The sequence below is a fragment of the Telluria sp. AZSoR62 genome (assembly GCF_058111565.1).
This window is the reverse complement of record NZ_JBYTST010000002.1, coordinates 112,276-169,946: the sequence shown is the minus strand read 5'-3', so window position 1 is coordinate 169,946 and position 57,671 is coordinate 112,276. Positions and strand designations below refer to the sequence as shown.

The window sequence follows — 57,671 nt, the reverse complement described above, 5'->3', positions numbered from 1 at the left end:
GATCCAGTGGCGGGGCCAAGCTTCCGCCATTGGTCGTCAGCCTGGCCGATCACGGTGGCGTACCGGGCGCCGCACCGGCGGTGCTGGTGCACGCGTTCGAACGGGCCTTCAGCATCCTGGCCGATGCTGGTGGCGGCACCGTACTGGTGCCGCCGGGCGAGTACGACTTCGGGGTCCGCCGCGATGCTTCCCCCATGGTCTTGTGCCGTAATGCGCGCGACGTGGCGATTTCTGCATATGGAGCGACCTTTCGGGCAGCCACCAAGGCCAGGGCGGTGCCGAGTCTGTTCTACTTCTTCAATTTTTCGAACCTGACCCTGGCTGGCGCCCGCTTCATCGATACCGGGTTCAAACCGAGGGTGGACTGGCATGGCATGTACTGCGTAGGGCTCCAGGCCGATGCCGCAAGCAGCGGGTTTCGCATGATCGACTGCTGCGCCGAACGTGTATTGGGGCTGCTGGCATCGAATAACAGCGCCACCACGCGTCACTACTTGTCTGACATTAAGGTGTCCGGCGAGGTGCGCGATTCCTACTACGGGGTTGGCGCGAATTATGTTCGCAGCGGCGTTGAAGTCGACCTGTCCTGCCACAACGTGCGGCGCGCCTTCATTGCCTATGGCCTGAAGGATGCCGACATCGCTGTTCGGGTGTCGTGCACGTCGGAATGGCCGGGAAGCAATGGGCTAGTCGCACTGGTATCCGAAGGGGGGAGCGCCGGGAATGTGGAGCGAGTGAGGGTCCGGGTGGACGCGACCGGCGCAGGTATCCACGCAAGCTACGTGCATTTCTACCATCAGGGGCCGGAAAAACAGGGCAGCATGCATGACATCGATGCGACCGTCAATCTCCTTCACGTCGACGGGGCGCAATCGATATTTACCTTCGACCACGAGGCCGACGGGGTCAGAGCCAGAACTGAGCGCGCCTGGGACCGGATCTTCTTGCACGGCAAGGTGGCCGGTCCGTTCAAAGGGAAGGTAGTGTCCAACCCTACGGTCACCAGCTCGCCCGGTACAGTCTACCTGGACCGTAGCCTGGCCGGATTGATTCGCAATGCGAAGCTGCGCACGAACTTCCGGGTCCGGCCATCCTGAACAATGCCTGGGCCGCATCAATGACATCCATGAAACTGCTCATCTATGTCCACTCGCTCGAGAATGGCGGCGCCGAACGCGTCGTGGCGAACCTTGCCAATCACTGGGCCTCGACCGGCTGGGATATCACGGTACTGACCGTTGCTGCGCGATCAACGGACTTTTATGCGCTCGATCCGGCTGTCCGTCGGGTCTGCATGGACATGTCGAGTGGCGGCGAGGATTTGTTATCAGGGGGACTACGCACCGTAAGACGCGTCCACGCCCTGCGGCATTGGCTGCGTGAGCTGCGGCCGGACTTCGCTTTGGGCGCCATGCAGACCGCGAGCGTGGTCCTTGCGCTCGCAGCCTGGAAAGTGCCGGGGGTGCGGGTGCTTGGTTCCGAGCATACGTTTCCTCCCAAGGCGCCACTCGGTCTGGCGCGCGAGAGTCTTCGTTACTACGCTTATGGCGGGCTGGACGCCATCGTCGCCCTGACTCAGGAATCTGCCTCGTGGCTGAAGACACAAACGCGGGCGCGCCTTGCACCTGTTATCCCGAACCCCGTGAGTTGGCCGCTGGCGGAACAGGAACCCCGGGTGGAACCTGTATCCGCCTGCCTGCCGGGCCGGCGCATCGTGCTCGCCGTCGGGCGATTCAGCGAGGAAAAAAATTTTCATGTCCTGGTCGACGTGTTCGGCCGTCTTTCGGCACGGCATTCTGGCTGGGACTTCGTCATCCTGGGTGACGGTCCCCAGCGCGGCGCACTGGCGTCACAGGTGTCGGATGCTGGCCTGACAGGCCGTGTTTTCCTCCCTGGCCGGGTAGGCAATGTCGGTAGCTGGTATGAGCGCGCCGACCTGTATGCAATGAGCTCGCTGTTCGAAGGCTTTCCCAATACCCTCGTGGAAGCACTGGCTTGTGGCTTGCCGGCTGTGAGTTTCGACTGCGATACCGGACCGCGCGATATTATCCGGCACGGCATCGACGGCTATCTGGTAGTACCAGGGGATTGCCAGGGCCTTGAAGAATCTCTATCACGGCTGATGGGAGACAGCCAACTGAGGATGATGTTTTCGCAACGCGCAGTCGAGGCACGCGAGCGTTTTTCGATGAGCAAGATTGCGAACATGTGGGCCGAGCTATTCGAGCAGCTCGGCAATCCGATTGTTCCCCGCGGAAAGTATAATGGTGAACATTCATCTGAAAGCGGCACCGGCGGGCGTCCGCTAGTCTGAGCCCTGCCCAACCACGCCAAGTGGACTGTATTGTCAAAGGCGCAGCGATAATTCGGTTTATCGTTGCGCTTTTATACATTTCGATAGACGAGTCGCAATAAACTTGTGTTTTATGCTCTTTCTCGCTAGTTATAAATTTCGCAAAAGTAATTTTTTTTTTGATTTGCGGAACTAGTCGCCGAAAAGAAAGTCTAACGTGTACTTTCCAACGGAAAATGAGGAGCTTTATGGAAACACGCAAATCAGTCCAGCTGAAGAGTAATTTTCTTCAAGGTAATTTTTCGGCACAACCCAGCAAGCGCGTAGTGACACAGCCAAGGCTTCGCAGTCACATCCCTGGATCTGCTAATTGACGCAGCGCAGCTCCCAGCGACCGTCTGACCAGCCCTAAGGCCGGCAGCACCTTTTCCCAACTCATCAACATCCCGTCACTCGACCGAGAGCGACGGCTGGACGTTTTCGTCCCGAGTTATTCAAACATCTTAGAAAAGACACGACTACATGCAAGTTAAACAGCTATTCCCATTTCCTGCCCGACGCAACATTCACGCCCTGATGTTATTGGCCGGCCTCGTGTCCAGCCCGTTCGCACTGGCACAAAGCGCGTCCACTGCAACCAGCAACGGCAGCACTGTCACCGTCAAGATGGGTTACACCACTACCCCGACCTGGGTACGTGTTTACCTCGACACCGACCGCAATGCGACGACTGGCTACCGCGCTAATAACATCGGTTCGACCTATCTGATCGAAAATGGCCGCCTGTACCGCCACACCGGGACAAATGGCGGCTGGGGATGGACGTTCGTCAAGAATGTCAGCTCGGTTTCGAGCAACGGGGTGGCGACCGTACAGGTAGCAAGCGCCGACATCGGCTCGCCCACCGGCGCCAACGTAGTGACCCAGAGCGAAGCGCCGGTGCGTATCTCGTCGGTGATTGCGCTCGCGACGAGCTCGACGACGAGCCCGACCAGCCCTACCAGCCCGACCGGCTGGACCCAATGCGCTACTGAAGGCGGCACCTGTTCGTTCAGCGGCAGCGCCCAGGTACGTTATGGCACCTCGACCACCTACGTCACCAAGACACTGACCGGTCCGGTCAATTGCAACAATGCGGTCTTCGGTGATCCGGTGCCGGGCCAAATCAAGTACTGCTGGGTTGGTGCGACCACGTCGTCGCCGGCACCCGCACCGGCGCCGACGCCTGCCCCAGCCCCGGCCCCAGCCCCAGCCCCGGCCCCAGCCCCAGCCCCAGCTCCAGCCCCAGCTCCAGCCCCAGCCCCAGCCCCGGGTACATCCATCGCGGTCAACTACGCCGCGAGCACGACTACCATTGCGAACCCCGAACGTGGTCTCTACCGCCACGTCGGGTGCGAAACGCCACTCAGCCAGACGCAGCTGACGAACTTCCGAACCGCTGACGGCGAGACTTTGGTGCTGTGCGTGTTTTACCTGCGCAACTACGTGAACTCGCCAATCAGCGCAACGACGCTGAGCTTGTTCCAGCAGCAAATGGACACGATTCGCAAGTCCGGTTTGAAAGCGATTGTGCGATTTGCGTACAACGACAACAACAACCCGGCCGACGCGAAGCCGGCGATGGTAGCGACCCACCTGACCCAGCTACAACCCTACCTTGCCGCAAACAAGGATGTCATCACCGTCGTCCAGGCCGGCCTGATCGGCGCCTGGGGCGAATGGGGCAATACCGCAAGCTATGGCGACAGCTATAACATGACCGCCCAAAACATCGCGGACCGCAAGGCGGTGGTGGACAAGCTCCTGGCAGTCGTTCCAGCCGAACGCATGGTACAGCTGCGCATGCCACTGTTTAAGATGAAGCTCTATAGCCCGACGGCGCTCACCAGCAGCGAAGCGTTTACGGGAACCGCGAAAGCACGCCTCGGCCACCACAACGACTGCTTCCTGTCGAACTCGTCGGACTACGGCACCTATATCAACCAGTCGGTAGAGTATCCGTATCTTGCGACAGAAACTAACTACGTGGCGGCTGGCGGCGAAACCTGCGCCTACGTCCCGCCGCGCAGCGACTGTCCAACGGCAATTGGTGAAATGTCCAGATTCCACTGGTCCTACCTGAACATGGACTACAACACCACGGTATTGAACGCGTGGCGGTCGCAGGGCTGCTTTACGGAAGTGGAACAAAAGCTGGGCTATCGCTTCGTCATGAAGGGCGGTTCGTTCTCGGGTACCGCGAAGCCGGGCGGTGCATTTGCCGTCAACCTGTCGATCCAGAACACGGGCTGGGCCTCGCCGTTCAACAGCCGCAACGTTGAACTCGTGTTCCGTGACACCGCAACTAACGCCCTCTACCGTGTGAAGCTCAACGCCGATCCGCGCAAGTGGCAGGCAGGCCAGACCGTGACGATCAACGAGTCAGTGACACTGCCGGCGACCATGCCGAGGGGCTCCTATACGCTGTTGCTGAACCTGCCTGACCCGCAAGCTTCGCTGAGCAGCCGTCCGGAGTATGCAATCCAGATGGCCAATGCCAACACCTGGGAAGCCACTACGGGTTTCAATAAACTGCACCATACGGTCGGCGTGGCGCCGTAAGGTCTGCTGACAATGACCGGTCCTTCGGGGCCGGCTCATGGTTCCCGTGCCCGATGCGTCGCATCGGGCCTTTTTTTTGAGTGCAGCGAGCCACGTGATGTCAATCGGATTTCAAGGCCGCAGCGATCGTGTCCCGCGCGCGGTGGATGCGGCTACGGACGGTCCCGACGGGGCTATGCATCTGCTCTGCGATCTCTTCGTAACTCAAGCCTTCCAACTCGCGCAAGACCAGGGCAGTACGCTGTTCCTCGGGCAACTCGCCGAGCGTGTGGTCGAGCAAATCGAAGATCTGTTTGGACTCCAGTTTCGCTTCCGGGGTATCGAAATCCATCTCGGCGGTCCCGTATTGCTGGCTGCCACCTTGCTCCCCGGCAGGCTCGGCAGCTTGCGGAAAACGCAACCTGTTACGGACAATCGTGCGCTTTGCCGTATTGATCCCGATGCGGAAGAACCAGGTGGAAAACGCGGAATCGCCGCGAAAGGTGTGTAGCGCCCGATACGCCTTGATAAAAACCTCTTGCGCAACGTCCTCACTTTCACTTTGGTCACGCAGGAAGGTGCCGAGGTAACGAGTCAGCTTGTTCTGGTAGCGTCTGACCAGCGCGTCAAATGCGCGCATGTCTCCAGCCTGCGCCGCTTTGACGAGTTCCAGGTCGAGCTCCCTTCTACTCTTCATGACTGTCTGCAGTGGTCTTCTGGACCGTTCGCCAAGCGTGACAAGTGCGGGCAACGACGAGTAATGCTGGGTGCGCGCGTCTAAGCTTGTTCTCGCGCACGGTGCATCCAAGGGGCTGGTGTTTGCTGCATGACGTTGCACGGTTGGGCCACACTGCGTTGTTGACAACCGGGAAACGAATTGCTCTTCAACGCGACCCTTACACTGCGGTTCTGCTCGCCTTTTCAACCATTCTTCGCTTTATCTCAACACCGGCTTTGATATCGGTCAATGAGCGATAGACATTACTTCTGTGCAGCGCGTCGTGCAAGATCAGGGATAACTGGGTTAGTCCATGAAGAAAGGGACAGGGGGCACGTCCCCTGTGGCAATACGTAATCCAAATCAAAGCGTTTTGCGTAAGAACAGACTCTACCCATGACGCATATCAAGCCTTCAATTCTTTGCCGAATTAACATTGATTTGCGCCAGCTCAAATCGGATCGTAACGACTGGGTTTGCAGACGAGAATGGTGTTGTTCCAGTGAATGGCGCCGCGAATCGCAGTCGCACAATGGAGAAGACAATGCTTCAAGAAAATACTCGACGCAGGTTCCTGCGTAGCGCATCACTCAGCCTTGCCATGCCCGCCTTCATGACAGACGCGTTGGCACAAAAAAACCTGCAGCGTCGCCTCGAATGGCAGGCGTTCAAGATCACGACGCAATACGATTCGTTGCTCACTGCAATCACGCGGATGAAGGCCAATACCAACCCCGCCGATCCGAATAGCTGGGAATACTGGACGGCTGTACACATCAACTACTGTCCACATAACGTGCCTTACTTTTACGCCTGGCACCGGGGATATCTGTACTACTTCGAACGGCAGCTCAGAACTGTCTCGGGAGACCCCCGGTTGACGCTTCCTTATTGGGACTACTATATGTCTGCAACAATTCCGGCCGAGTTTACGAACCCCAGTACGGCAAATCCCCTGTACGTCGAGCGCGTTAACACCAATATTCGGCAGGCATTGACAATGGCACCATTCTCGCCAACGGTGACAAATTTTCCGCGTGGGATGGTGAATGCATTCGAACCGAATCTGGAAAGCGCGCCGCACAACCCGGTACACGACATCATCGGCAATGCGATGGCCACCATGCGTTCGCCGGTTGATCCGGTTTTCTGGCTGCACCATGCAAACGTGGATCGCTTGTGGGTCGCATGGGTAGCTGCTGGAGGCGGACGCACCATGCCTTCAAAAAGGAGCGCGTACTGGTCAGGCAACCACGTTTATGCGACGACATTAAGCATGCCGCGTTCCTCGACCTTTGATACCCGTAGCAACTTGCAATACGCCTACGCGAACGAGACGCTGCCAACCGGGCTTCCGGTTGCGGCGCTGTCAAAGGCAAGCGTGCAGTTAGTGCAAGCGGAGTCAGGGCAAAGGCTGGCGACCCTGCCGCCATTAGGCACTTTCCCAGTGACTACGGGGAGGGCCACCAGCGACACCGGATTTTCGATCGGCGGCGCGCGCCTGATTGGCCTGGACGAGCGGTCGGTGAGTGCCCAGTTGCCCATCCTTTCGTCGCATTGGAGCGCAGTGCAGGAAATCATGCGTGGCAATGCGGCCACTATACCGGGCAATTCGAAGCGGTATCGCTCTGTCACGCTGGTACTCGATGACGTCGAACTTGCGGCGGCGGGCAGGAAGGGCGGATTTTATTATGAGGTCTACTTGAATATTCCCGCAGAAATCGGACCGTCGAGCAAGCCAGCCTCCGTACTGATCGGGACCCTGGGAGCATTTCAGGTGGCCGGAGCAAGCCACCATGGACATGGCGCTGTTCAGCTCATGTATCCGATAGGCAGAAAACTGGCTAGCGCCTCGAGCCTGCAGATCGGGATGGTCAGCGTGTCGTTTGTCCGTGTGAACGGCGAAAATGCGCCCCGCGGGCCCGCAATCGGTATCGGCGAAGCACGGATCGAACTGTCCACAGAAGATAAGCAGTCCTGATGTCCGGGATGCTGTTCGAAATGGAATCCGGACGGAATGGATGCACGCGGCGGTAATCGATGCCTCTCGTCAATCCGGCTATATGCGCCTGCCACCAGCGGGATTGTTTGCACTGGTATTACCGACTTGGCTGGCGAGCCGGGTCAGCGGAGCTACCGCACTGGCTTCGCTGACCGCGCGTTCATCCGGCGCATCAGTGCATGCCCATATTCGATGCCTGGCTTCTCAACCCAGTGGTATCCGAAATACGAGAGCCCAGCGACGCCAACGAAGAAAAAGATCCATGACAGATACAGGGGGAAACTGTCGAAGTAGCTGAAGCACAAATACATGACCGGAACATGGACAAGGTAGATTCCATAAGAATATCGGGCGATCGTGCTGCTGCAGGACTGCAGCCACCTCGATTGTAATTGCCCACAGCGGGGTATGAGCAATCCAAGCAACAGGCAGCTGATCCAGGCCAGCGCTGTTGCACTGAACCCCAAACCCACAAGGACTGGGTAGGCCAGGGCCAGCGCACCAACATATGCAAACAGCACGCGTGGGCCCCAGGTCTTCCGGGCGCCGAGCATTGCGTAAGCGAGTACGCCAGGTAAGAAACACGGGTAGAACTTGATGAGATTGGTGTTCCATCCAAGCAGTAAGAAAACACAAATCAACCCCAAGGAAGCACACCACAGGAAGGCGACGGTGCGCGCCGAGCGCCAGAGCGGCGCGCTCGCAATGGTATGCAAGGCAGGAAGAAATAGATACATCTGTAATTCAAACGGCAGGCTCCAGAGAACTGGTGTGATGTTATCGTCCCCAGTCAGATTCTGGACCAAAAACAGGTTGCTCAGTAAGGTGCTTAAGTCGGGTTCGGTCTCTGTCGCGAACCGTTGTATCAGGGCCAGCGTCCCAACAACCACCATACTCATCGGATAGATACGGAAGACGCGGGCGACCAGGAAGGAGGGCGCGCTCAGTGGGACACCATGGTCCGATGCATGGCGTTCGATAGATTGCAATAGTACGAGGCAAGTATGTACGAAGAAAATCATGACGCCCAGAGTACCAAGTGACTGGACGTGGAAGCGGCCGATAAGTGGACGAAAATGTTCGAGCATCAAATGACTGCTTACAACGAAGCTAACTGCCATTGTCCGCAGGAGATCAAGGTTGGGTGAGCGCTCAGTCACGATGTACCTAGCCCTGAACCGCCGGCGCAGCTGCCAGCGTGAAAGAAGAGAGGTCAGAAGCGACATGCATGCGCTGTAAAGGCTTATTGCTTGGCTATTTTGCTTCTAATGGCCAGTAAAGCCTTCAAGGCCAATCCACCTGCCGGGCTGGTTTTACGCTGGTGCAAGCCAGTCTTCAGACGCCGCAGTTGTCCACGTGCGTACGCCGCCAGCGCCCAATCCAGATTGGCAAGCAGCCTGGTTGTCGAACGGTACACTTGCAGCTGGTCCATAACGATTTTCTGCCCGAGCAAACGTTGCTTAAATTCAAATTCGCCACCACCCAGATAAAATCTGGTGCCGCCACGGCGGATGGTCTCGCAAATGGTCAGGTAAGTGCACAGCTTCCCAACACCGTAATGCCGATAGTCGGGCGCAAATGCAGTGATGTCCCCGAAAAAACTTTTCCCGACTTGGTAGTTGACCGAACCGGCGCATATTTTCTCATCAATGCACAATAGCGAGACGAAACCGCATTCCTTAGCCAAGGACAGGACGCGCCCAATATCGTGACTGAATCTGGCTCCACGGCTGGTGATCCTTCGTTCGCTGAGCTGTGCGATCAAACGGACCGTTTCCTCGTCGATTTCCTCGTTTACAAGGAAGGTCATTGTGAACGAGGGAAAGGTCTTGCGCACCGTATTCAACTGATGACGGATGCTTGTGCGTGTCGTTTTTCCGAGTGCCGCCGTGTACTCTTCCGGTGTGGCCGGCAGCGATATGACGTAGGTATCCTTTGCCTCGTATTGCTGGAAAGGATACTCAAACCGCTCCATGCGGCAGGAGAGCGCCTCGAAACTGACCACGTCGATCTGCTGGAATGCATTGAAAACGGATTGCACAAAGCGTGTCAGTTCGTGGGCATCGATATGAAGCATTTCGTTGAGGACCACGATGCGCCGACGTTCTACGCGAAACACGAGGATATCGGTTACCTTGCCCCATTCTCGTGCTACATAGCAACTGACGTTGTGCAGGGATCGGAACGCACTAAAAAAAGGCAAGGACGCATGCAGGGTCTCGTAGCGCCTCGCCAGCTCTGGGCCTATAAAGGGTGGAATCTCTTTCTGGAAGATTTCGACCGAGACACGATCCTGAAAAGTTGGCACCCCGGTTTCCATGGAAAATCCATTGTTTCTAAAGTGGCAACGAATCTGCAGGTAAGGATGCATTGCAATGCAGTCGGAGCGCCAATGCTTCATCATTACCCATGCCCCGACGTCATGCTGCACGATGCGTTTTGCGCAGTGCGAGCAGTAGTTACATGAACGTTTTGCGATTCCTCAGCTGATTTTCGTTAATCCTCACGAGTCGACTTTGACGCAGCGCAAACATACCCTGAGTATGCGAGCAGATGAACCAAGCATTGACGATGTCGCTTGCTGACCATTGCCCATGGAGCGTTGATTCTGGGCGTGGCCCTCGGGAGTCCTTCATCGGCATTGCCTATCCAGGCGGGCCAGAGGGATGTCGCCAGCGGCTAAACGCTGCGTTGAATGAATCGGAACCGCTGAGGTGGCGTTTCCATCCAGTCGGCGCTTGGGAACTCAGCTGTCAAGCAGAGTAATGATGGTGTCAATCCTGTAGGGTTTGCTGGCAAACAGGTAGCGTTGCTCGCGCTGTACAGTTGCACCAGTCGAGATACATCCCGACACGACGATTATTTTAATTGCCGGATAGTTTTCGTGGATGGCATCAGCCAGTTGCAATCCATCCATACCGGGCATCTTCACATCCGTTAGTACGGCGTCGATGCCCATTGCCGACTCAAGGACCTGTAAGGCCTCATCTGCCGAATGCGCGACCAGGACTTGCAAGCCATGCGAACGCAACAGGACGGCGGCGCACTCGGCACCGTCGGCTTCGTCATCAACAAGCAAAAGATGGCGCGGCATCTTGCTCAATCCTTCATGCTTCTCACCGGTAGCAACGTTGGGGCGTGGCACGTTGCCACCACCTTCCTTGACTGACATGATTTGCATAGCGAGCCTCTCGTACGTCGGACGTTGGGGACGTTTGGAGTTTAGCGTTAATCGATGCTGTAGCAGGCTCCGCACGCAGAGCGCATGCGATCAGCCGACAAGCTTTCCCCGTCTCTCTTCCTTGGCAGGCACATAGTGCGATTGGAAAGCGTCTTTGGATTCGTGCGCAACGATCGCGTCGACATGCTGGGCGTTTAATGGCCGACGCACAATGGCGCAGGCACTAGCGCCATGGTTGGCAACTGTCGATTCTACATCTGCCAGATAGATGATCGAAGCCTCCGGGGCGCATCGTGCCAGCTCCCTCGTCAGCGAACGGCGATCACCAGGTATCTCCGATAGACACGTAATGATCAGGTCAAACTGAATCATACGGGCTGCGCACAATGCTTTTGTTGGGCTAAATACCGGTGTAATCAGATACCCCATGGACGCTAGAAGGCTTGATGTGGAATTGCAGGTTTCAGCGCAGGCTTCCAACACCAATGCATACTTCATCTGACACCCTCCTGATATGATGTATGTAAAACATCGTAATAGCGAGGAGTATAGTTCCAGTTACTTGTTCTTGGGTTTGCGAATTGCTATCGATAACTGGGATCCGATCGACAGCGCGACATTGCACAGTTGCCCGGTGAGCTGGTGTTCAAATCGGGCACACCGGTCGTACTGCATTCAACAATGCGCTGGACAGTCCCTGACTCGCCTGCTGGTTCGTTTGGACTTGAGGCAGAGCAGTACGGGCAGAGCGAGAATGGGTCGTCAAGCACCTTCACGACCACGTGCACCTGCGTACGATTCATCATCCAGGAATGAACGCTGTAGTACATCTGCATGGGTAAATTTCATGGTGTGTTTGAAGCGCTTACTCATACCAGTTAGAAAACTCTCCGCTGTTCTGCTCATCACCGAAAGGCGTTGTGCCCGTTAGGTGTGGAAGACGCCCAGCGCCGCTCGCATCAGCCTTCCCGGCGATGTAATGCGTTCGCCGTCGAGCGCCCAGCGCCAGCCCAGGTAGTCTCGGCGGCGGGCGGGACGATCGAGGGTGCGCTAGCCTTTTTGCGACTCCAATAAAAACGTCTCGTCTGCTTCGGCAATGCCGGCCAGGCGCTCGGCCCGGTCGTGCTTGGTCAGCGATAGAAAACGGTGGCGCCCGCGAAAGCTGGTGTTGCGGTGGACGCCGATGGCCTTTGCAGCTGCGCGCACGCTTCTGGTTTCGAGCATGTTGGAGAGGTAATCGAGCCACTTGGCGCGATGGCGCAGGCGAGCCAACGGCGTACCGCTCAATGCGTTGAAGGTCTTGCGGCAAGCGCGGCAACGATAACGCTGGAGGCCGCGGTCCAATCCGCGACTATAAGGGCGTTCAGCCTGGCACGAAGGGCAACAAGGCATGGGCCTGGCTTGGGCGATGACCGCGCAGACGCGCTCGAACCCGATTGCCGGGCGCAAGGCATCCAGCAGCTGCCCCCGCTGGCGCCGCGTCAGCGAAGGCAGTTTCCTCAGCAAACTGCTAAAACGGACTCCATTCATGCCGCACCCGACATTCGATCAGATCATCGTTGGACCACATCGGAGCTCGACAGTTGAATTTCTACAGCTTGCGGGGACAGCCCCATAAAAAACGGCGGGACCGAAGTCCCGCCGAAAAGGGGAGAACAATGAAGCGGCAAGCCGCCGGGTACTACATCAGAAGCGGTAGGTCAGCGAGGCCTCGACCGCACGCCCGAACAGCGGGCGGGCATTGATCGGGCCGGTGCCATTGCCGCCGGTCAGGCGCGAGTTGCCTTCGGTCAGGCCCAGCTCGTTGGTGACGTTGGTGGCCGACACGCGCAGCTCGAGCTTGCTGGATAATTCGGCCAGCACGCCCAGGTCCAGCGTCTCGTACGACGGCAGGAATTGCTGGTTGGCCTGGTCGGCCCAGCGGCTGCCGATGCGCGAGTAGGTGCCGTAGACGCGCAGGGCCTGGTCGCCGATCGGCAGGCGGTAGCTCGGCGAGAAGCGGTACTGGAACTTCGGCTGGCGCTGCACGGTATTGCCGGCGATCGCCGGGTTGTCCTTGTACTCCGAATCCTGCCAGTTGCCGGTCAGCTGCAGCTGCAGGCCGGCCAGGGGACGCAGGGCCAGTTCGAATTCGACGCCTTTGCCTTCCGAGCCGCTCACCGAATACAGCACGCCGGTGGTGGTGATCTGCTGGAACGAGATCCCGGTGAAGTCGGTGAAGAACGCGTTCACGTAGGCGCTGTAGAGCGGCGTCGCGGTCTTGAAGCCCACTTCGAACTGCTTGACTTTCGGCGTCGGCACGCGCGAACGGTCGTCCAGCACCGCCTGGCTGCCGGCGTTGCGCATGTCGTCGAAGTAGATGAAGGTGTGGCCCTGGTTGGCGCGCACGAACACGCTCGAGTCCTTCGACAGTTTATACAGGCCGCCCAGGGTGAACGAGTTCACCGAGTCTTCGCGTTCGAGCGCGGTGAAGCTGCCGGTCGGGCTGGACGTGCCGTTGTTGTAGACGGTCAGCGGGTTGTTGTCCGGGTCGACGGAGCCGAGGTTCGAGACCGAGGCGTTCAGGCGCTGCTTCTCGCGGCGCACGCCGGCGTCGAGCTTGATGCGCTCGCCGATGCGCCATTCGTCGGCCAGGTACAGGGCGGTGTTGTCGCCGTCGTAGGACGCGACCGGCGCGTAGAAGATGTTGCCGTCCTTGCCGTTGTTGGACACCACGACGCCGTTATCCAGGCGCACGTTGATCAGGCTAGCCTGCGGCGTGGCGCTCATCAGGTGGCTGTTCCCCAGGAACCAGGTGTCGCGCGACGAATAGTTCGCCACGTAGGCGCCGGCCGTCACGGTGTGCGCGCCGATGTCGCGGCTGACGCGCAATTCGTCGGTGAACGACTTCAGCTTCTTCTCCACCGCCCACAGGCCGGCCTGCACCACCTGCTGGTTCGGGCTGACGGCGCCACCCTTCACATAGGTCATGGCGCCGGTGGTGGCGCGGCGTCCGCCGACCGCGGCCAGGGTCGCGGCATTGCCGTTGGCGGACTGGATCGCGGCCTGCAGGTAGTCGGCGGCGCTCAGCGGGTTGTTACCGGTGAACATGGCGATGGTATTCAGGTCGCCGTTGAAGTAGTTGAACTTGTTCGAGACCTGCCAGCCATTGAGGTTCTGCTGGAAGTCGATGCCGAACACGGTCGACTTCAGGCCGCGGCCGTCGCCCAGGTCGTAGTTCAGGGTGCGGCCAGGCGCGGCCTCCACCGTGAAGTTGCGCAGCTCGTTGCTCATCAGGGTGCCGGTGAGCGGATCGAAGCCCGGGAAGGCGCTGATCGAGCGGCCCTGGTCCGACGAAATCAGGGGCACGCCGGTGTAGAAGGCGTTCTTGTCGTCGGTAGTGCGGGCGTAGAAGGTCAGTTCGCCCTGGTCCAGCTTGCGGGTGAGCGATGCCGACAGCTGGCCGCCGTCGTCGGCCGGGAAGCCCGACTTGCGCACGCCGTCGGTGACGCGGTAGAAGCCGCCGATCATGCCGTACCAGCCGTCGGCGACCTTGCCGCTGTAGACGGCATCGACGCGGCGCAGGTTGCCGGTGCCGGCGGTGAAGCGCATGCTGCCTTCCGGCGTGTCCGTGCCCTTCTTCAGGATGAAGTTCATGGTGGCGCCGGGCTGGCCCACCGAGTAAATGGTGCTCGGGCCGCCGCGCAGCACCTCGACGCGCTCGATGGTGTCATCCAGGCGGAACGAGGACGAACCCTCGAAGAAGGACAGCACCGGCACCGGGTAGATCGGGTTGCCGTTGAGCTGCACCGAGACGAACGGCGAGTCGCTGCCCGACGGGAAGCCGCGAACCTGGATGTTCGCGCCCGACTGGCCGCCGGTCGGCTCGGCATACGCGCCCGGCACCAGCTTCATGATGTCGGCGGTGGAGATCGGCGCGGCCATCTTGAGCTGCTCTTCGCTGGCGGTGGTGATGCTGAAGGCGGCGTCGATCTTGCGGGTGCCGCTGGCGGAGGCGGTGCCGGTCACGACGACCTGCTGGATTTCCTGTTGCACGGCGCTCGGCGTGCTTGGCGCGGCATTGGCTTCCTGCGCTGCTGCCTGGCAGTGGACGGACAGGGCCAGCACGGCGAGGGCAATGGCGGACAGCTGCGGGAACTGCTTGGACTGGTTCATGTGAGTAGGCTCTCGTTGTTGTCAAATACGGCTACTGGCGGGGCGTCTCCTCCCCGGCTGCCTTACCGAAAAAATGTTCGGTAAAGAAAGTGCTGTCATTGAAACATCGAATGTTATCGATGTCAACGACATTGTTATCGATGTCATTTGCTATCGACAGCGCATGTAAACCTGTCATAATGCTTACTGTTCAGCGGCAACTCATCAATTCCAGGCAATCGGTCACCAGTCCAGATGGCACCAGCAAAACATGGCAAGACGCCCGGCGATCCGGGACCAACGATGGAAGACCTGGCCAAACTGGCCGGCGTCTCGACCATCACGGTCTCGCGCGCGCTGCGCGACAGCCCCCTGGTGACGGAAAAGACCCGCGAAAAGATCCGCCAGCTGGCCTCCGAGCAGGGCTACCGCCTGAACATCAGCGCGCGCAACCTGCGCATGCGCCGTTCGTATTCGGTGGCCGTGGTGGTCGAGATGACGCCGGTGAAGGGCCGCCCGATGTCGGACCCATACCCGCTCGAGCTGCTGGGCGGGATCACCCAGGAACTGACCACGGCCGGCTACAGCGTGGTGCTGACTTCCAAGCAGCTGCTCGATACCGCCCCGGTGCAGGGCGCCGACGGCCTGATCCTGCTGGGGCAAGGCTCGCACGGGGAGGCGGTCAAGGCGCTGCAGCAGACCAACCTGCCGCTGGTCGTCTGGGGCGCGCCGCAAGCCGGCTCGGACTACGTCGTGGTTGGGAGTAACAACCGCAAGGGCGGCGCCAGCGCGGCCGAGCGTTTCCTGGAGCAGGGCCGGCGCAAGCTGATCTTCCTGGGCGACGTCGACCACGCCGAGGTTCAGGAGCGCTGCGCCGGCTTCATCGACGCCCTGGCGGGGCGCGCCACCGTCCATATCCTGCGCCCCAAGGCCTTTACCTTCGAATCGGGTTTCGAGAGCGTCTCGACCCTGCTGAAGAAAAAGCCGGGCCTGGCCTGCGACGGCCTGTTCGCCGCCAGCGACCTGCTCGCCATGGGCGCCATTCGCGCCCTGACCGAAGCGAGCCTGCGCGTGCCCGACGATATCTCCGTCATCGGCTACGACGACACGCCCGGCGCGGCCAGCTTCGTGCCGCCGCTTACCAGCGTGCACCAGTACCTGCGCGACGGCGGCGTGCTGCTCGCGAAAAAAATGCTGGGCATGATCGAGGGCCAGCAGGTGCAATCCGAAATGCTGCCGACGACGCTGATCGTCCGGCATACCTGACTATTCACGCTTAACCTGTACAGCCATTGCCGCTGCCTTTGGGTGCGGCCGAGACGAGGAAACTGAAGTGGAAAATGTTATCGATAACATCGGAGTAGGCTCGCTGCGAGCGGATCCCTGGTGCATCCGCGAGGATGGAATTGATCCGGCACGGGCGTTTCACCACGAGACCCTGTTCGCACTGGGGAACGGCTACATCGGCATGCGCGGCACGCACGAGGACATGGCGGGCCAGCCCGGCAGCACGCTGGAAGGCAGCTACCTGAACGGCTTCCACGAGACCGAAGCGATCCACTATCCCGAGAACGCCTATGGCCTGGCGCGCATCAACGAGTTCATGCTCAACGTACCGAACGCGAAATGCATGGCGGTCAGCGTGGACGGCCAGCGCCTTGGCCTGGAAACCGCCCGCATCGTTTCGTACGCGCGCAGCCTGGACTTCCGCCAGGGCGTGCTGGTGCGCACGGTGGACTGGGAGCTCGCCGGCGGGAAGCGCCTGCGCATCGAGAGCCGGCGCCTGGTGTGCTTCGGCCGCAAGCACGTGGCTGCCATCGACTACCGTGTCACGCCCCTGAACTTCGGCGGCGCCGTGCGCATCGAAGCGAGCATCGATGCCGCGGTGACCAACATGCAGGCGGGCGACGATCCGCGCGTCGGCTCGGCGATCACCGGCTCGGCCTTGCTGGACGAGGGCCGCGAAGCGACCGATCGCGGCCTGGTGATCACCCAGCGCACCCGCAACAGCGGCTTCCTGCTGGGCACCGGCATCGCCTGCGCCGCATCCGGCGTCGCCACCATCGCCGGCTCGGCGTGCGCCGATGGCCGCGCCTTCGAGGCGAGCCTGGCCCAGGGCGAGACCCTCACCGTCCACAAGTACATCGCCTACGCCAGTTCGCGCGACGTCGCGCGCGACGATGTCGCGCCCCTCGTGCGCAGCGAACTCGATCGCGCGCTGCAGGACGGCTTCGCCGCCCTGGCTAGCGAACAACAAGCCTACCTGGCCGACTTCTGGGCCCAGGCCGACGTCGAGATCGCGGGCGACGACGCGCTGCAGCAGGGCGTGCGCTTCAACCAGTACCACCTGCTGCAATCGGTCGGCCGCGACGGCAAGACCAATATCGCCGCCAAGGGCGTGACCGGCGAAGGCTACGAGGGGCATTATTTCTGGGATACCGAGATCTACGTGTTCCCGTTCTTCCTGTTCTCCAAGCCCGAGATCGCGCGCGCGCTGCTGCAATACCGCTACGCCGGCCTGCCGAAGGCGCGCGAGCGGGCCCGGCAGATGTCGCACGCCAAGGGCGCGCTCTACCCGTGGCGCACCATCGCGGGCGAAGAATGCTCGGCCTATTACCCGGCCGGCACCGCCCAGTACCACATCAATGCCGACGTGGCCTATTCGATCCGCCTGTACCTGATGGCGACCGGCGACTTCGACTTCATCGCCCAGTACGGCGCCGAGATCGTGCTGGAAACGGCGCGCATCTGGACCGGCATCGGCAGCTACGACCGGGAAGGGCGCTTCTGCATCAATGCGGTGACCGGCCCCGACGAATACACGGCGGTCGTGAACAACAACTACTACACCAATGCGATGGCCTGCATGCACATGGCCTTTGCGGCGGACGTCGCCGAACGCCTGCGCGCCGAGCGTCCGCATGATTGGAAGCGGATCGCCGCCGCCATCGGTTTGGAGGACGCTGAAATCGCGGCCTGGCGCGCCGCCTGCGCCGACATGCGCCTGCCTTACGACGAGGCGCTCGGCATCCACGAGCAGGACGACAGCTTCCTGTCGAAGAAGCCCTGGGACTTTGCGAATACGCCGGCCGAGAACTATCCGCTGCTGCTGCATTACCACCCGCTGGTGATCTACCGCCACCAGGTCTGCAAGCAGGCCGACGTGGTGCTGGCGCTGCTGCTGCTGTCGGACGAATTCCAGATCGACGACAAGCGCCGCGACTTCGATTTCTACGAGAAGGTGACCACCCACGATTCGTCGCTCTCGACCTGCATCTTCAGCATCATCGCGGCCGAAGTGGGCTATGCCGACAAGGCCTACCAGTATTTTCTCGAGACCGCGCGCCTGGACCTGGACAACACCCACGCCAACACCCAGTACGGCGTGCACACGGCGGCGATGGCCGGCACCTGGCTGGGCGTGGCCTACGGATTTGCCGGCATGCGCCTGACCAGGGATGGCCTGCGCTTCGCCCCGGCGCTGCCGGCCAAGTGGCAGCGCTACGCCTTCCGCGTGCACGTGCACGGGGGGCTGCTGGAAGTGGCGGTGGACGCCACCGCCACCAGTTACCGCCTGGTCAGCGGCGAGGCGCTCGCGTTCACCCATCACGGCGCGCACGTCGCGCTGTCGCAGGCAGCACCCTTCCAGCGCATGGAGTCCGCATGAACAAGTACAAGGCAGTCATCTTCGACCTCGACGGCGTCATCACCGACACCGCCCACTACCACTACCTGGCCTGGCGCCGCCTGGCCGAATCGGAAGGCCTTCCTTTCGACGAAGCCTTCAACGAGCACCTGAAGGGCGTCGATCGCATGGGCTCGCTCGAACTGATCCTGGCCCAGGGTTCGCGCAGCTATACGCAGGATGAAAAACTGGCGCTGGCCGAGGCCAAGAACCGCCACTACGTGGAGCTGATCGCCACCATGACTCCAAGCGACGTGCTGCCCGGCGTGCTGCGCGCATTGGACCAAGTGCGCGCCGCCGGCCTGGGCATCGGGCTGGCCTCGGTCAGCAAGAACGCTTTCACGGTGCTGGACAAGCTGGGCATCCGCGACCGGTTCGACGAAGTGGTCGACGCCGCCCTGATCGCCAACAGCAAGCCGCACCCGGAGATCTTCCTGACCGCGGCGCGCCAGCTCGGCGTCGCGCCCGCGGACTGCCTGGGCGTCGAAGACGCGGTGGCCGGCGTGGCCTCGATCAAGGACGCCGGAATGGTCGCGGTAGGCGTAGGCAGTCCGGAAGTCTTGCGCCGGGCCGACTTCGTGATCCCCTCGATGGCGCAGTTCAGGCTCGACGATTATTAAGAATTCGTAGCTAATCCACGCATAATGACAACCATTCAGGAGACAGCGTGAATAATAAAACCGGCCAGCGTCCGATACTGCTGGCGCTCTTCCTCATCTACTTCGTGTTCGCCATCCTGCTCAACAGCGTCGGCACGGTGATCCTGCAGGTGATCAACAACTACGGGGTCGACAAGGCCTCGGCCAGCATGCTCGAAGGCTTCAAGGACCTGCCGATCGCGATCGTGTCTTTTGTGGTGGCCTCGAGCATGCAGCGCATCGGCTACAAGCGCGCCATGCTGGCCGCGCTGGCGATCGTCGCCTGCGCCACGCTGGCCATGCCGCTGGTGCCGGCCTTTGCCACCGCCAAGCTGCTGTTCCTGTGCGTGGGCGTGGCCTTCGCGCTGGTGAAGGTGTCGGTGTATTCCACCGTCGGCCTGGTCGCGCAGGACCGCAAGCAGCACGCGGGCATCATGAACAGCCTGGAAGGCTTCTTCATGGTCGGCGTGCTGAGCGCCTACTGGATCTTCGGCGCCTTCATCGACTCGACCAACCCGGCCTCGACCAGCTGGCTGAACGTCTACTGGTTCTTGTCAGGCCTGTGCGCGCTGACCTTCGTCCTGGTGCTGTTCACGGCCTTCGACGAGAGCGAGGCGATCCCGCTTGCAAGCCGCGGGCCGGTGGCGGACTTCTTCGACATGCTGCGCCTGTTCCTGCGTCCGCTGGTCTGCGTGTTCGTGATGACGGCCTTCCTCTACGTGCTGGTGGAGCAGGCGGTCGGCACCTGGCTGCCGACCTTCAACAACGAGATCCTGAAACTGCCTGCGGCGATGAGCGTGCAGGTGACCAGCATCTTCGCCCTGTGCCTGGCCGTGGGCCGCCTGTCGGCGGGCGTCGTCATGCGCCGCCTGAACTGGTTCCCGGTGATGGTCTTTTGCGTGATCGCCATGGGCGCGACCGTGCTGATGGCGCTGCCGCTGGCCCAGAACATCGCGCACGACCCGAACGTCGGCTGGACCACGGCGCCGCTGGCCGCCTTCGTCTTCCCCCTGATCGGCCTGTTCATGGCGCCGATCTACCCGGGCATCAATTCGGTGATGCTCAGCTCCCTGCCGAAGCACCAGCACGCGCCGATGACGGGCCTCCTGGTGATCTTCTCTGCGCTGGGCGGCACCACCGGCTCGATGGTGACGGGCTATGTGTTCGGGCGCTACGACGGGCAGTTCGCGTTCTACCTGACCCTGGTGCCGATCGCGCTGATGCTGGTGGGACTGTTCTTCTTCCGGCAGCAGGTCGAGCGCAGCAATGCGCTGGCCGGCGCCCAGGCTGCTGAAGCTGCCTGAACCCGTAGGGTGGGCAAGTCCCTTGCCCACGCGCCTATCCATCTGATGAGCAATCGCTCTTGCTGCTCAACCGTGATTTGAACGCCTGGGCAGGAAACCTGCCCACCCTACGGGACAGCGACGGCGCCAGGATGTCTTCATCACCCCCATGATCGAAAAATTCGATCAAAGCCCCTGAAATTATCCGTTTTTCAAGCCCGCCCGCGCCGCGCATAATGACTCCATCGCATCGAACAAACGGCCGCGGGGCAGCAGCAGACAAGACAGCCCCGCGATAATCGAACGGTTCGATGGTCAACCCCATACCAGGAGAACACCATGTTGAACGTACGTAAAAGCAATGAGCGCGGCGCCGCCAGTTTCGGTTGGCTCAAATCCCAACACAGTTTCTCGTTCGGCCATTACCAGGATTCGAAGCACATGGGTTTCGGCCCGCTGCGGGTGATCAATGAAGACCACGTGGCCCCGGGCCGCGGCTTCGAGTCGCACGGCCACCGCAACATGGAGATCATCTCCTATGTGCTCGATGGCGCGCTGGAGCACAAGGACAGCATGGGCAACGGTTCGGTGCTGCGCTACGGCGACGTGCAGCGCATGAGCGCCGGCAGCGGCGTGGTGCACAGCGAGTTCAATCACTCGAAAACGGAGGGCGTGCACTTCCTGCAGATCTGGATCGAGCCCAACACGGTGAACGAAGCGCCGGGCTACGAAGAGAAGCATTTCGACGCCGCCTCCAAGCAGGGCCGGCTGCGCCTGATCGCTTCCAACGACGGCCGCGACGGCTCGGTGTCGATGCGCCAGGATGCGTCGATCTACGCCGCCATCATGCACGGCGACGATGTGCTGACCCACCCGCTGGCTGCTGGCCGCCAGGCCTATGTCCACGTGATCCGGGGCAGCGCCAGCGTCAACGGCGTGGACCTCGCCGGGGGCGATGCGCTGAAGGTCACGGCGGAAGAGGCCGTGCAGCTGGCAGGGGCCCGGGACGCCGAGATCCTGGTGTTCGACCTGCCGCAGTAAGCAGGGAAGGAGGGGCGCGCCCGCCGCGTTCCTCCTGAATTGGCATGGCTGCGCCGTTTGGACTACTATTGCCCAGTCCCGGGCAAGGACCCCATCGACTCCACGAGCCAGAGGAGAGCGGCATGCCAGACTCGACCCAACCGATCCTGGTCCAGCGCGACCGTTGTCCCGGTTGCCAGCGCGACGCCGGCAAGCTGCTCTACAGCGAGCCGCTGGACAGCCCCGCCATCCGCCGCTACATGCAGGAGCACTACGAGGGCCGGGTCGAGCGCGCATTTGCCGGCTACGACTACCAGCTGGCCCGGTGCGGACACTGCTCGCTGGCCTACCAGGCCCTGGTGCCTGCTGCCATACTCCTCGAAGAGATCTACGACCGCTGGCTGCCCGCTACCGAGCGCGCCGCGGTGGCCGCCCGCTTTGCCCTCGACGATTACCGCTACCTGGCCGGCCAGGTCGAATTCGTGCTGGCGCATTTCGGCCTGCGGCCATCCGAGCTCAAGGCGCTGGACTTCGGCTTCGGCTGGGCCGAGTGGTCGAAGATGGCCAGCGCCTACGGGGTCGACGTCTGCGGCGCGGAACTGTCGCAGGTGCGCATCGCGTATGCGCAATCGGTCGGCATCCGCATCGTCGACGGCGAGGCCCTGCCGGAGCGCGCCTTCCACTTCATCAATACCGAGCAGGTCTTCGAGCACCTGCTCGAGCCGGGCAGGGTGCTCAGGCAGCTCGCCGCGGCGCTGCGTCCGGGCGGGCTGGTGAAGATCAGCGTGCCCGACGCCGGACGCGCCATCCGCAAGCTGCTGGACGCGAAGACCTTTGCCGCCCTCGGCAAGGACGACATCATGCCGCTCGCACCCTTCGAGCACATCAACGCCTTCACCCATGCGTCGCTGGTGGCGATGGGGCGCGAAGCGGGCCTGGCGCCGCTGCGTCCTTCGCTGCGCAAGCTCTATAACGGCAGTTCCGGCTGGATGGAGCCGAAGGCGGCGCTCAAGGCCCTGGCGCGGCCGCTGTACCGGCACGTCTACCCGAAAAGCACCTTCGTTTATTTCGCCCGTCCTGCCTGAAGCGGGCAGGGTATCAGCCGGGAACCTGCACGCAGGGCCGCGCGATCATGCGTGTAAAGGGCGAATCGGCGCGCATGCGCTGCAGCCACCAGGACAGCGCCGCGCCTTCCTCGCCGCTGCGCCAGGCCAGGTAGAAGGTCTCGTCCGGCTTGGGCTCGACCACGGCCTTTTCCACCAGCAGCCCGCTTTGAATAGCGGGCCGGGCCCAGGCCTCGGGCAGGAAGCCGAAACCCAGTCCCTGCAGCTGGAAGGCGTACTTGGTTTCCATGTCGGGCACGGTCAAGGTGTCCTGGCCGAACAGCAGGCCCACGGTGCGCGGTCCCAGCTGGCGCGCGGAGTCCGAGACGGCGACGGCGCGGTAGGGCAGCAGGTCGGACTTGTCCAGCGGGTGCGCCAGCGCAGCCAGCGGGTGGCAGGGCGCCACCGCGAACACGAAGGCGCTCGAACCGATCGGTTCGGCGGTATAGCCGCCTCCGGAGGGACCTTCGCCGGCCGCGCCCACCAGCAGGTCGACGCGGCGGTCAAGCAGGGCATCCCAGGTCCCGGACAGCACTTCGCGCACCAGGCGCAGGCGGGTCTGGTCGGCTACCGCATAGAAGGCTTCGATGTCCGGCTGCAGGGCGGAGGGACCGAGCATCGAATCCATGCCGATGGCCAGTTCGGTTTCCCAGCCGGAGGCGACGCGGCGCACGCGCGACTCGAGGTCGCCTGCGGCGCGCAGCAGGTAGCGGCCTTCCTTGAGCAATTCCTTGCCGGCAGGGGTCAGCGCCACTTTCGGACCGAAGCGGTCGAACAGCCGCACGCCGAGGTCCTCCTCGAGTTTGGATACTGTGTACGAGATGGTCGACGGCACCCGGAACAATTCCTTGGCGGCGCCCGCGAACGAACCCTTGCGGGCGATGGTCTCGACGATCTCGAGTGCGTCCAGGCTAAGCTTGAGCAATTGCAGTCCCTAGGGTGGTCAAGCGCCCATGGTACCGAAGTTGTGGCAACTCTGCCATTGCCTGACCGGCATCTGGCGAGCGCAGGCGTTCTTGACAAGATGGTATGTTGCGGGTTGCACCGTTAGTGGAGTCTTGCCTCATGTTCGAATTCATCACCAAGTTCCTCGAGTCCAGCGGCTACCTGGGCGTGTTCGCCCTGATGGCCCTGGAAAACATCTTCCCGCCCATCCCGTCGGAATTGATCATGCCGTTCGCCGGTTTCGTTGTCGCCAGGGGCGACCTGAGCCTGGCCGGGGTGCTGATCGCCGGCACCGCCGGTTCCATCGCCGGCGCCTTGCCCTGGTATTACGGCGCCCGGATCTATGGCAAGGAACGCCTGAAGAAGTTTGCCGACCGCCATGCGCGCTGGATGACGGTGACCGCCGAGGATGTCGACAAGGCCATTGCCGCGTTCGACCGCCACGGCCGCTCGGTGGTGCTGTTCGGGCGCCTGATTCCCGCCATCCGTACCCTGATCTCGGTACCGGCCGGCCTTGCCTGCATGTCGCTCGGCCAGTTCCTGCTGTATTCGACGATCGGCTCGCTGGCCTGGACCGGGGTGCTAACGGCCGGCGGTTTCCTGCTGGAGAGTAATTACGAGCAAATCGGTAAATACATCGACCCGGTCTCGAAAATCATCTTCGGCGTCCTGCTGGCCTGGTATCTCTACCGCGTGGTGACCCACCGCCCGGCCAAGGCCTGAGCGCCGCACAGGAGGAAGACGGGGCCTGTGGCGCGCCTGCCGCACGCGACTACCCACGCTTGCGCGCCTTGGGCTACACTCGGCTTGTTCCACAGCAGGCCACCGCCATGAAAAACCGTTTGTTGGAAGACATCGGCGACAGCCAGTCCGGCCCATCGGCACAGGCTGTCCGCCGGCTGCGGCCGGCCGCGCCGCCGCCCGAACCGCCACCGGAGCCGGCGCCGCCCGAGGCTGCGCCGCAGCCGCGCGCGCGGGCCGCGGTCTGGCGCAGCCGCGAAACCTTGCGGCCGGCAGCCGCGCCCGATCTGGCCGAACCGGCCGCGGCGCCCGAGCCGCCCGCACCGGTACCGCCTGTACCGCCGCCGCGCGCCGCCGGCATCCCACCCTGGCCCGCATCCTTTTCCAGCCGCGAGCCGGACTGGCCGATCCCGCCCGCCGGCGAGCCGGCGCCCTGGTTCGAGCGCTGGGGCCGCAAGGCGCTGGGCTGGGGCGTGGCCGCCGTCGCCGTAATGGCCGTGGCCGGCGCCGCCACCTGGATGGTTCGCGAGACCCAGGTCCAGTCCACGCTCGCGGTGGTGGCCGGGAATTCGCCCGTCAAACTTGCCGCGCCCGCGCCCGTGCCGGCTGCTCCCGCGCCGGTCGCGGAAGCCGCGCCTGCCTGGACCCCGCCGCCGCTGCGCATGCTCCCGCCGTCCACCGAGCCTGCCACGCCAGCTGCAGAGGCGCCCGCCGTGGCCGCGGCCCCGGTTGCTGACCCGCCCAGTCTTGAAGAAACGCCGGACGTCGTTGCTCCGAAAGCCGCAGCTGCACCGAAGGCGAAGCGCGCCCCCGAGCGCCGTGCCGCCGCTGCTCCAGCCAAGAAAAAGCCGGAGCGCCGTGTTGCCGCCGCCCCGCCGAAAAAGGCGCGCCCTGCGCCGGACCTGTCGTGGGCCGAGCGCGAGCGCGAGCGCCTGCTGGCGCAGACCCGGGCGCGCGCAGCGAGCACCCCTGCGCGCCCGGCGCCGCGCGAACAGCCCGAGCCGCCGCCGCCCCAGGGCCAGCAGGCCGGCGCCGAGGCGCCTTTGTCGGAAACCCTGCGCCTGTGCCGCGCGGCCGGCTACCACGCCGCGGCCTGCATGAAGCGCGGCTGCGAAGCGACCCGCTTCGGCCTGGTCTGCCGCGGCTGAGCGCTACGGAGCCTGGACCTCGTTGCGCCAGACGGTGCGGTTGCGTCCCGACTGCTTGGCGCGGTAGAGATGGGTGTCGGCCGCCTCGAACAGCTCGCTCGATTGCTCGCGGCTGTCCGCCAGCAGGGTCGCGCCGCCCACGCTCACCGTCAGCACCGGCGCCACGCCGGACGCCTCGTGCGGGATCATCAGCTGGGCGATGCTGGCGCAGATGCCGGCCACCACCGACTGCGCCGCTTCGGCATCGGTCTCGGGCATGAGCAGCACCAGTTCCTCGCCGCCGTAGCGCGCCGCCAGGTCGGCCGGACGGCGCATGCCGGCAGCGGCAAGGCGGGCCACGGCGCGCAGCACGCGGTCACCGGCCGGGTGGCCGTAGCGGTCGTTGAACTGCTTGAAGGCGTCGATGTCGAGCAGGGCCAGCGACAGCGGCTGGCCGTTGCGGCGCGCGCGCTGCCATTCGAGCTCGTACACTTCGTCGAAGCGGCGGCGGTTGGCCAGCTCGGTCAGGCCGTCGATGTTGGCCAGGCGCTCGAGCATCCTGCGCTGGCGCACCAACTGCAGGTGCACCGCCACGCGCGCCATCACCACGCTCGGGTTGAACGGCTTGGTGATGTAGTCGGCCGCGCCCATCTTCAGGCCATTGGCTTCGTCCTCGGGCCGGTCCAGGCCGGAGATGAAGATCACGGCGATGTGCGCGGTCTGCGGGTCGGCGCGCAGGCGGCGCAGCACCTCGTAGCCGTCCATGTCCGGCATCATCACGTCGAGCAGGATCAGGTCGGGCGCATGGCGCGCCGCCCGCTCCAGCGCCTGGGCGCCGTTCTTGGCCAGCAGCAGGGTGTATTCGGGCTTGAGCAGTTCGCCCAGCACGTCGCGGTTGATGGCGTCGTCGTCGGCCACCAGCACTTTTTGCATGTCGCTACCGTTCATGCGCGGTCCTCCTCGCGGGCGTCCAGGGCGCGGGCCAGGCTGGACAGCGGCGGGCGCGCCGCCGCGTATTCGATGTCTTCCACCGCGCGCCGGATCGCATCCAGCGCCTCGGCATGGGCGGTGCCGGCCAGCAGCAGCTGCAGCTCGGCCAATGCATCCTCGGCGCGGGCGTCGTCGTCGGCCAGGAAGCTGTCCAGGCGCGCCATCACGTCGCGCAGGCCGTCGGTTCCGGCATCGGGCTGCAGCGGCACCGCGGCCAGGCGCGCCAGGCCGCTCAGCACCGTCTCGCTGGAGCGCACCAGCACCGGCACGCGCGCACCGAGCAGGTCGAGCTGGCCGGCGCGCAGGTCCTGCTCGACGCGGCCGGCCTGGGCCGACAGTTCGAAGGCGCCAACATAGGCCGCGCTCGATTTCAGGTTGTGCGCCAGCGACTGCAGGCGCGCATAGTCGCCCGAGGCCAGGGCTTCGCGCAGGATATGGGGGGCGTTGCCGTACTCGCGCACGAAGCTGCCGGCGCGCTTTTCCAGGCGCTTGCGCTGCCCGTCCACGCCGGCCAGCGCCGCCTGCCAGTCGATGCCCTGGACCACCGGCAGCGGCGGCCACGCGCTGTCCGCGGCCGCCAAGGCCGGGGCGGCCGCTGCCGCCGCCGGCAGGCTGCGTCCGGCCAGGCGCGCCGGGTCGATCCACTTGAGCAGCGTGCACAGCAGCAGGTCGGGGTCGATCGGCTTGACCACGTGGTCGTTCATGCCCGCGGCCAGGCTGCGTGCGCGGTCTTCGGGCAAGGCATGCGCGGTCATGGCGACGATCGGCAAGTCGCGCAGGGACTCGATCGCGCGGATCGCGCGGGTGGCGCCCAGGCCGTCGAGCTCGGGCATCTGGATGTCCATCAGCACCAGGTCGTAGTCGCCGGCGGCGGCCATGCGCACGGCTTCCACACCGTCCAGGGCGACGTCGACCTGGATCCGGCTTGCCGCCATGAAGTCGATCGCGACTTCGCGATTGTTGGCGTTGTCTTCGGCCAGCAGGATGCGCGCGCCGTCCAGGCGCGGCAGCTCGCGGGCGGGCAGCACCGGCAGCGGATGCACGGGGTGCGCGTGCGCGGCGGGCTGCAGCACCTGCAGCAGGCTGTGGTAGAGCAGGGCCGGGCCGACCGGCTTGTTCAGGTAGCCGTCCAGCGGCAGCTCGCCTTCCTGCTGCTGCACCGATTCGCGCGAACAGGCGCTGACCATCAGGATCGCCACCGGCGCCGCGCCATCGGTCCCGGCGCGGATGCGGCGGATCGTTTCCACGCCGTCCAGGCCGGGCATCATGTAATCCATCAGCACCACCTGGTAGGGCGTGCCGGTCGCCGCCGCGCATGCCAGTTGCGCCAGGCATTCCTCGCCCGAGCCGGCGGCGTCGGCGTTGACGCCGAAGCCGCCCAGCATCTCGACCAGCGCCGCGCGCGCGCTGGCGCAGTCGTCCACCACCAGGGCGCGCAGCTGCGCCAGCGAGGCGCTGCGCGGGACCGCACCGGCTACCGGCCCCGGGACATCGGCCACGCCCAGCGGCAGCTCGAAGCTGAAGCGGCTACCCTGGCCGGGTGTGCTCGCCACGCTGATACTGCCCTGCATGAGTTCGACCAGCTGCTTCGAGATCGACAGGCCCAGGCCGGTGCCGCCGTACTTGCGGGTGGTGGAACTATCGGCCTGGCTGAAGGACTGGAACAGCCGGCCCACCTGCTCCTGGTCCATGCCGATGCCGGTGTCGCTGACCGCGAACAGCAGGCTGACCGTATTGCCTTCGCGCCGGCGCAGCTCGACCGAGACCACGATCTCGCCGCGCTCGGTGAACTTGACGGCGTTGCCGGTAAGGTTGAGCAGCACCTGGCCGAGCCGCAGCGGGTCGCCCACCACGCGCTCGGGCACCCCTGGACCGACCCGGAACACCAGCTCGATGCCCTTGGCGTCGGTGCGCAGCCCGCTCATGTTGGCCAGGTGCTCGAGCAGGTCGTCCAGCGCAAACGGCACCGCTTCGAGCGCCAGCTTGCCGGCCTCGATCTTGGAAAAATCGAGGATGTCGTTGATGATGCCCAGCAGGTGCTCGCTCGCGCCCAGGATCTTGCCGAGGTAGTTGCGCTGCTTGGGGTTGGTTTCGGCCATCAGCGCCAGGCGGCTCATGCCGATGATCGCGTTCATCGGCGTGCGGATCTCGTGGCTCATGTTGGCCAAAAACTCCGACTTCATGCGGGTGCCCGCTTCCGCGCGCAGCATCGCGGCCTGCATGGCCTGGGTGCGCAGTCCCAAAATGCGCATGAACACCACCATGTCGAAGGTGGCGCCGAACTGCAGCGCGTGCATGGTCCAGAAGTTGGCAGGCAGTGTGCCGTTGATCATCTGGGACGACACCAGCGCGGCCCCGAAGCTCACCGCCCAGCCCACCAGCAGGTAGGTGCCGACCGAGTCGCCGCCGCGCATGCGGCGGTAGGCGCCGGGCAGGCCGAGCAGCATCGGCAGGATGCCCAGGCTGCTCACCAATACCACCAGGGTCTTGTGGCCGATCAGGTCCGCGCCGAAGGCGACGGCGCCAATCACGCACACCAGGGCGCCCATGCGCATCAGGCGGCTGAAGACGCGGTCCATGCCGGGGCGCGTGAGCAGGTGGTCGATGAACAGGTAGGCGCCGCAGGACGCCATGAGCGACAGGATGCCGGCCGCGTGCAGGTTCAGCCACACGTTCCCCTGCCAGAAATACTGGTTGGCGATGCCGAACCAGCATGCCGAATACAGGGTGACGCTGCCGACCAGCAGCGCGTACTTGCCGAACAGCGCGTCGCGCAGGTTGATCCACTGGCCCAGGCTGTAGAGGAACATCGTGAAGCCCAGCCCGAACAGCATCCCCTGCAGCAGCTGCTCGGTGAGCGAGGCGCCATGGAAGGCGTTGGGCTGCCAGAAGGTGACAGGCACGATCTTCGGGCCTTCGGTGTCGACGCGCAGCAGCACGGTGTGCGCCATGCCGGGAGCGAAGCGCACCGCGAGCGCGGGCGAAGGCCCGCCCAGCGCGGTGCCGGCGCCCGGCTGGTTCTTGCCGGTGACGGCCACATGGCGCAGCCTGCCGCCGGTCTCGACATAGACGTCCATGCGGTCGATCAGGGCGAAATCGGCCTGCAGCACCCAGGTGTCCGGGGCATTGGCGGGAGCGAAGACGGGAATGCGCATCCAGACCACGCCGGGGAGCACGCCGAGCGTGGCGCGGGCCGACTGCGGCCGGGTGTAGGCGTCCAGCGCAGCCAGGGCGGCGGCAGGATCGAGCTTGCCCTCGGGGTCGTTCAGCACCGACAGCCGGTCCCAGGCCTCGACCTTGTCGGCGCCGGCGCCCAGCGTCAAGGGCGCAAGCGCCGATGCGGCCTGCGCCGGCGGCGCAAGGAAGGCGCAGCATGCGACCAGTGCCAGCAGGTGGATGGCGGCCCAGCGGCGCACCAGGCGTGCAATGCAGTTCATGCTTGTCCTTTCTCTGGCGCCGGCCGTCCGGCCAGGCGCGCCTCGAGCCTGTTCAGCCATCCTGGGGCCTGCGGGTCATGGCGCCAACCAGAGGTGACGGCCGTGACCTGGCCGAGCAGGGCGTCGGGCAGCTTGAGGGGCCGGGTCTGGTCCATCAGGAAGCGCGTCACCAGCCGGTAGCCGAAGGCGCGCGTGAGCATGCGGGAAATCGAAAAGCCCGGGACGACCAGGCGCACCAGCGCATCGAACAGGCGCGTAGCGCCCATCCCGGCCGCGAACAACGCGCGCGCAAGGAGCGACACGCGCTGGGTCAGCGCCAGGTCGCTGCTCGCGGCGGGTCCGCACAGCCGGCGCGTCAGCAGCACCGGGAAAGGCTTCAACAGGCGCAGCGGGATCTCCCGCTCCATCTCCTGCATCAGGGCGGCGGCCAGCTGCGGGCGCGGGTCCGGCGTGAGGCTCGACGCGCGTCCATGGGCCTGCAGGGATGCGAACAGCACCTGCGCCTCGTTCATCGTCGAGGCCATCAGGCCGCGGTCGATGCCGAGCACGTGGCCCAGCACATTCCACGCGTGCAGGTAGGCTTCCTCGTCGGCCTGGGGCAGGCCCAGGCCCAGCGTGCGCATCGCGCGCAGGAAGACATAGCCGAAGGTCAGCAGCGTGTAGGCCAACTGCTCCTGGTTGCAGGGCAGGCCGTCGCGCGCGCTGTCCCAACCGCCCGCATACAGGGCCGCGTACATGCCGTGGGTGGCCGGCGCCTGGGGCGCCAGGGGCGGGCGGCTCTCCGGTGCGGCGGGCACCGGCCCGCGCAGGATCAGGTAACGGATGGTCGCATGGATCAGCCGCACCTTGATGGCCTGGGCCACACCGGCGCCGGCGGGCGTTCCCAGCCCGCCGCGCAGCATGACCGGGAAGATCATGGCGGCGGTGGAGCGGATGCGGTAGTCGGTATGCTGCTCGAGCTGGCCGGCCGCATGCAGCACGGCCGACAGGTCGGGCAGCACATAGCATTCGGGCAGGCTGGCGCAGAACAGCAGGGTGCAGGACAGCATGCTGGTGTCCATGAAGACCTCCTCGGCGCGCGCGACCGCCGCCGCATCCATCCAGGCGGGCAGCAGGCGCGCCTCGCGCACATAGGCTTCCAGCGCCGCCGCGATCGCCGGATCGCAGTCGCTGCCGGCGCGCCAGCCGTCCAGCGTGGCGTTGCTGTCCCAGCCACCGAGTGCGCGGTTGACGGCGCCGATGCGGCGCATCATCTGCTCGTGATCGGCGCCGGCCAGGATGCGGGCGATGGAGTCGTCGGCCAGCGGGTCGGCCCGCATGGCCGGCGCGGCCAGGGCGGTGGCCGCCGGAAGGTCGCGCTTCATGCCGCGCCTCCTGGCGCGCCGCGCCAGCGTCCCATTCCGCACAGCGCCGACAGCAGCGGGATACCCATGGCGAACAGCGCGATGGTGCGGGTTTCCACCGGGTCGCCCACGGCCACCTGGAACAGCATCAGGCCGCCGTACAGGCCAAGCGGCACCAGCACGTCGCGCTTCGTGTGCGCCGCGCCCGGGCGTGTGGCCGACCACTTGCGCAGCGTGAGGCGGAACAGGAACACGATCGCAAAGGAGACCAGCATCCAGCCGGCGAAGCCCTGGACGGTCTCGCCGAACCAGTCGCCATCCTTCATGGTCATGGTCCAGGCCTTGAGCTTGTACACCATGTAGGGATCGGCCCCGAGGTCATAGGCGGTGACGATCAGCGCGGCCAGCAGCGACATGGTGGCCGACTGGCCCAGCGGCGCGGCGCCGTCGCAAGGGGTTTGCCACACGATCAGGTTGGCCAGCACATAACCGACATAGCTCAGTGCAAACCACATCAGGGGAATCACGAAGGGCACCGCGCCCACGCGCGGCCCGAGCACCTCGGTATAGGTATAACTGCCGAAGAACCAGCCGTAGGTGGTGCCCAGCTGCTCGGCGCACCAGCCGACGATCACGGCGATCGCCACGAAGCGCAGTGCCGGTCGCGCGCCCAGCAGGTGGGCGGCGCTGGCCCAGCAGCAGCCGAACATCAGGAGCGAACTGGCCACGATCAGCTGGGTCGTGCCGCTCCAGCCGCGCAGGAGCAGCGTCAGGAGGAAGGCGGCCAGCGCCCCACCGGCGATGCGGGACAAGAGCTTCGGTGACTGCATGATCGGTGTTTCCTCTCTGCGCGCTGCCCGCGCGCGACGTGTTGCGACGTGTCGTAGTGGTGCGGCCTGCTCAGAAGCGGTAATCGATCCTCAGGTCGACTGTGCGCGGGTCGCTCGGCGTGGTCATGCCGAAGCTGTCGATGGCGATCGGCCGCACGTCGTTCTCCAGATTGCGCACCCGCGCCAGCACGTTCCAGGCAGCGCCCTGCGGCTGCCAGCCGAGACGCAGGTCGGTCGCGGTGTGCGAGGGGATGCGGTAGCTCAGGGCCTGGGTGGGGACGGCGATGACATAGTCGCTGCTTGCGCGCGCGAACACGCCGGCGGTGAGCTGTCCGCCCGCGACGGCGAAGCGGTGGTCGTAGCCGAGGGTCGCGACCCGGCTCGGCGCGCGGTCGAGTTTGCGGCCGGCCCAGGAGCGCACGCCGTCCGGCTTGTAGGCGTCGTAGTGGGCATCGAGCAGGGTCAGGCTCCAGGCCAGGCTGCCTTTGGCCAGCACCTGTACTGCGCCGTCGAGCTCCAGGCCGCGCACGCTGGCAATACCCGCGTTGCCCGTCACGAAGCGCGGCGCGCCCTGCAGGATGGCCACGCCCGACAGCTGCAGGTTGGTGTAGTCGTAGTCGAAGGCCACCGCATTGAGGGTGGCGCGCCCGCCTGGCAAGCGGGTGCGGGCGCCGATCTCGATCGAGCGCAGGGTCTCCGGCTGGTAGAACAGGGTCGCGGACGGCACCGCGATCGCCGCCGGGCAGGCGATGCCCAGGGCCGCACTGCCGGCCGCGCAGCCGTCGTTGAAGCCGCCCGCCTTGTAGCCGGTGGCGATGCTGGCCCAGGCCAGCGTATTGGCGCCGATGTCGGCATCCAGGCCGAGGCGCCAGGTGGTCTTGCTGGTCGAGATCTGCGCCGCATTGAGCATGCGCAGGTCGGTGGCCGGGTTGAAAGTCGCGGCCAGCTGGAAGTTGGTCGAGCCGATGCGCGACTTGTCGTCGTGGGTGGTGCGCGCACCCGCGGTGGCGCGCAGCCAGTCCGCCACGCGCCAGGTCAGCTGGCCGAAGGCGGCGCGGCTGTCGGCTTTCGTCGGGCCGGACGGGAACACGTAGTACGGCGGCAGGCCAAGCGGCTGCAGTCCACGGAAGCCATAGGTGGTGTGCGACTCTTCGCTGAAATAGTACAGGCCGGCCTGGCCGCTCAGACGGCGCGCCGTGTCGGTGGACACGCGCAGCTCATGCGAGTCCGCCCGGTTCTTGCCGGTGTAGAGGTTGTGCACGCCCAGCGCGAAGCCCGGGGCCACGCGGTAATAGTAATTGACCAGCATGTCCTGGTCGAAGCGGCGGTGCGAGCCCAGGTAGGTGAGGGTGGCCGGACCGAGCTTCCATTCGAGCTGGACGCCGATGCCGCGCGCGCGCTTTTCGTTGTAACCCTGTTCCGGCGCCGCGTACGGGGGCCGGAAGGCGTTGGTCAGGCGCGCGTCGGTGCTGCCCGCGCGCCAGGTCGGGGCGCCGGTCGAGATGCCGTCGTAGAAATTCGTGTCCGGCACGAAGCGGTCGTTGTTCTCGGAAGCGCGCCCATGGTCGTAGCGCAGCAGCAGCGAAGCATCCTGGCCCAGCGCGAGCAGGGCCGACAGGCGCGCACTGCGCTCGTCCCGGTCCAGTCCCAGTTCATAGGGCGTGCCCTGGGCATTGTGCAGGTAGCTGTCGTGACGCTGGCCGGCGACCGCCGCGCGCAGGGCCAGCGCCGGGCTGACCGGGACGTTGACGGTGGCGTTGAACTTGCGGCTGCCATGGGTGCCGGCTTCCAGTCCGGCGCTGCCTTCGAGGCGCGCGGTCGGCAGGTTCGAGATGACATTGATCACGCCGGCGGTGGTGTTGCGGCCGTACAGCGTGCCCTGGGGGCCGCGCAGCACTTCGATACGGTCGACGTCCAGGAAAGCGAAGGTCTGGGCCGGCCCGCGCGGGATGTACACGCCGTCGAGCAGGAAGGCCGCCGACGGGTCGCCCTTGTCGGTGGAATCGGCACTGGTCACGCCGCGGATCGTGATCCGCAGGCCTTCGGCGGCCTGGTCGAGATGCACATTCGGCAGGCGCTTGCCCAGCTGGGCGGGACTGTCGCTGCCTTCCATGACCAGCTGTTCGCCGCCGACCACGCTCAGGGCCAGCGGCGTGCGCGACACCAGGGTCGGCACGCGCGTGGCCGTGACGACGACTTCGGCCGGTGCCTCGGTGCCCGTGGCTTGCTGCGCGCCCGCATTGGCCGACACGATGCCTGCCACCGCCGCTGCCAGCAGCGTCGGCTTCAGGCGAAACTCTTTCTTGCTCATGAAACTGCCCCTGATCTTCTTTTATACCCGCACCGGAATGAATGACGGGGTGCGTGCCGGCGGGCTCGTCTGGACCGCAGACGGTAGACGCGCCGGGAATGCTGAGCGTGTAAGTCTATCAGCACATGATTACGGGCAATAGTCCTACATGAGTTTCAATTTACAAAATATGCTTGCCTAGCAACAATCGGGTCATCATCCTGTCACCCGTGCGCCGTAGCACGTCCGAATCGATTATTTTTTGCCAATAAGAACGAATCGATCACAGGAGACCGCCTTGACCCTGTACCTGCGTTGCAAATACGTGGCGCTGCCCGCCATCCTGGCCGGCTGTACCGCGCTGTCCGCCCTTGCGCAAGCAGCCGCACCCGCCGCCGGCAAGTCCTACACCAATCCCGTGTCCCTGCGCCTGGGCGACGGCAGCCTGGCCGAGAGCTGCGCCGACCCGTCGCTGCTGCGCGACCGCACGACCTCGCCCGCGACCTGGTACATGTACTGCACGATGGACCCGGTGAATTACAAGGAGCGCGAGGGCAAGGGATGGAAGTTCCACATGATGCCGGTCTACCGCTCGGTGGACCTGGTGAACTGGTATTTCGTACGCGATTCCTTCGACCAGCGCCCTAGCGGCATCGCAGCCCCGAAGGCCGGACTGTGGGCGCCCGAACCGGTCTACCAGAACGGCAGCTACTACCTGTATTTCACGGTCACCGACGTGGCCGATGCCCACAGTCCGGAAAAGGGCTGCGAATCGGACAGCGCGATCGCGGTTGCGACCAGCGCCTCGCCGGCCGGGCCCTGGAAGGCCGCGCCGCAGCTGGTGGTGCCGCCACGCCGCTCCAGCGCGGGCTGCAACTTCCACTGGACCTTCGACCCGGATGTGGTCGAGGACGCCCAGGGCGATCGCTGGCTGTATTACGGCAGTTATGGCGGCGGCATCTACGTGCAGCGCCTCGCGCGCGACGGGCTGAAGGTCGAAGGCGATCCGGTGCGCATCGGCGCGGCCAACCGCTACGAGGGCGCGGAGGTGGTGCGGCATGGCAGCCACTGGTACCTGTTCGCGTCGAGCACCGACTGCTGCCGCGGACCGCTGACCGGCTACGCGCTGTATGTGGGGCGCGCCGCCAGCCCCGAAGGCCCCTTCCTGGACCGCCAGGGCAACGACATGGCCGCCGCCCGCGTGGGCGGCACGCCGGTGCTGGCGCAGAACGGCAACCGCTGGATCGGCGCCGGCCACAACACCGTGTTCCAGGATGCCGCCGGCCAGTGGTGGACCTTCTACCATGCGGTCGACCGCGACAAGGGCTATTTCAGCGTCGAGGACAAGCTCACCAGGCGTCCGCTGCTGCTGGACCGCATCGACTGGGTCGACGGCTGGCCCGTGATCAATGGCGGGCAGGGGCCGTCCGACAGCGCGCAGCCGCGGCCGGCAGTGCGGCCCGGTCCCTTGACCGCGCCGCCGCCGCGGCCAGCCGCGCCTGCCGCCACGCTGCTGTGGCAGGACCGCTTCGAGGGCGAGCGGCTCGACGCGCGCTGGAGCTGGGTGCGTCCCGGCGCCGCCGGCAGCGTCGCCGGCGGCCAGCCCGGCCTGCGCATGGCCACGCAGGACGCCGACCTGCACGTCGACACCAATATCGCCACGGTGCTGGCTACCGCGCTACCGGAGGGCGACTTGCGCATCGAGGCGCGCATCCGGCTGGACGCGCCGCTCGAATGCTGCGGCAAGCCAGTGCAGGCGGGACTGGTGGTCATGCGCGACGACGACAACTACGTGAAGCTGGTGGAACTCGCCCACGACGGCCTGCGCCAGGTGGAGTTCGGCAAGGAGCTGGCGCCGGTCGGGCCCGGCTATCCGCGCTACGGCAATACGGTGGTGGGCACGCCCGGCGAATGGACCTGGCTGCGGATCGACATCCGGCGCGCCGCGGCTGGGTCGAAAGACGAGGAGCGCTACACCGCCTGGTCCAGCCAGGACGGCCAGGCCTGGGTGCAGGGCGGCACCTGGACCCACCGCCTGGGCAGCGGCGCCAGGCTAGGACTGGTGGCGATGGGCGGCGCCGGCCACGCCGTCACCTTCGGCCAGGTCGCCGTGTCCCGCCTGAAGCGCTGAGGCCTCGAAGGCCAGCGCTTCCTGGTCGCCGGCGTGCAGGCGCACCGACCAGGTCACGCCCGCGACCAGCAGCGCGATCGCCGCGATCTCCAGCGGCCGCGGGCCGTGGCCGCGGTAGAGGAAGCCGTAGAGCAGCGCGAACAGGGTTTCGAACAGGATCAGCTGCCCGGAGAGCGTGACCGGCACCCGGCGGCTGGCCACGTTCCACAGGTGGTTGCCGATCACCGAGGCGCCCAGCGCGAGCAGGGCGTTGCAGGTCCAGAACAGGGTCCAGTTGCGTTCCGGGGAAGCCGGTTGGATGTCGCCGGAGGCGAGCGTCCACGCGAATGCGCCGGCGCCGAGCAGCAGCGCGACCACGCCGGTCGACAAGCCATACAAGGCCGACCACTGGGCGCTGGAAAACTGCGGATTGCGTTTCAGGTAGCGCGCATTGTCGACGGCGTACCAGCTCCAGCACAGCAGGGCGCCTGTCGCGCACAGCACGCCCAGCGCGATGTCTCCGTTGGACTGGCTGGCGCCGGCGTGCCTGAAGGTGTCGACGTTGATGCAGGCGATGCCCACGCCGACCAGCAGCAACGGCAGCGCCAGGCGCCGCAGCGGCACCGCGCCGTGGTCGTTGCGCCCCAGGAGGGTGACGACGACCGGCAGCATGCCGATAATGAGGGAAGTCGGCGCCACGCCCGCATACTTCACGCCCATCGCCAGCAGCATGTAATAGACGAGGTTCCCGGCCAGCGCATGGCGCAGCAGGGCGGCATAGTCGGCGGGGAGGAGGGTGGCGAACAGGGACGCCAGGCGCGGCAGCAGCAGGCCGAAGGCCATGGCGCCATAGGCGACGTAGCGGCCCACGGCCAGCTCCAGCGGCGAGAAGGCCCCCAGGAATTCGGGCGCGATGAACACCAGCCCCCACATCGCACCGGCCAGCAGGCCGCACAGCACACCCATCCACATACGTCGCACCAGCACAAAGGAGCGATTCTACCGCGCCGGCCGGGATGCGATTGCCTTTGCTTTGGCGTTGGCCGCAGCGCCGGAGAGCGCCGCGTTCCGGCTTAAGTGATTGTTGCAACAATCGATTGACTGTTGCGTTGAAACTTACACGAATTTCTTTACAGCAAGGCAAGAACTCGCTACAGTCGGCCTGTCCCGTCGCTCGCCTTCCCCCCAATGTCCACCTTGCAGTCTCCCGACGCCATCGCCCGCTGGCGTGGTGAATTCGCTTCCCCCAGCCTCGAATCGGCCTTCCTGCGCGACCAGGGCGGCGTCATCCAGCATGAGCTGACGCGTACGCTGTCGTTTTGCGCAGTGTTCTATCTCGTCTTCGCGCTGGTCGACGTTGCCCACCTCGGCAGCAGCTGGCAGACGCTGGCCTTGTTCATCGCGCGCCTGACGATTGCCTTGGTCGCCCTGGCCGGGATCGTGCTGACCCGCCGCAGCGCCAATCCCGCCGCTACCGGCTATCGCGCGGCCACCGCGTTCACCACCCTTGCCATGCTGTCCTTCCTGCTGGTGACGTACTCCCGCGGTGAACTGCAACTCCACGGCATGTCGATGGCGATCATGCTGACGATCGTCTACCTGTTCATCCCGAACCGCCTGGTCAACGCCACCGTCGTTGCGGTCGGGGCCAGCGCCGGTTTCCTCGCCGTTGCGTATGCCGTCGACACCGTCAGCCCGCGCCATCTGGGGACCATGGCGCTGCTCCTGCTGCTGGCAAACCTGTTCGGCGCCGCCGCTGCATACCGGGATGCACGTGCGGCGCGGCGGCAGTACTGGACCCAGCAGACCCTGATCGACCAGTCCGTGCGCGACCCCCTCACAGGCGCCTTCAACCGGCGTTACCTGAACACCGGCCTGCTGGAAAACGAAATCGACCGCGCCCGCGCCGAGGGCGGCGCGCTGACGCTCATCATCTGCGACCTGGATGGCTTCAAGGCCATCAACGATACCCACGGCCACCAGGCCGGCGACGTGCTGCTGCAGGATTTTGCGGCGCTGCTGTTGTCGATGACGCGCGAGGGCATCGATACGGTCGTGCGCTATGGCGGCGAGGAATTTCTGCTGATCCTGCCCGACACCGGGCCCGCCGAGGGGCACGCGCTCGCGGAGCGCATGCGCGTCGCCGTGTCCGAGGCAGCCAGCCTGCACGGCCATGTCCGGATTTCCGCCACCGCAAGCTTCGGTGTGGTCAGTGCGCGCTTTGCCCGCGGCGCGCCGGCCATGGCGGGCCATGTCCTGATCGCGCAAGCCGATGAATTGATGTACGGCGCCAAGCGCAGTGGCCGCAACCGGGTACACGCGGCGCAGTGGCTCGCCGCCGAGGTGTAAGCAAGGGCCGGACAGCCCTGGGGTTGCGCAATCGTGCTTGCCGGTCCTCGCGACGCAGCGCCACGCACGCTCGCAAGCACGGCGCGGTGCCTGGACAGGTAGAATCGAACCGTCCCCAACGCCCCGCCCGTCATGACTGCGGACCTTTCATTCCTCGACAATACCGGGTCAGCCGGCCGCGGGATCGCGCACATGGATTGGAGTGCGCATCCACTTGGGCCTGTCGCCTGCTGGCTCCCCCCGCCTTGCGCACGGCGGTGCGCATCGTGCGTAAATGTCCGCGCATGGCCTTGGATTCAACCGATCTGGCGCAGTCCACGATCCTAGCGCCTGGTGCCGGATAAGTCGCAGCGGGCCGCTTGTCCCTGCTTATTTTGTGAGCTTATCGCGTCATGACATAGTTTTTGGTTAGTGACGACCTGGATGAGTGCGCCACATCCGCCAGGTCCTCACTCCGGCGAAAAGTTCAGCGCACTGAACTTGCCATCCTTGTCCACCGCCAGCGACACCAACAGCGTCTCCTTGTCGTAGCCGAAGCGGTAGCGCAAGCGACGTCCCGCCGCTTCTTCGTTGCGCGACAGCAGCTCGACCGAGCCCAGCTTGCCGGCTTCGCCCAGGGCTTCGACCACGCGCGCCAGCACGGCGGGCGTGAGCTTGGCCGCGAGTTGCGCATTCGCGCCGGCAGGCGTCTTGCCCGCGGCCAGGCTGGCCATGGCCTCGCGCACCGAGGCCGTCAGGCCTGGCTCTGGATCGGCAATCGCCTTCGGCGGCGCATCGAACAGCGCCGGGACGTAATGCGCCGCCACCATGTCGGCGAACTTCGACGGCCGCGCCGAATCCGAGTTGGCCAGGATGACCACCGTGAGCTTGTCGTCCACGTAGCGGCACAGCTGGGCGCGGAAGCCTTGCCAGGCGCCGCCGTGCGAGATGTGGCGTCGTCCCTTCACGGTATCGACAAACCAGCCGTAGCCATAGGGCGCGTTGCTGCCGTCGTTGAGCCTGGCCGGGGTGAACGTGGCCTGGCGCAGGCGCGCGTCGAGGATGGTGTCCCCATACAGGGCCTGGTCCCAGCGCAGCAGGTCGCGCGCGGTCAGATACAGGCTGCCGTCGGCGGTCGTGTTCAGGCGCGGCGCGACCCAGGCCTGGTTGCGCAGGGCGCCTGCCTTCCATTCGTAGCCGGCGGCGCGGTGCGGGATGATGTCGGCTTCGCTGATCACGCGGGTCGACATGCCGAGCGGAGCGAAGATGCGCTCGCGCAGCTGCTCGCCGTAGAACTTGCCGCCGGCGCGGTTGGCGATGAAGCCCAGCAGGTGGTAGCCCATATTACTGTAGGCCCACTTCTCGCCCGGGGCGAAGCGCACCGGCACGGTCGCTTCCAGGGCGATTAGTTCGTCGTCCGTGTAGTCCTTGCGGAAGTCGATGATCTCGTAGGGGTCGCCCAGTCCCGAGGTATGCGACAGCAGGTGCCGGATCGTGATCTTTTCCCAGCTGGCCGGCGTGGCGGGCAGGTGGCGCGAGATGGGGTCGTCGAGCGTGAGCTTGCCGTCCCGCTCCAGGAGCTGGATCAGCGCCGCGGTAAAGGTCTTGCCCACCGAGCCGGACTGGAACACCGTTTGCGGCGTCACCGGCACCTGGTGCTCCACATTGGCCAGTCCATAGCCGCGTTCCTTGATCACCTTGCCGTCCTTGAGCACGAGTACGGACAGGCCCGGCACATGGCGGCGCTTCATTTCCTGGAGCAGGGCGTCGTCCAGGCGGTCGGCACGGGCAGGGGAGATGAAGAGGGTGGCGGACAGCAGGGCGAGGCAGGCAAGGCGCATCGAAACTCCAGGGCAGGGTGAGCCAGGATCATAGCGCCTGGCGGGCGGCAACAGCGCGGCCGGCCGCATTTCATGCCGCATGCATGCGCGCCAGGCTGTCCGCGGCGGTTCAGGAAGACGCCCACGGCTAATAATTATTTGTTAGTATTAATTCATACAACAGGCATCGGCCCGGAACGACCAGGAGACAAGCTTGACCCCAACCACGGTGCGCCTTGCCGGCATTGCGCTCGCGACGGTGTTTGCCAGTGCCCCGGCCTGCGCGCAGGTCGAAGCGCGCATGTGGACGCTGCTCAGCGGCGGCGACGGCGCGCGCATGGCCGACCTGGTCGGGCGCTTCAACGCCAGCCAGCGCGAGGTGCGCGTGGTCAGCACCACGCTCAAATGGGGCGAGCCCTTCTACACCAAGCTGATCACCTCCTCGGTGGTCGGCGCCGGGCCAGACCTGGCCACCGTCCACCTCTCGCGCATGACCAACCTGGCCGGCGGCGGCGTACTGCGGCCTATTCAAGCCGGCGAGCTGCAGGACGCCGGCCTGAATCCGGCAGACTTCTACCCCCGGCAGTGGAACAAGTCCCAGCACGCGGGCAAGACCTATGCGGTGCCGCTCGACCTGCACCCGCTGGTCCTGTACTACAACAAGACGCTGGTCGGCAAGGCCGGTCTGCTGGACGACTCGGGCAACCTCAAACCCATCCAGGGGATCGACGCGCTGACCGATGCCTTCCGCGCCGTCAGGCAAACGACCGGACGCCCCGGCATGACGATGGAAAGCAGCCAGAGTTCGTATGCGATCTGGCGCCTGTGGGTGTCAATGCTGGCGCAGCGCAACGTGCCCCTGATCCAGAACGGCCGCTTCACCTATGGCGCGGCCGGTGTCGATTCGCTGGCGCGCGTGTCGTACTGGTTCCAGCAGGGTTATGCCCAGCCGGGCCTGGACTATCCGGCCTCGACCAGCCAGTTCATGGGCGGCAATGCGGGCTTCATGATCAACGGGGTGTGGGAAGTGCCCGAAATGGTGCGCGCGACCCGGAAGGGCACGCTCGGCTTCGAGTACGGCATCGTGCCGCTGCCGCGCATGTACGCAAACGACAGCGTCTGGGCCGATTCGCACGCCTTTGCCATTCCCGCCAGCGAAGGCCGCCCCATGTCGCCGGAAAAGGCGCGCGCGGTCATGCGCTTCGTCGCGTTTGTCAGCAAAAACTCTTTCGGCTGGGCCGAGGGCGGCCACGTGCTGGCCTACCGGCCGGTGGCCGAGTCGCCAGCGGCCATGGCCCTGATGCCCAACCGCCTGTATGCCGAGGTGCCGCGCCACGTGATCTACGATCCGGACGCCTGGTACATGGGTGCGGCCGGGCCGCTGGAGGCGATGGCGTCGAAATTCCTGCCGGCTGCGCTGTCGTCCCAGCTCACGCCCGCGCAGGCACTGCGCATGTTCGAGACCGAGGCGGCGCGCCTGGTGCGCAAGCGCGCTCCCCGGTACTAAGCCTTGAAAGCGTCGATGACAGCTTCCCATTCCCAGCCAGGGGCGCGCCGCGGCGACGCGCTGCCGGCGGCGCTGCTGCTGGCCCCCTTCGCCGTCACCTTCCTGCTGTTCTTCTTCCTGCCCGCGCTCGAGACGTTCTACATGAGCCTCACGGAGAGCAGCCTGACCCGCACCAATGCCTTCATCGGCATCGACAACTACGTCACGCTCATCCAGGACCCATCCTTCTGGGCGGCGGTCGGCAACACCTTTTATTTCGCGCTGCTGACCGTCATCCCGCTCACGGTGCTGGGCCTGGTGATGGCGCTGCTGGTGCACCACTTCACCCGCGCCAGCAGCTGGTTGCAAGGCGCATTCTTCCTGCCCTTCGTGCTGCCGATCTCGGTGATGACCCTGATCGCCGACTGGATGCTGCAGCCGTCCTCCGGGGTAGTGAACTACGTGCTCGGCATGCAGCGCGCCTGGTTTGCCGACCTCACCTGGGCCATGCCGATGGTTGCCATCGGCACCATCTGGTGGACGGTGGGCTTCAACATGCTGATGTTCCTGGCCGGCCTGCGCAACATCCCGGCTGATTTGTACGAGGCCGCGGCCCTGGATGGCGCGCGCGGCTTCACGCTGTTTCGCACCATCACCTGGCCGGCGCTGCGCCCGGTGGTGGGCATGGCCCTGGTGCTGCAGCTGATCGCGTCGATGAAGATCTTCGGCCAGACCTACATCATGACCACGGGCGGACCCTTCAACACCACCCGCGTGACCCTGCACTACATGTACGAAACCGCCTTCACCCAGAGCGATGCCGGCTATGCGGCGGCGATCGCGGTGGCCTTCGTCGTGATCGTGGTGGCGCTGTCGCTGGCGCACGCGGGCCTGGTGCGCTGGCTGGCGAGTAGAAACGCATGAAGGCGCGCGCGAACCTGGGCTGGACCTTGGTCGGCGCCTTTGCAGCGCTGCTGCTGGCCGCGATGTGGGTGGCGCCGCTGCTGTGGGCGATGAGCACCGCGCTGCGACCCGAACACGAAACCGTCTCCGCCGTCTTCCACTGGCTGCCGCAGCAATGGACCCTGGAAGCCTTCGCCAAGGTGCTCGCCGCCGGCAATGTCGGGCGCTGGCTGTTCAACAGCGCCCTGGTGGCCCTCCTGGTGACGCTGGTGACGATGGCGCTGTCCCTGATGGCCGCCTATGCCTTCTCGCAGCTGCGCTTCAGGGGCCGCAGCCTGGTCTTCGGGCTGACCATGCTGGCCTTCCTGGTGCCTTTCGAAGCGCTCCTGGTGCCGCTGTTTCGGATGATGAACCAGCTCGGCCTGATCAACAGCTATGCCGGCATCGTGCTGCCGCAGGTGGTCGCGCCGGTGGTCATCTACGTGTTCAAGCAGTTCTTCGACGCGATCCCCGCGGACTTCCGCGAAGCGGCGGTGATGGACGGCGCGGGACCGCTGCGCATCCTCTGGAGCGTCTACCTGCCGGTGTCGGGCAACATCGTGTGGGCGATGGCGATTGTCACCTTCATCGGGGCCTGGAACAACTTCCTGTGGCCCTTCATCATCGTCACCTCGAACGACATGATGACGATCCCGCTGGGCCTGACCCAAACCTACGACGCCTTCGGGGTGCGCTACGCCCAGCTGATGGCGGCGGCCCTGCTCGGCGCGCTGCCGGTGGCGCTGGCCTATGTGCTGTTCCAGCGCCGCGTGACCCATGGCTTCCTGGCCGCCACCGGCCTCAAAGGCTAGATTACGGAGATTCGATGGCATCTGTACGCCTGCAAGGCATCACCAAACAATACGACGGCAATCCCGTGCTCAAGGGGATCGACCTGGATATTCTGGATGGCGAATTCGTGGTGCTGGTCGGCCCCTCGGGCTGCGGCAAGTCGACCCTGCTGCGCATCGTGGCCGGCCTGGAAGACGTGGGCGAGGGCACGGTGGAGATTGGCGAGCGCGTCTGCAACGAGGTGCGGCCTGCCGACCGCGGCATCGCCATGGTGTTCCAGAGCTATGCGCTGTACCCGCACATGACGGTGGCCGAGAACATGGGCTTCGCCCTCAAGCTGGCCGGCGTGCCGCGAACCGAGATCAGGGAGCGCGTCGAGCGCGCCGCCGAGATCCTCCAGATCGGCCATCTGCTCGAGCGGCGTCCCAAGGCGCTGTCGGGCGGGCAGCGCCAGCGCGTGGCGATCGGCCGCGCCATCGTGCGCAAGCCCGAGGTCTTCCTGTTCGACGAGCCGCTCTCGAACCTCGACGCGGCGCTGCGCGGACAGACCCGGGTCGAGCTGGCGCGCCTGCACCGCGAGCTGGGCGCCACCATGATCTACGTGACCCACGACCAGGTCGAGGCCATGACCCTGGGCCAGAAGATCGTGGTCCTCAATGGCGGCCATATCGAGCAGGCCGGCACCCCGCTGGATCTGTACGAGCGTCCCGCCAACCGCTTCGTGGCGGGCTTTCTCGGCTCGCCGCGCATGAATTTCCTGCCCGGCGCGCTGGCGGGCGAGGAGGGTCATGCCGCTTATGTGCGGCTGGCCAGCGGCGCGATGGTGCACGTCGCGGCCGACGCCACCCGCGCCGCGCCGGGCGCCCCCGTGACGCTCGGGGTGCGGCCCGAGCACCTGCGCATCGAGACCCGGGATGGCGTCGAGGGCGGCATTCCCGCGACCGTCACCCTGGTGGAATACCTGGGCGACACCACCATCGTGTATGTGCAGGCCGACGGCGTGCCCGAGATGGTGTCGGTCAAGTGCCGCGCCGACGAGCCGGCCCCAAGCCACGGCGCGCGCGTGCTGCTCGCCTTCGATCCGGGCCACGGCCACCTGTTCGACGCCGACGGCGCGGCGCTGCCGCGCATGCCCGGCAGGGGCTGAGCGATGAACCAGGGCGGCGGGGGAGGCCGCGCGCGGCGCCCCACCATGACCGACATCGCCAAGCTGGCCGGCGTGTCGCAGTCAACGGTGTCGCTCGTGATCAACCACATGAGCGGCGCCAAGGTCTCCAGCGAGACGCGCCAGAACGTGCTGCGCATCGCGCGCGAGCTGGGCTACCCGGTCGATCGCCACGGCCATGCCGAGCCGCCCCTGGCGCGCAACCTGATCGTCTATCTCACCGACGAGCTATCGACCAGTCCGCACGCGATGCAGACCATCGACGGCGCGCGCGACGCGGCCTGGGAGCACGATTGCCTGCTGTCGGTGTTCGCCACCCGCAGCGACCCCGAATACGAAAGCGCGGTGCTCAACCGGCTGCTGGCAAGTCCCGCGCTGCTGGGCGTGGTCTACGCCACCATCTTCACGCGCGCCGTGACGGTGCCGGCGCGGCTGGCGCCCGTGCCGACCGTGCTCCTGAATTGTCATACGCGCGACCGCCAGTATTCCTCGGTGGTGCCCAGCGAAGTCATGGGCGGCTATGCCGCGACAATGCACCTGCTCGACGCCGGCCACCGCCGCATCGGGCTGGTCAACGGCGAAGGCTGGATCGAGGCCGCGGCCGAACGCCTGAAGGGCTATCGCCAGGCCCTGTCGACGCGCGACATCCCGTTCGACGCAAGCCTGGTGCGGGAAGGCGACTGGCAGGTCAGCACCGGCCACGCGCATGCGCTGGCGCTGCTCTCGCTTCCGGACCCGCCGACCGCGCTGTTCTGCGCCAACGACCTGATGGCGGTAGGCGCGCTGGAAGCGGTGCGCGAGCATGGCCTGGAGGTGCCGCAGCAGGTCTCGGTGGTTGGTTACGACGACCAGGACATCGCGCGCTACACCCAGCCGCCGCTGACGACAGTGTTGTTACCAAACTACGAAATGGGTAGATGGGCCGCAGAAAGTTTGATCGCCCAGGTCAATGGCGGCGTGGTCCGGCGCACCAGCATGAAGATGGATTGCCCTCTGGTGGAGCGCGATTCGGTGGCCCCAAACCCCGCGGTTTGACCCGGTTCTTGAGTGCGCCACCGCGGTGCATTTTCGGCTAGGTTTGTCATATTGGTCATAAATTATGACTAATAATGAATCCAATATCGGCAGGCCCGTCCGCCACCCCGGTGGACGCAGGTACGGCCAAGAATCTCAGGAGACCTCGATGACCACCTTGAAAGTCCGCCCAGTCTGTGCGGCTGTCCTGCTGCTGTGCGCCCACATCGGTATCGCCGGCGCCCAAACCACCCAGGCGACGGGCGACCCGCTTGCCGAACCACGCGCCGAGGAAGCCGCGCGCACGGCCGGCCAGGAAGGCGCCGCGGCGCTTGCGCCGGCCGGCACGGTGGCCACGGTCCAGGTGACGGGCATCCGCAGCGCGATCCGTTCGGCCGAGCAGATCAAGCGCGATGCCGAGCAGGTGGTGGACTCGATCAATGCCGACGACATCGGCAAGTTCCCCGACCGCGCGGCGGGCGACGCCCTGCAGCGCATCGCCGGGGTGCAGGTGGGCCGCGACCGCGGCGAGACCAATTCCGTCATCATCCGCGGCCTGCCGGACGTGGCCACGACCATCGACGGCAACGAGATCTTCACCGGCACCGGCCGCCGCCTGTCCTACCAGGACTTGCCGGTACAGTCGATCGCGGGCCTGGATGTCTACAAATCCGCCACCGCCAACCAGTTCGAGGGCGGCATCGCCGGCGCCGTCAACATCCGACTGCGCGCGCCCTTCGACTTCAAGGGTTATACGGTCACCGGTTTCCTGGAAAACCGCCGCAGCCAGGTCGAGGGCAGCGAAGGCAGCAAGAAGAACAACAACCCGGGCGGCGGCCTGTTGCTGAGCAACCGCTGGCAGACCGGCGTGGGCGAGATGGGCGTGCTGGTCGACCTGGCCTACAACAAGGAGAGCTGGACCTTCCCCGTGCAGTGGGTGGACCGGCCCGACCGCATCTTCTCGGTCAGCCCCGACGGCACCGCCACCCGCCTGAACGACGACCAGCCGATCGCGCCGCTGCGCGCAGGCGACCGCCTGGGCGAGCTGCCCAACATCGGCGGCATCTACAACGCGGGCGACCGCGAACGCGGCAGCCTGCATGCGGCCTTCCAGTGGAAGATCAGCCCTGCGCTCGAATTCTCGACCCAGTACCTGGGCATGGGCTACCGCGGCGAGCACGAAGTCGACTACATCCTGAACATCGCCACCTGGACCCCGCGCCTGACCAATGTGGTGCTGGCGCCGCAGGGCGACTATTGCAACACGCGCCAGGGGGTGATCTGCCCGATCCAGGCGGCCAGCGCGCCCGCCGCGCGCTTCGGCGGCCCCTACGACTGGGACCCGTACACCGCCACCAGCACCTGGGGCGTCAAGGAGCGCACCGATACGCACTTCCTGAACTTCGGCCTGAAATACCGCGAGGGTCCGCTGTCGGTCGACACCAACCTGGCCTTCACGCGCTCGGACTTCATCGAGGACAGGGTGATCGTCGACCAGCAGATCCCCGGCGCCAGTTCCTCCGTCTACACCTACGGACGCGACGGCCATGGCGGCTACAACAGCATCACCACGCCGACCTCGAGCGCGGCGCTGCGCGACCCGAACCAGTTCGTCCTGCGCGGCATGGTGCAGAGCTGGGGCGAGAACCGCGGCGAGCAGGCGCAGTTCCGCAGCGACGCCGTCTACCGCTTCAAGGGCGACGGCTTCCTCACCGCACTGACCGGCGGCGTGCGCCTGTCCGCGCGCGAAGTCAGCTACCACAGCGGCGAGCGTGCCAACGACCTGCAAGGCGCCGTGCGCCCGTCGCCGATCGCCGCCTTCGGGCCCAGCTTCCAGACCCTGGTGCCGGGCCTAGACCGCCTGGCCGGTCCCTGGTACACCCCCTCGCGCGAATTCCTGATCCACCAGGCCGACACCGTGCGCGCATTCTACGGCCAGCCCCTGGGCCGGGTGCCGGACGACCCGATGCGCCTGTTCGAACAGGAAGAGCGCACCGCCACCCTGCACCTGGGCGCGCGCTGGAAGGCCGCGCTGGGGTCGATCGGCATGACCGGCAATATCGGCGGACGCCTGGTGAAGGTCGACCGCAAGCTCGAGGGCAACCAGCGGATCGGCGACGTCGTCACCCCGATCGAGGTCGACAGCGATGAAACCAACTTCCTGCCGAACGTGTCGGCGGTAGTGAACTGGACCGACCGCCTGCAATCGCACCTGAGCATCGGCAAGACCATTACCCGTCCCGAGTTCTCGCAACTGAACCCGGCCCTGTCGCTGATTCCGCCGACCGTCAATGCGCCGGGCACGGGATCGTCGGGCAACCCGAACCTGGCGCCGACCGAGTCGATCAACAGCGACGCCACGCTCGAGTACTACTTCCCGGACAACGGCTTCGTCCAGGTCGCGCTGTTCCACCGCGATATCGACGGCTACCTGCAGAATTTCGAGCAGAACGAGAGCATCAACGGCGTAAACTACCGGGTCAACCGTCCGCAGAACTCGGGCAAGGGCAAGCTCAAGGGCGTAGAATTCGGCATCCAGAAATTCTTCGACTTCCTGCCGGGGGCCTGGAGCGGCCTGGGCGCGCAGTTCAACTACACCTGGATCGACGGCGAGAACCAGACCCGCACCGGCTTCGACAGCGGCGCCTTCACGACCACTCAATTGGTCGGCGTGGCGCGCCAGAGCTTCAACTTCGCGCTGCTGTACGAGCGCAGCGGCTGGACCGGGCGCCTGGCGGCCACCCGCCGCGGCAAGTACGTTGAGCAGATCGCCGAACCGCGCTTCGGCCAGGACCGATATGTGAAAGAATCGACCTACGTCGACCTGAGCATCGGCTACGCGCTGAGCAAGCACCTGTCGCTGCACCTGGACGCGGTCAACCTCACGCGCGAGCGCTACGAGAGCTACCTGGGCGACCCGATCCGTCCGCGCGACATCCGCTATAACCCGACCACCTATGGGGTCAGCCTGCGCTACCAGTTGTAAAGGCAAGACGATGCAGAAGACCTACAGCAATCCGGTGTTCCCGGAGATCATGGCCGACCCCTTCGTGCTGAAGCACGAGGGGCGGTATTTCGCCTACGGCACCGCGCCCGACGGCCCCGGCGGCGGACGCTTCCCCGTGCTGGTGTCGAACGACCTGGTGGACTGGCACCGCGCCGGCTATGCCTTGTCGGTGGCGGGAGACGACCATTTCTGGGCGCCGGAAGTCGCCTTCAATGACGGCAAGTTCTGGCTGTACTACTCGTCCGGCGACAGCGAAGGCAAGCGCCACCAGCTGCGCGTGGCGGTGGCCAGCGACCCGATCGGCCCGTTCACCGATTGCGGCGTGCCGCTGGTGCCCGACCAGCCGTTCTCGATCGACGCCCATCCTTTCCGCGACGCCGACGGCCAGTGGTACCTGTACTACTGCGTCGACTTCCTGGAATTCGAAAGCGACCACCGCATCGGCACCGGCATCGTGGTCGACCGCCTGCTGGCCATGGACCGCCTGGAAGGCAAGCCGGTGACGGTCGCGCGCCCGCATGCCGACTGGCATCTGTTCAAGAAGGGGCGGGCGATGTACGACGCCGTCTACGACTGGCATACGGTCGAAGGCGCCTCGGTGCTCATCCACGGCGGCAGGTACTACTGCTTCTATAGCGGCGGGGCCTGGGAAAAGGAGAACTATGGCGTGAGCTACGTGGTGGCCGACCATCCGCTCGGGCCGTTTACGCGTCCCGAGGGCAGCGAAGCGGCCTTGTTGATGAGCTCGCGGCCCGGCCAGGTGATCGGGCCGGGCCACAACTCCTTCACCAAGTCGCCCGACGGCAGCCAGGACTGGATCGTCTACCACGCCTGGGATACGGCCATGACGGGGCGGCGCATGTGCATCGACCGGCTGGTATGGAACGGCGACCGGCCGACGACGGTCGGGCCGACCTTCACGCGCCAGCCGGCGCCGGCGGGGCTGGTCGCCTAGCCGCCTAGCCCGCGCGGGCGTGCCCGGTCTGGGCGCCATGCGCCTGCGCCAGGCGCGCATCGATCCAGGCCTGCGCATGCAGGCAGGCCGCGCGGCCCATCTCGGTGGGGAAATGAATCAATCCATGGGGCGCTTCAAGCAGGTCGACCAGTTCGACCGGGGCATGCGCGGACCAGCGCTGCGCCATCTGCAGCGTGTCGTCGCGCAGCGGATCGCGCCCGCCGGTGAACATCAGCGCCGGCGGCATGCCTTCCAGGTCGCCGTAGAGCGGGGACAGCGGCGGCGCGCGCCGCTGCGCGTCGCTCATGCCGGGGGTGAGCAGGTGCAGGGCGGGCAGCATGGCCGGGCCGTCCAGCACCAGGGTGTCCGGCCCGGCCGCGCGCACGCTCGGGCTGCCGGCCAGGTCGTACACGCCGTAATACAGCACCGCGCCTTCGATGCGGTGCAGGAGCCTGGGCCGGCTCTTGAGTTCGAGCAGCATGGCCGCGGCCAGGTGGGCGCCGGCCGATTCTCCCAACACCAGTAGCGGCAGGCCTGCGCAGCCGGGTAGCCCGTCCCCGAGCAGCCAGGTGGCGGCGGCCAGGCAATCGCCGATCATTGCCGCGATCGGCGCCTGGGTCGCCAGCCGGTAGCCGACCGACACCACCACCACATTGCAGGCGCGCACGATGTCCGCGTTGAGCGCATCGTTCATTTCCGGATTGCCGATCACCCAGCCGCCGCCGTGGATGTCGAGCACCACGCCGCGCGGCGTCCCGGCAGGGCGCAGCACGCGCACCGGCACCTGCACTCCGTCCGCCCAGGCCATGTGGGACTGCACCCGGATGCCCTTGCGGCGCAGCCGCGCGTCGGCCCCGAGCTGGGTCAGGCGCAGCAGCGCCTGCCCGAGCAAGGGCGTGATGCGGTGGCGGTAGCGCACGCGCGGCATGAGGGCCAGCTTGCGGTTAAAGCGCCGCAAGTCCTCGACCATGCGGGCGTCGACAGGCATCGGCATCGCCGGGATCCTTTTCAAGGCCTGACCGGCATCCAGGGCGGTTCGCCGGCCGGGCGCAACATCGCTTCCAGCCGGCTGCCACCCAGCGCCGCCATCTTCGTTTTCATATGCCATCCTTGCCTGAACTCGATGGCGCATCGTACAACGATTCCAGGTGGTGCTTGTGTCGCCGGCAGGGGAAACGATACCAATCGGTAGATTCGGAGGGCCTTGCTTCAGGAATGCTGAGGCGAGGCCTCGTCAATTCTTACGAACCCGCGAGCTGTCCCTGCCTAAGCCATGAAAATTGCGCGGCAACACTTCCTCATTGAACCAATCGGCCAATCGGGGTCAGGTCTGACATTCGGACACGAGCCCAGCCTTGCGCCAGCTGAGTCCGTGTCCGAATGTCAGACCTGACCCCGGGGTGGAGGGCTTTTCGAGCCGCGTCTTGTGTCAGCTGAGTCCGTGTCCGAATGTCAGACCTGACCCCGGGGGGTGTTAGTGCGTCGGCGCTGGTGGGGCGTTGCTTGCTTCGATGACGGTGCGCAGCTCGGACAGGGGCATCGGGCGGGCGAGGTGGTAGCCCTGGGCCTGGTCGCAGCGCGCGGCGCGCAGCAGGTCCAGCACCTCGCCGGTTTCCACGCCTTCGGCCACCACCGCCATGTTCAGGGCGTGCGCCATGTCCACGAAGGCCTTGATGAAGTCGAAGCTGGAGACGTCTTCGTCGTGCTGCGTCACGAAGGAGCGGTCGAGCTTGAGGACGTCGATCGGGAAGCGCCGCAGGTAGGCCAGGCTCGAGAAACCCGTGCCGAAGTCGTCCACCGCCAGGCCGATGCCCAGGCGCTTGAGTTCGCGCAGCATCTTCGCGGTGTGCTCGATGTCTTCGATCAGGGCGCTTTCGGTCAGCTCCAGCTCCAGGCAATCGGGTGGCAGGCCGGTGTGCGCCAGCGCGGCGCGCACTTCGTCGACGAAGGCCGGCTGCGCCAGCTGGCGCGCCGACACGTTGACCGACACCGCGATCGGGCGCCCGTATTGATCCATCAGGCGCCGGGTCTGGGTGCAGGCCTCGAACAGCACCCAGCGGCCGATATCGACGATCAGGCCGGTCTCCTCGGCGATCGCGATGAACTGCTGCGGCGGCACGCGCCCGCGCTCCGGATGGTTCCAGCGGATCAGGGCTTCCATGCCGACCAGCTCCATGCCGGCCAGCGCAATGCGCGGCTGGTAGTGCAGCTCGAACTCGCCGCGCGCCAGCGCCGGGCGCAGCGACACTTCCAGGGCCATGCGCACCTGGGTGGCCACCGTCATTTCCGGCTCGAAGAAACGGTAGCGGTTGCGCCCCGAGCCCTTGGCGCGGTACATCGCCGTGTCGGCGGTCTGAAACAGCATCTCGCGCGTCTGCGCGTCCCGGGGGAACATGCTGATGCCGATCGAGGCGCCGATGATCATGTCGATGCCGCCCACCGTTACCGGCGCGGTCAGCACCTCGAGCAGCTTGTCGGCGATGCGCGCGGCGGCCGGCTGGCCGGTGGCGCAGTAGGCGGCCACCACGAATTCGTCGCCGCCCAGGCGCGCGATGATGTCGTCCGGACGGATCACGCGGCGCAGGCGCGCGGCCACTTCGCACAACAGCACGTCGCCCATCTCGTGGCCGAAGGAGTCGTTGACCTCCTTGAAACGGTCGAGGTCGAGGAACATCACGGCCACCGCGCCGCCGTAGGCGCATCCGTCGAGCATCTGCTGCACGCGTTCGCCCAGCAGGGCGCGGTTGGGCAGGCCGGTGAGGGTGTCGTGGGTCGCCAGCTGCTGCAGGCGGGTCTCCGCGGCCTTGCGCCCGGTGATGTCGGTCATCAGGCCGGTCAGCGCCAGCGCCTGGCCGTCGGCGCCGCGCTTGATGCTGCCGTTGAACAGGACGTGGATGTGCAAGCCATTGCGGTGCCGCAGCACCGCTTCCAGGCCCTGCACCGTGGCCGGTTCGTCGGCGCCCAGGGTCGCCAGCGGGAAGGACACGAACAGGTCGGCCAAGCGCAGCGACAGCAGCATCTCGCGCGGATAGCCCGCCAGGGCGCACAGGGCGGGATTGACGTCGCGCAGCAGCCCGTCGGGACTGGCCACCAGGTAGCCGGCCGGGGTCATCTCGATCACTTCGCGAAAGCGCTGCTCGCTCTCGCGCAGCTGGCGTTCGGCGTGTTCGCGGTCGCTCAGGTCGCGGATCACGGCCAGGAAGAATTCTTCGCCGTCGTCGTCGAAGCGCGAGATCTGCACTTCGGCCGGGAAGCGGCTGCCGTCCTTGCAGCGTTTCTCCATGCGCAGCAGCTGGGCCTGGCCGGCGCGCAGCCCGGCCAGCACCGCATGCCCGCCGGGCAAGCCGAAGTTGACCTCGGTGACCTGGCGGCCGAGGAATTCGTCGCGGCCATAGCCGAAGCGCGCGCAGGCCTGGTCGTTGACCGAGACGATACGCAGGGCGGCATCGACGATCATGACGCTGTCGCCGGCCTGGTTGAACAGGTTGCGGAAGCGCTGTTCGCTCTTGCGCAGCGCTTGCTCGGCCTGGCGCTTGGCGTCGATGCCGTGGAAATAGACCGAGATGCCATCCGCGTTCGGGTAGACCCGCACTTCGATCCACAGCGCGTGCGGCTCCCAGTAAACCTCGAAGGTGTCGGGCTGGCGCGTCTCCATCGCCAGCACGTAGCGGGGCAGGGCCTGCGAATGCTCCAGGTCGGGCGCCACCTCCAGCAGCTGGCGTCCGATGACGGCGGCGGGGTCGACGCCGACGAAGTCGCCCGCCTTGCGGTTGGCGTAGGTCAGGCGCCAGTTGCTGTCGACGGCGAAGAAGGCGTCGCCGATACTTTCCAGCATGCTGCCCAGCGCCGCCTCCGAGCGCAGCAAGGCCTTGCGGGCATGCTGCTGATCGGTGATGTCGCGCGCCGACAGGTACATGCGCCCATGCGCCTGCGACCAGCGCGCCGACAGCGACATCAGCACCTCCCGGCCGTCCTTGCGGCACACGCGCACCGCGACGTTCGAGCGCTCGGGATCGACGGTGCGCAGGCCGCCTTCGAAGGCGATTCCCAGCGCATGCTGCTCCGGGTGGACCAGGTCGGTGTAGTGGCGGCCCACGAGTTCTTCCGGCGCATAGCCGAGCAAGGCGCGCGCGGCGGCATTCGCGCGCTGGATGCGCCCGCCCGCGTCGAGCACGACCATCAGGTCGAGCGCATTGTCGATCAGCGCTGAATTCTCGGCGGCGAGCAGTGCAAGCGCGTCCGGCAGGGGGGCGATGAGGTTCACGGTAGTGGCAGGTGCGCGGCGCGGGCCGCCTGGAAACGATCGGGAGCGTGTGTGTGACAAGGGCGCATGTCCGAGTATAACCATTTCCCGATGGAAACTACCCATGCTGGGCGAAATTACGACACCTGGCGCGCTGTTTCGGGTGTACTGGGTCCGCCCAGCGCGGCCGCAGTAGTGTTTTGCCAACGTGGCGGGGCGGAATGGGCGCCTGTCGCATACTAGGTCTAGTCTGGTAGACAGGGAGTAGCTGACATTTTCCGGGACACGTGGCGATGACGATCGACGAGCCAACCTTGACGACGGTACTGGGCCTGGTGTCGCTGGCCGCCAGCGCGATGTTCTTCGCGCTCGGCGTGCTGGCGCGCCAGATCGCCGGCGTGCGCTATTGGGCGGTCGGCTGCCTGGCCTTCGGCTTCGCCACCGTGCTCGATGGCCCGCGCCTGATCGACGACTGGCGCTGGGCGTCGCTGTTCTTCAACATCCCCTTCGGCATCGGCCACGCCTACATGCTGACCGGGACGCTCGACTTCTGCCGGCATTCGCACAGCCGCCTGCTGTTGCCGGCGGCGGCCGCGGTGGCGGTGGTGCTGACGGTCGCCTTCACCTTCGTCCATCCGGATACGGCCTGGCGCATCGGCACCCTGTGCGCCTACCAGGCCGTGTTCAACCTGGGCTCGGCCTGGATCATGTTCCGCTATCCGGATGCGTTCTCGCGCAAGGCCTTCTACGTGGCCGGCGCAGTGGCCCTGCTGCAGGGTTTCACGGCCCTGGCCCAGGGCGGCCTGGTCGTCACCAGTTCCCTGGATTTCGACTACGGCGCGCCGCAGCTCCCGATCGCCAACACCATCAGCTGGGCCGGGGCGCTGCTCAGCGCCGTGATCGGCAATTCGATGCTGATGCTGCTCATCATGCTGCGCCTGGTGTCGGAGGTGAGCTCCGCGGCCGACCACGACCTGCTCACCGGCCTGCTGAACCGGCGAGGCATCCGGCGCACCTTCGACGCCCTGCTGGCGCGCCAGCCGGGGGAGCGCGGCGCCGTCGGGATCCTGTTGCTCGACGTCGACGAGTTCAAGAAGGTCAACGACACCCACGGACATGAAACGGGCGACCAGGTGCTGGCCGCGATGGGCGCGGTGCTGCTCGGCGTGAGCGATGCGCATGCCACCGCCTCGCGCTGGGGCGGCGAAGAATTCTGCGTGGTCGCCGAAGCCTGCACCCGGCGCTCGCTGCTCGAGCTGGCCGAACTGGTGCGCCAGCGCTTCGCCGCGCGTACCGCGGCGCTGCCCGGGCTGCCCCGGGGCTGCACGGTCAGCGTGGGCGTGGCCATGATCGATGCCGGCGCTCCGCTCGACGTACAGGCGCTGATCGCGCTGGCCGACACCCAGCTCTACCGCGCCAAGCGCGGCGGGCGCGACCGGGTGATGGCGGCCGCGCCGGACGGCGCCCTGCAGGACGTGTCCTCGACCCGCTGACCCGGCGCCGGGCTTACTGGTCGCGCTCGTCGTCGCGGTCGCGCTTCATGGCCACGAAGTCGCGCTCGAACATCGCATGCAGTTCTTCGCGCGCCCGGCGCGCCATCGAGACGAATTGCTCGCGGTCCCGGTAGTAGGGATAGACCTCGTGCACGCTCTTGATATTGTGCTCGCGAAAGCGCATCGCGGCCTGGCGCGCGAAATAGGCGCCGAAGCCCAGTTCCTCCATCACCCGCCGGCCCAGCATCAGGGCCGACTCGAAGGTTTCCCGTTCCACGATCGTCACCCCCAGGTCCATCAGCTGGTAGCAGTGGGTGACATTGCGGGCGCGCGCCAGGATCGGCAGGTCGGGGAATTCCGCGCGCACGGCCGCGGCCAGCTTCAGGCTGTCCTCGATGCCGTCCACCGACAGCACCAGCGCCCGCGCATGGGCCGCGCCGGCGGCATGCAGCAGGTCGGTGCGGGTGGCGTCGCCATAGAACACCTTGAAACCGAATTCGCGCAGGGTGTCGATCTGGTCGGGATCGTGGTCGAGCATGGTCAGCGGCACCTGGTTGGCGTGCAGCAGGCGCCCGACGATCTGGCCGAAGCGCCCGAAGCCGGCGATGATCACATGTCCCTCGTTGGCGTCGATGGCGTCGGTCTCGCGCTTGTGAAGGCGCTGCCAGCGCGGCTCCAGCACCCGGTCGTACAAGATGAGCAGCAGCGGCGTGGCCATCATCGACAGGGCCACGATCACCACCAGCATCGACGCGGTCTGCTCGTCGAACACGCGCGCGGTGGCGGCCGCGCCGAACACCACGAAGGCGAATTCGCCGCCCTGCGAGAGCAGGAAGGCGAACAGCACGCGCTGGCGCCCGGCCATGCCGAAGCGGGCCGCCAGCGCCCACAGCATGAACAGCTTGATGGCCTGGTAGGCCAGCGCCGCCAGCACGATCAGCATGGGCTGGGCCAGGAACACGCCGAAGTCGACCGACATGCCCACCGCGATGAAGAACAGGCCCAGCAGCAGGCCCTTGAAGGGTTCGAGGTCGGTTTCCAGCGCGTGGCGGTATTCGGAATCGGCCAGCAGCACGCCGGCCATGAAGGCGCCCAGCGCCATCGACATGCCCACCGACGCCATCAGGAGGGCGATCGAGATGATCAGGAGCAGGGCAAAGGCGGTGAAGATCTCGCGCATGCCGGTGCGGGCGATGAAGCGCAGCATCGGGCGCACCAGGTAGCGCCCGCCGACCACCAGGCCGCCGATCACGGCCACTGCCTTGAGCACGCCCATCCAGCCGGCGTCCGGATGCGAATCGGCCACGCCCAGCACTGGGACCAGGGCGATCATCGGGATCGCCGCGATGTCCTGGAACAGCAGGATCGAAAAGCCGGCCTGGCCGGCCGGGGTCGGGATCAGGTTGCGCTCCTGCATGGTGGTGAGCGCGATCGCGGTCGAGGACAGCGACAGCCCGAGCGCGGCGATCAAGGCCGTCTTCCAGCCGATCCCCGCCAGCACCGCCGCCAGCAGCAGCAGCACCGTCACGCCGGCGACCTGCGCCGCGCCCCAGCCGAAGATCGAGCGGCGCAGCGCCCACAGGCGGGTCGGTTCGAGCTCCAGGCCGATCACGAACAGCAGCAGCACCACGCCGAATTCGGAGAAATGCAGGATGGTCTCGACTTCGCGGATCAGGGCCAGTCCCCAGGGACCGATGGCGATCCCGGCCAGCAGGTAGCCGAGCACTGAGCCCAGCCCGAGGCGCTTGGCGATCGGCACGGCGATCACCGCCGCGAGCAGGTAGACCAGGGCGTTGATCAGGAGGTTATGCTCCATGCGCGCCTCCCGCCGGTGCATCCAGGTCGATGCCGGCGTGCAGCGCCAGCTGCGCATGCAACTGCGCCGCATGGCGCGCGGCGGCGTCCGGGTCGCTCCGGTCGGCGCCGTAGAACACATGCGGCTCGAACCAGCGCATCCCGCAGCTGCGCGCGACTTG

General features: G+C 65.7%; 40 protein-coding genes and 1 pseudogene (2 of these 41 only partly in view). 22 read left to right on the top strand and 19 right to left on the bottom strand.

Going from position 1 to position 57,671, the window contains the following annotated elements:
* The 3 genes from AC3XQU_RS04145 to AC3XQU_RS04135 form a co-directional block, all read left to right on the top strand.
* Nucleotides 1-1,097: the 3' portion of a hypothetical protein gene (locus AC3XQU_RS04145; protein ID WP_489872875.1), read on the top strand. The gene continues 136 nt to the left of window position 1, outside the view; only the last 1,097 of its 1,233 coding nucleotides appear in the window; its start codon lies beyond the left edge, outside the window; its stop codon occupies nt 1,095-1,097.
* Between the two features lie 29 nt (nt 1,098-1,126).
* The gene (locus tag AC3XQU_RS04140; RefSeq protein ID WP_489872874.1) at nt 1,127-2,314 is read left to right on the top strand and encodes a glycosyltransferase family 4 protein; all 1,188 of its coding nucleotides are present in this window, start codon (nt 1,127-1,129) and stop codon (nt 2,312-2,314) included.
* A 501-nt stretch (nt 2,315-2,815) separates the two neighbouring features.
* Entirely contained in the window at nt 2,816-4,894 is a 2,079-nt protein-coding gene (locus tag AC3XQU_RS04135; RefSeq protein WP_489872873.1) for a DUF4832 domain-containing protein, read from the top strand.
* A 100-nt stretch (nt 4,895-4,994) separates the two neighbouring features.
* Here the strand turns inward: AC3XQU_RS04135 and AC3XQU_RS04130 are convergent, their stop codons facing one another.
* Nucleotides 4,995-5,570 (bottom strand): sigma-70 family RNA polymerase sigma factor, encoded by a 576-nt coding sequence (locus tag AC3XQU_RS04130; RefSeq protein ID WP_489872872.1) that lies wholly within the window; start codon nt 5,568-5,570, stop codon nt 4,995-4,997.
* 565 nt (nt 5,571-6,135) lie between these two features.
* Between AC3XQU_RS04130 and AC3XQU_RS04125 the strand changes: the two genes are divergently transcribed.
* The gene (locus AC3XQU_RS04125; RefSeq protein WP_489872871.1) at nt 6,136-7,572 is read left to right on the top strand and encodes a tyrosinase family protein; all 1,437 of its coding nucleotides are present in this window, start codon (nt 6,136-6,138) and stop codon (nt 7,570-7,572) included.
* A gap of 152 nt (nt 7,573-7,724) precedes the next feature.
* Here the strand turns inward: AC3XQU_RS04125 and AC3XQU_RS04120 are convergent, their stop codons facing one another.
* The 6 genes and pseudogenes from AC3XQU_RS04120 to AC3XQU_RS04095 form a co-directional block, all read right to left on the bottom strand.
* Nucleotides 7,725-8,819, bottom strand: a complete 1,095-nt coding sequence (locus AC3XQU_RS04120) for an acyltransferase family protein (protein ID WP_489872870.1) — start codon at nt 8,817-8,819, stop codon at nt 7,725-7,727.
* A gap of 17 nt (nt 8,820-8,836) precedes the next feature.
* Nucleotides 8,837-10,024 carry a GNAT family N-acetyltransferase gene (locus AC3XQU_RS04115; RefSeq protein ID WP_489872869.1) on the bottom strand — a complete coding sequence of 396 codons (1,188 nt, stop codon included), beginning with the start codon at nt 10,022-10,024 and terminating at the stop codon, nt 8,837-8,839.
* 315 nt (nt 10,025-10,339) lie between these two features.
* Entirely contained in the window at nt 10,340-10,774 is a 435-nt protein-coding gene (locus tag AC3XQU_RS04110) for a response regulator (RefSeq protein ID WP_489872868.1), read from the bottom strand.
* A 90-nt stretch (nt 10,775-10,864) separates the two neighbouring features.
* Nucleotides 10,865-11,272, bottom strand: a complete 408-nt coding sequence (locus tag AC3XQU_RS04105) for a hypothetical protein (protein WP_489872867.1) — start codon at nt 11,270-11,272, stop codon at nt 10,865-10,867.
* Nucleotides 11,273-11,827: 555 nt separating this feature from the next.
* Nucleotides 11,828-12,223: pseudogene (locus AC3XQU_RS04100) on the bottom strand (transposase); the annotation flags it as partial.
* Nucleotides 12,224-12,460: 237 nt separating this feature from the next.
* A complete protein-coding gene (locus tag AC3XQU_RS04095; protein WP_489872866.1) occupies nt 12,461-14,929 on the bottom strand; it encodes a TonB-dependent receptor in 2,469 nt (822 codons plus the stop codon).
* 234 nt (nt 14,930-15,163) lie between these two features.
* Between AC3XQU_RS04095 and AC3XQU_RS04090 the strand changes: the two genes are divergently transcribed.
* From AC3XQU_RS04090 to AC3XQU_RS04065, 6 genes are all read left to right on the top strand, one after another.
* Nucleotides 15,164-16,174, top strand: coding sequence for a LacI family DNA-binding transcriptional regulator (locus tag AC3XQU_RS04090; protein ID WP_489872865.1), 1,011 nt, complete (start codon nt 15,164-15,166; stop codon nt 16,172-16,174).
* Nucleotides 16,175-16,241: 67 nt separating this feature from the next.
* Entirely contained in the window at nt 16,242-18,575 is a 2,334-nt protein-coding gene (locus AC3XQU_RS04085; protein ID WP_489872864.1) for a glycoside hydrolase family 65 protein, read from the top strand.
* The gene (pgmB, locus tag AC3XQU_RS04080) at nt 18,572-19,213 is read left to right on the top strand and encodes a beta-phosphoglucomutase (RefSeq protein WP_489872863.1); all 642 of its coding nucleotides are present in this window, start codon (nt 18,572-18,574) and stop codon (nt 19,211-19,213) included. The genes AC3XQU_RS04085 and pgmB overlap by 4 nt, the downstream gene beginning before the upstream one ends.
* A 47-nt stretch (nt 19,214-19,260) precedes the next feature.
* On the top strand, nt 19,261-20,535 hold the full coding sequence (locus tag AC3XQU_RS04075; RefSeq protein ID WP_489872862.1) for an MFS transporter: 1,275 nt from the start codon (nt 19,261-19,263) through the stop codon (nt 20,533-20,535).
* A 318-nt stretch (nt 20,536-20,853) separates the two neighbouring features.
* Nucleotides 20,854-21,555: a pirin family protein gene (locus AC3XQU_RS04070; RefSeq protein ID WP_489872861.1), complete on the top strand. Its 702-nt coding sequence runs from the start codon at nt 20,854-20,856 to the stop codon at nt 21,553-21,555.
* A gap of 122 nt (nt 21,556-21,677) precedes the next feature.
* Nucleotides 21,678-22,619 carry a class I SAM-dependent methyltransferase gene (locus AC3XQU_RS04065; protein ID WP_489872860.1) on the top strand — a complete coding sequence of 314 codons (942 nt, stop codon included), beginning with the start codon at nt 21,678-21,680 and terminating at the stop codon, nt 22,617-22,619.
* 13 nt (nt 22,620-22,632) lie between these two features.
* Here AC3XQU_RS04065 and AC3XQU_RS04060 read toward each other — a convergent pair whose 3' ends face one another.
* A complete protein-coding gene (locus tag AC3XQU_RS04060) occupies nt 22,633-23,562 on the bottom strand; it encodes a LysR family transcriptional regulator (RefSeq protein WP_489872859.1) in 930 nt (309 codons plus the stop codon).
* A 140-nt stretch (nt 23,563-23,702) separates the two neighbouring features.
* Between AC3XQU_RS04060 and AC3XQU_RS04055 the strand changes: the two genes are divergently transcribed.
* Nucleotides 23,703-24,305: a DedA family protein gene (locus tag AC3XQU_RS04055; RefSeq protein WP_489872858.1), complete on the top strand. Its 603-nt coding sequence runs from the start codon at nt 23,703-23,705 to the stop codon at nt 24,303-24,305.
* A gap of 107 nt (nt 24,306-24,412) precedes the next feature.
* Nucleotides 24,413-25,471: a hypothetical protein gene (locus AC3XQU_RS04050; RefSeq protein ID WP_489872857.1), complete on the top strand. Its 1,059-nt coding sequence runs from the start codon at nt 24,413-24,415 to the stop codon at nt 25,469-25,471.
* Nucleotides 25,472-25,474: 3 nt separating this feature from the next.
* Here the strand turns inward: AC3XQU_RS04050 and AC3XQU_RS04045 are convergent, their stop codons facing one another.
* The 5 genes from AC3XQU_RS04045 to AC3XQU_RS04025 all read right to left on the bottom strand — a co-directional run bounded on the left by AC3XQU_RS04045 (nt 25,475) and on the right by AC3XQU_RS04025 (nt 34,361).
* A complete protein-coding gene (locus tag AC3XQU_RS04045; RefSeq protein ID WP_489872856.1) occupies nt 25,475-26,398 on the bottom strand; it encodes a diguanylate cyclase in 924 nt (307 codons plus the stop codon).
* Nucleotides 26,395-29,877 (bottom strand): hybrid sensor histidine kinase/response regulator, encoded by a 3,483-nt coding sequence (locus tag AC3XQU_RS04040; RefSeq protein ID WP_489872855.1) that lies wholly within the window; start codon nt 29,875-29,877, stop codon nt 26,395-26,397. Before AC3XQU_RS04040 ends, AC3XQU_RS04045 begins: the two co-directional genes overlap by 4 nt.
* Nucleotides 29,874-31,241: an oxygenase MpaB family protein gene (locus AC3XQU_RS04035; protein WP_489872854.1), complete on the bottom strand. Its 1,368-nt coding sequence runs from the start codon at nt 31,239-31,241 to the stop codon at nt 29,874-29,876. Before AC3XQU_RS04035 ends, AC3XQU_RS04040 begins: the two co-directional genes overlap by 4 nt.
* The gene (locus AC3XQU_RS04030; protein ID WP_489872853.1) at nt 31,238-32,050 is read right to left on the bottom strand and encodes a carotenoid biosynthesis protein; all 813 of its coding nucleotides are present in this window, start codon (nt 32,048-32,050) and stop codon (nt 31,238-31,240) included. The genes AC3XQU_RS04035 and AC3XQU_RS04030 overlap by 4 nt, the downstream gene beginning before the upstream one ends.
* A gap of 70 nt (nt 32,051-32,120) precedes the next feature.
* On the bottom strand, nt 32,121-34,361 hold the full coding sequence (locus tag AC3XQU_RS04025; RefSeq protein ID WP_489872852.1) for a TonB-dependent receptor: 2,241 nt from the start codon (nt 34,359-34,361) through the stop codon (nt 32,121-32,123).
* A gap of 277 nt (nt 34,362-34,638) precedes the next feature.
* On the opposite strand from AC3XQU_RS04025, the gene AC3XQU_RS04020 reads away from it, so the two are divergent.
* Complete coding sequence (locus tag AC3XQU_RS04020; RefSeq protein WP_489872851.1) at nt 34,639-36,471, top strand: glycoside hydrolase family 43 protein; 1,833 nt, start codon at nt 34,639-34,641, stop codon at nt 36,469-36,471.
* On the opposite strand, the gene AC3XQU_RS04015 is transcribed toward AC3XQU_RS04020, so the two are convergent.
* On the bottom strand, nt 36,394-37,422 hold the full coding sequence (locus AC3XQU_RS04015) for a DMT family transporter (protein WP_489873200.1): 1,029 nt from the start codon (nt 37,420-37,422) through the stop codon (nt 36,394-36,396). The genes AC3XQU_RS04020 and AC3XQU_RS04015 overlap by 78 nt on opposite strands.
* Before the next feature lie 216 nt (nt 37,423-37,638).
* Between AC3XQU_RS04015 and AC3XQU_RS04010 the strand changes: the two genes are divergently transcribed.
* Nucleotides 37,639-38,799 (top strand): GGDEF domain-containing protein, encoded by a 1,161-nt coding sequence (locus tag AC3XQU_RS04010; RefSeq protein ID WP_489872850.1) that lies wholly within the window; start codon nt 37,639-37,641, stop codon nt 38,797-38,799.
* A gap of 449 nt (nt 38,800-39,248) precedes the next feature.
* Here the strand turns inward: AC3XQU_RS04010 and AC3XQU_RS04005 are convergent, their stop codons facing one another.
* On the bottom strand, nt 39,249-40,619 hold the full coding sequence (locus AC3XQU_RS04005; protein ID WP_489872849.1) for a serine hydrolase domain-containing protein: 1,371 nt from the start codon (nt 40,617-40,619) through the stop codon (nt 39,249-39,251).
* A 193-nt stretch (nt 40,620-40,812) separates the two neighbouring features.
* Between AC3XQU_RS04005 and AC3XQU_RS04000 the strand changes: the two genes are divergently transcribed.
* The 7 genes from AC3XQU_RS04000 (at nt 40,813) to AC3XQU_RS03970 (ending at nt 49,959) form a co-directional block, all read left to right on the top strand.
* Nucleotides 40,813-42,105 carry an extracellular solute-binding protein gene (locus AC3XQU_RS04000; protein ID WP_489872848.1) on the top strand — a complete coding sequence of 431 codons (1,293 nt, stop codon included), beginning with the start codon at nt 40,813-40,815 and terminating at the stop codon, nt 42,103-42,105.
* Between the two features lie 15 nt (nt 42,106-42,120).
* Nucleotides 42,121-43,008 (top strand): carbohydrate ABC transporter permease, encoded by an 888-nt coding sequence (locus AC3XQU_RS03995; RefSeq protein ID WP_489872847.1) that lies wholly within the window; start codon nt 42,121-42,123, stop codon nt 43,006-43,008.
* Complete coding sequence (locus AC3XQU_RS03990) at nt 43,005-43,838, top strand: carbohydrate ABC transporter permease (protein ID WP_489872846.1); 834 nt, start codon at nt 43,005-43,007, stop codon at nt 43,836-43,838. The genes AC3XQU_RS03995 and AC3XQU_RS03990 overlap by 4 nt, the downstream gene beginning before the upstream one ends.
* Nucleotides 43,839-43,852: 14 nt before the next feature.
* Nucleotides 43,853-44,965: an ABC transporter ATP-binding protein gene (locus tag AC3XQU_RS03985; protein WP_489872845.1), complete on the top strand. Its 1,113-nt coding sequence runs from the start codon at nt 43,853-43,855 to the stop codon at nt 44,963-44,965.
* Nucleotides 44,966-44,968: 3 nt separating this feature from the next.
* The gene (locus AC3XQU_RS03980) at nt 44,969-46,018 is read left to right on the top strand and encodes a LacI family DNA-binding transcriptional regulator (protein ID WP_489872844.1); all 1,050 of its coding nucleotides are present in this window, start codon (nt 44,969-44,971) and stop codon (nt 46,016-46,018) included.
* A 148-nt stretch (nt 46,019-46,166) separates the two neighbouring features.
* Nucleotides 46,167-48,983 (top strand): TonB-dependent receptor, encoded by a 2,817-nt coding sequence (locus AC3XQU_RS03975; RefSeq protein ID WP_489872843.1) that lies wholly within the window; start codon nt 46,167-46,169, stop codon nt 48,981-48,983.
* 10 nt (nt 48,984-48,993) lie between these two features.
* The gene (locus AC3XQU_RS03970) at nt 48,994-49,959 is read left to right on the top strand and encodes a glycoside hydrolase family 43 protein (protein WP_489872842.1); all 966 of its coding nucleotides are present in this window, start codon (nt 48,994-48,996) and stop codon (nt 49,957-49,959) included.
* Between the two features lie 4 nt (nt 49,960-49,963).
* On the opposite strand, the gene AC3XQU_RS03965 is transcribed toward AC3XQU_RS03970, so the two are convergent.
* Nucleotides 49,964-50,953 carry an alpha/beta hydrolase gene (locus AC3XQU_RS03965; protein WP_489872841.1) on the bottom strand — a complete coding sequence of 330 codons (990 nt, stop codon included), beginning with the start codon at nt 50,951-50,953 and terminating at the stop codon, nt 49,964-49,966.
* A gap of 480 nt (nt 50,954-51,433) precedes the next feature.
* Nucleotides 51,434-54,223, bottom strand: coding sequence for an EAL domain-containing protein (locus tag AC3XQU_RS03960; RefSeq protein ID WP_489872840.1), 2,790 nt, complete (start codon nt 54,221-54,223; stop codon nt 51,434-51,436).
* 272 nt (nt 54,224-54,495) lie between these two features.
* On the opposite strand from AC3XQU_RS03960, the gene AC3XQU_RS03955 reads away from it, so the two are divergent.
* The gene (locus AC3XQU_RS03955) at nt 54,496-55,695 is read left to right on the top strand and encodes a GGDEF domain-containing protein (protein WP_489872839.1); all 1,200 of its coding nucleotides are present in this window, start codon (nt 54,496-54,498) and stop codon (nt 55,693-55,695) included.
* A 13-nt stretch (nt 55,696-55,708) separates the two neighbouring features.
* On the opposite strand, the gene kefC is transcribed toward AC3XQU_RS03955, so the two are convergent.
* Both kefC and AC3XQU_RS03945 read right to left on the bottom strand, forming a co-directional pair.
* Nucleotides 55,709-57,511 (bottom strand): glutathione-regulated potassium-efflux system protein KefC, encoded by a 1,803-nt coding sequence (kefC, locus tag AC3XQU_RS03950; RefSeq protein ID WP_489872838.1) that lies wholly within the window; start codon nt 57,509-57,511, stop codon nt 55,709-55,711.
* On the bottom strand, nt 57,501-57,671 hold the 3' end of the coding sequence (locus tag AC3XQU_RS03945) for an NAD(P)H-dependent oxidoreductase (RefSeq protein WP_489872837.1). The gene runs 405 nt beyond the window's last position; only the last 171 of its 576 coding nucleotides appear in the window; its start codon lies off the right edge, out of view; its stop codon occupies nt 57,501-57,503. The genes kefC and AC3XQU_RS03945 overlap by 11 nt, the downstream gene beginning before the upstream one ends.

Excerpts from the sequence above, each read along its gene's own strand:
- AC3XQU_RS04015 (WP_489873200.1), bottom strand. The coding sequence starts at position 37,422 with ATGTGGATGGGTGTGCTGTGCGGCCTGCTGGCCGGTGCGATGTGGGGG.
- AC3XQU_RS03970 (WP_489872842.1), top strand. The coding sequence starts at position 48,994 with ATGCAGAAGACCTACAGCAATCCGGTGTTCCCGGAGATCATGGCCGAC.
- AC3XQU_RS03975 (WP_489872843.1), top strand. The coding sequence starts at position 46,167 with ATGACCACCTTGAAAGTCCGCCCAGTCTGTGCGGCTGTCCTGCTGCTG.
- AC3XQU_RS03985 (WP_489872845.1), top strand. The coding sequence starts at position 43,853 with ATGGCATCTGTACGCCTGCAAGGCATCACCAAACAATACGACGGCAAT.
- AC3XQU_RS04110 (WP_489872868.1), bottom strand. The coding sequence starts at position 10,774 with ATGCAAATCATGTCAGTCAAGGAAGGTGGTGGCAACGTGCCACGCCCC.
- AC3XQU_RS04105 (WP_489872867.1), bottom strand. The coding sequence starts at position 11,272 with ATGAAGTATGCATTGGTGTTGGAAGCCTGCGCTGAAACCTGCAATTCC.
- AC3XQU_RS04065 (WP_489872860.1), top strand. The coding sequence starts at position 21,678 with ATGCCAGACTCGACCCAACCGATCCTGGTCCAGCGCGACCGTTGTCCC.
- AC3XQU_RS04035 (WP_489872854.1), bottom strand. The coding sequence starts at position 31,241 with ATGAAGCGCGACCTTCCGGCGGCCACCGCCCTGGCCGCGCCGGCCATG.
- AC3XQU_RS04040 (WP_489872855.1), bottom strand. The coding sequence starts at position 29,877 with ATGAACTGCATTGCACGCCTGGTGCGCCGCTGGGCCGCCATCCACCTG.
- AC3XQU_RS04090 (WP_489872865.1), top strand. The coding sequence starts at position 15,164 with ATGGCACCAGCAAAACATGGCAAGACGCCCGGCGATCCGGGACCAACG.
- AC3XQU_RS04130 (WP_489872872.1), bottom strand. The coding sequence starts at position 5,570 with ATGAAGAGTAGAAGGGAGCTCGACCTGGAACTCGTCAAAGCGGCGCAG.
- AC3XQU_RS04135 (WP_489872873.1), top strand. The coding sequence starts at position 2,816 with ATGCAAGTTAAACAGCTATTCCCATTTCCTGCCCGACGCAACATTCAC.
- AC3XQU_RS03955 (WP_489872839.1), top strand. The coding sequence starts at position 54,496 with ATGACGATCGACGAGCCAACCTTGACGACGGTACTGGGCCTGGTGTCG.
- AC3XQU_RS03965 (WP_489872841.1), bottom strand. The coding sequence starts at position 50,953 with ATGCCGATGCCTGTCGACGCCCGCATGGTCGAGGACTTGCGGCGCTTT.
- AC3XQU_RS04005 (WP_489872849.1), bottom strand. The coding sequence starts at position 40,619 with ATGCGCCTTGCCTGCCTCGCCCTGCTGTCCGCCACCCTCTTCATCTCC.
- AC3XQU_RS04095 (WP_489872866.1), bottom strand. The coding sequence starts at position 14,929 with ATGAACCAGTCCAAGCAGTTCCCGCAGCTGTCCGCCATTGCCCTCGCC.
- pgmB (WP_489872863.1), top strand. The coding sequence starts at position 18,572 with ATGAACAAGTACAAGGCAGTCATCTTCGACCTCGACGGCGTCATCACC.
- AC3XQU_RS03990 (WP_489872846.1), top strand. The coding sequence starts at position 43,005 with ATGAAGGCGCGCGCGAACCTGGGCTGGACCTTGGTCGGCGCCTTTGCA.
- AC3XQU_RS04055 (WP_489872858.1), top strand. The coding sequence starts at position 23,703 with ATGTTCGAATTCATCACCAAGTTCCTCGAGTCCAGCGGCTACCTGGGC.
- AC3XQU_RS04025 (WP_489872852.1), bottom strand. The coding sequence starts at position 34,361 with ATGAGCAAGAAAGAGTTTCGCCTGAAGCCGACGCTGCTGGCAGCGGCG.
- AC3XQU_RS03995 (WP_489872847.1), top strand. The coding sequence starts at position 42,121 with ATGACAGCTTCCCATTCCCAGCCAGGGGCGCGCCGCGGCGACGCGCTG.
- AC3XQU_RS04050 (WP_489872857.1), top strand. The coding sequence starts at position 24,413 with ATGAAAAACCGTTTGTTGGAAGACATCGGCGACAGCCAGTCCGGCCCA.
- AC3XQU_RS04120 (WP_489872870.1), bottom strand. The coding sequence starts at position 8,819 with ATGTCGCTTCTGACCTCTCTTCTTTCACGCTGGCAGCTGCGCCGGCGG.
- AC3XQU_RS04070 (WP_489872861.1), top strand. The coding sequence starts at position 20,854 with ATGTTGAACGTACGTAAAAGCAATGAGCGCGGCGCCGCCAGTTTCGGT.
- AC3XQU_RS04045 (WP_489872856.1), bottom strand. The coding sequence starts at position 26,398 with ATGAACGGTAGCGACATGCAAAAAGTGCTGGTGGCCGACGACGACGCC.
- AC3XQU_RS04125 (WP_489872871.1), top strand. The coding sequence starts at position 6,136 with ATGCTTCAAGAAAATACTCGACGCAGGTTCCTGCGTAGCGCATCACTC.
- AC3XQU_RS04140 (WP_489872874.1), top strand. The coding sequence starts at position 1,127 with ATGAAACTGCTCATCTATGTCCACTCGCTCGAGAATGGCGGCGCCGAA.
- AC3XQU_RS03980 (WP_489872844.1), top strand. The coding sequence starts at position 44,969 with ATGAACCAGGGCGGCGGGGGAGGCCGCGCGCGGCGCCCCACCATGACC.
- AC3XQU_RS04030 (WP_489872853.1), bottom strand. The coding sequence starts at position 32,050 with ATGCAGTCACCGAAGCTCTTGTCCCGCATCGCCGGTGGGGCGCTGGCC.
- kefC (WP_489872838.1), bottom strand. The coding sequence starts at position 57,511 with ATGGAGCATAACCTCCTGATCAACGCCCTGGTCTACCTGCTCGCGGCG.
- AC3XQU_RS04010 (WP_489872850.1), top strand. The coding sequence starts at position 37,639 with ATGTCCACCTTGCAGTCTCCCGACGCCATCGCCCGCTGGCGTGGTGAA.